We start from the raw sequence: 57,671 nt of genomic DNA on the forward strand, positions 1-57,671 counted from the left end.
AACGCGGGCGCGTGGCCGGTCCTGGCCTTGTACTCGTTGACGAAGCGTTCGCCTTCGGCACCGCCGGCCTCGGCGTTGAACGTGTGCACCACGAAGTGCCCGATGGCGAGGTCGCCGGCGTTGGCCAGGTTGCCCGGCTGGTCCAGGAACACCGTGCCGAAGCGCACCTTCAGCCCGGCCGACTTCGACGCCTTCATCAGCAGCAGCAGGTCGTTGGACCAGTTGCCGGTGAGCACCGAATCGGCCTTCGCCGCGGCGATCTTGGCGACGTAGGGCGCGAAGTCCTGCACCTTGTTGACGTCGTGCAGGGTCTTCTCGACCACCTGGTAGCCGCCGGCCGTCGCGTTGTCGGCGATGGCGCGCTCCATGTCCTGCCCCCAGGAATAGTTCTGGTTGATCGCGTAGACCCGCGTGCCCAGCGCGCCGGCCTGCTTCATGGCGTTGACCAGCGCCTTGGTGCGCAGCTGGGCGTCGCCGGCGAAGCGGAAGTGGTGGAAGTTGCACTTCTCGCCGGTCAGCTCCAGCGCCTCGGCGCCGACGTTGAGGTAGACGATCTCCTTGCCGGGGTTGCGCAGGTTGTGCTTGCGCACGTCCTCGGTGATCTGCCCGCCGATGGCCGAGGAGGCGCCCTGCACCACCATGTGCACGCCGTCGGCCGCCGCGGCCTTGAGCTTGTCGGCCGCGCCGGCCGGGCCGCCCTGGTTGTCGTATTCGAGCAGCTGGACCGGCTCGCCGTTCCAGCCGCCGGCCGCGTTGATCTGGTCGATGGCGTAGCGCACCGCCGTGCGGTAGGCCTGGCCCGAGGAGGCCTGGGGGCCGGAGAGGGTCTCGAGCACGCCGATCTTCACCGGCGCAGCCGCGGCGGCGCCGCCGACGAGCAGGCCCAGCACGGGGAAGATGGCGAGGGTGGCGAGACGGGTGCGGGAAGAGGTGTCGCGTGATGTCATGGATGTCTCCTTGTTCTGGAAGGTCTGGAAGTCGGGTGGGAAAAGGTTCGGCGTCAGAGGTGTTCGAGGTTCCCGTCCACGCTGATCGCCTGGCCGGTCACGTTGCGCGCGGCCGGCGACGCCAGGAACAGCGCCATGGCCGCGACGTCGTCGAGCGTGACCATGCGGCGCAGGGAAATCTTGCGCAGGTAGTCCGCGCGCATGGTGTCGAACGACACGCCGGTGGCGGCCGCGCGCGCGCCGATCACGCCGTCCATGCGCTCGCCCTCGACCGTGCCCGGCAGGATGGCGTTGACGCGCACGCCGCTCGGGCCGAGTTCGATGGCCAGCGACTTCATGAGGCCGACGATGGCCCACTTGGTCGCCGCGTAGGGCGTGCGGTAGGCGTAGCCGAGGCGGCCGGCCACCGAGCTCATGGCGATGAGCGAGGGGTTGCGGGTCGACGCCCGGAGCATCGGCACCGCGCGGCGCGCGAAATAGAACTGGCTGTTGAGGTTGACCGCCACCGTGCGCTCCCAGTCGCCGCTCGACAGGTCCTGGATGGCGCCGGTGGGGCCGGCGATGCCGACGTTGTTCACCAGCACGTCCAGGCCGCCGAGCGCGCCGTACGCGTCCTCGAACACCAGGTCGACGTCGCCGGGCGACGAGGCGTCCGCCATGCTCGTGGTGATCTCGGGGACCTCGGCGCCCAGGCGGTCGAGCGCCGCGCGGTCGATGTCGCAGACGTGGACGCGCGCGCCGCTCTCGCAGAAGGCCCGCGCGACGGCGGCGCCGATGCCCGAGCCGCCGGCGGTGACCAGCACGCGCAGGCCGGGCGCGGGCCGCAGTGATTCGATGATGGTGCTCATGGTGAGGGGTTGGACCCGTGGGTGTTGCGTTGGCATCGAGTGTCTCGACAGCCGGTGGCGGCGCCTATGTGCGACGCCCACACTCCGAAGGGGTCGGCGATGTGAGGTGAATCCAGGTCTGCTACCTTGTCCACCCATGACCGCACCGCCCCGAACCCCGACACGTCCCCCGCCACCGCCGACCGCCCCCGCGTCCGACGACGTCGCCGGCGCCCTCGTCGGTCTGCTGCACCGCGGCGCTTCGGCCGAGGAGTTCGCGCGCCGCCTGGCGCAGGTCGAGGCCCTGCCCGACGGCGCGCCGGACAAGTCGGGCCGGATCGAACTGGTGCGCATGGCGATGGCGCTGCGCAACCGCATCGAGCTGCACGAGCAGCGCGAGCGCGGCATGCTGGCGGTGATCGAGTCAGCCCAGGACCTGTCGGGCCGGCTCGACCTGCAGGGCCTGCTCAGGGCGATCGTCAATCGCGCGCGCAACCTCATGGGTTCGCACCTGTGCTGGCTCACGGTGGTGGACGACGCGACCGGCGAGTTCCAGGTCGTGGTGGCCGACGGCGCCATCTCGCAGCGCACCGTGCGCATGACGGCCGGACGCACCCTGGGCGTGGCGGGCGTCGTGATGTCGACCCGCCTGCCCTTCTCCACGCCCGACTACCTGCACGACACGCGCTTCGTGCACGACCCCGCGCTGGACGACACCTTCCGCGACGAGGGCGTGGCCGCGCTCGTGGGCGCGCCGCTGATCTGCGAGGACGAGGTGATCGGCCTGCTGTTCGTGGCCGACCGCTACCACCGCACGCACACGGCGCTCAACGTGTCGATCCTGTGCACGCTGGCCACGCACGCGGCGCTGGCGATCCACAACGCCAAGGCGTTCGCGGAGGCGAGTTCCGCGCTGGAGAAGGCCGACCGCGCGCGTGCCGAGCTCGAACGCCACGCGCGCGACGTCCAGGGCGCGGCCGAGGCGCACGAGCAGCTGACGTCGCTGCTCGCCCGGGGCGCGTCGCTGCAGGCGATGTGCGAGGCGATCGCCCGGCAGTCCGGCGGCGACGTGCTGGTGCTCGACGAGGCCGGCCAGGTCATCGGCCGCGCGGGCGCGCCGGATCGCGCCGGCACGGCCGCCGGGGCCTACTCACCCAGCGACGAACACAGCGCGGCGTTGAACGGCGCCCTGCGCGAGAGTCGCAAGGCCGGCCGCTCCGTCGCGGCCTACCGCCACGGGGACGAGTGGTGCCGCGCCATCGCCGTCATCGGCGGCAGCGACGTGCTCGGCGCCGTGCTGCTGTTCCGGCGCGACGATCTCCACGGCATCGCGCTGCGGACCTTCGAGCGCAGCTCCAGCGTCGTCGGCGTGGTGCTGCTGTCGCAGGAGCGCGTCGAGGCGGAGCGGAGCCGGGACGTGGCCGCGCTGCTGCGCACGCTCATCGCTCCGCGCCAGGGCGAGCCGTCGCTCACGCGCGAACGCGCCGGGCGATTCGGGCTCGATCTCGCGCAGCCGCTGTGCCTGCTCGTGGTCGAACTCGAGCAGGCCACGAGCGCGGGCTTCTGGTCGCGTCGCCTGCGCGCCGGCGCCGTGCTCGGCGAACGGGTGCTCGACGAGGTCGACGGCGCGCTGGTGCTGGTGTGCGGCGCCACGCGCTCGCAGGAGCTGGTCGGCCGGTTCGACGCCTTCGCCCGGCGCGAACTGGGCCAGGCCCACCGGGGCGTGCTGTCGCGGCCGGTGTCGGCACCGGAGGAGATTCCGGCCTTGTACGCCGCCGCGCGGCGCGGCCTGGCGGTGCTCGGCCGATTGGGCATGCGCGCGGGCATCGTGGCGCAGAACGAGCTGGCGCTCTACTCGGTGCTGTTCGAGACCCACGACCGCGCCAGCCTGGCCGACTTCCTCGACGCCACCATCGGCGCCGTCACCGCGCACGACGCCCGGCGCGGGTCGGACCTCGCCACCACGCTGCTGGCGTATTTCGACGGCCAGCAGAACGCCACCGTCACCGCCGCCCGCCTGGGCATCCACGTCAACACCGTGCGCCAGCGCCTGGCGACCATCGAGGCCCTGCTGGGCCACTGGGGCAGCAACGCCAGCCGGGCGCTGGCGATCCACATGGCGTTGCGCCTGTGGCGGCTGTGCGCCGCCGATGCGGCGCCGAGGTCGGCCGACGCGTGAACGCGCGATGTTTCAGGTCGACCTTCGAGGTCGAACATCCGCTATCCCACCATCGATCTCAGTGATCGGCGTTCCTCGATCGACCAGAGTCTCCGCACCAGGCTCGCGGCCGCTTCGGCGCCCATCACCGGACTGGCCAGTTCCAGGAACTTGCCTTCCAGTTCGAGGTCGCTCAGGGGCTCCTCCGGATCGCCTTTCCGATTGGGTTGCAAGTGTTCGAGGCGACGACCATCACGGGTCTCGATCACGATCCTGGCGCCTCGCTGCGCTGGAAAGGCGGCATCGAGGTCCGGATCGACGGCGACACCGATGCGTTCCATCAGCGACCGCGTGACCGGGTCGTCGAGTCGCGCGGGTTCGTACGCGGCGAGTCGCACGCTGCCATGGGCCAGCGCCGTCGCCACGACGAAGGTCAGGCTGAAACGCGCCTCGTTGGCCGTGGTCGGTCGCGTGTGGCAGGCGATGTCGAGCGCCGGCCGGTAGGTCGCCACGTGGACGCTTCGGATGTCATGGGCCTCCAGTCCGTGTCGGTGCCTCAGCGCCAGCGCGCCGTCGATGGCGGCGAAGGTGTGGCCGCAGCCGATGTGGTTCTTGAAGGTCAGACGCGTGATGTGGAAGTCCCGTCCCAGCGTCGCACCGACGGACGACCAGTCGGGACCGTCGCTCATCGCCCGTCCGAGTCCACCCTCCCCGTCCAGCACGTCGAGCGAGCCGGTCACGCCGTGCCGGGCCAGTTGGGCGGCGACGAGCCCGGCTTCGGCCGCCCGTCCGGCATGCAGCGGCTTGGACATCGAGTCCATGCGGAACGCCTGCTGCAATCCGGCGGCGAAGGTCGCCGACGTGGCCAGCGCGTGCGCGAAGGCGCGCTCGTCCAGCGCCATCAGCCCGCCCGCCGCGGCCGCCGCACCGAAGGTGCCGACGGTGCCGGTGCTGTGCCAGAACTTGTAGTGGGACCGCCCCATGACCACGCCGATGCGGGTCGACACCTCGTAGCCGAGCACGACCCCACGCAGGAACTGCAGGCCGTCGGCGTCGATGTCCTGCGCCGTCGCCAGGGCCGCGGCGATGGTGGCGGCGCCGGGGTGGTACATCGCGTCCCGGAAGCTGTCGTCGACTTCGGCGGCATGCGCGGCGGTGCCGTTGATCAGGGCCGCCGCACGCGCGGTCGCCGCACGACCGCGCGCGAGCCGCGCACGGCCGTGGTCCAGGTCGTCGGCCAGCACCGCTTCGAGTCGATGCACGGGATCGGCGTCCAGCCCGGGAAACAGCGAGGCATGCCAGTCGATGACGGCGCGCTTGGCGTGGTGCACGACCTCGTCGGACAAGGGCTGCGATCGGAACTGGTCGGCGTAGCGAGCGAATGTTTCAGTGGCATGCATCGGGGATGTCTCAATCTTGTGCGATGGGTGGATTTGCCTCGATGCCGTCCGCGGCTGGACGATCGATGCTCGGCGCTTCGATCCATCTGGATGGATTGCGCCTCGACGACCTGACACCACTCCTGCACCTCGGCGCGATGGATGGCCTCCGTGGCTGCGGGCGACGCCAGGGCCGGGACGAGGCCTTCGCCCGCCGCGCTCTGTCTGAAGCATTCCGTCGCGGACGCACGCCTGAATGCCGCATGCACGGGTCGCCCACGGAGGGCGGGGTACCGGCCGGCACGAAGATGCCGTCGTTCACGCCGCTGGCGCTGCCCGCGGTCGCGGTGTCGCGGATGAAGGCTCGATTCGTCATGGGATCCGTGTCGGGGTGGAGGGTGTTCGTTGTTTCGCCTCAGGCCTGCAGCAGGTACCGCGCATCGCCCTGCTTGAAGCCGGAGCCGCTGCGCCCGGCCAGCCATTCCAGATCCGCCTGCAGCGCCTCTGCGCCGCGCTCGCGCGCCCGGAACACCGGCCCGCCTTCCCACTTCGGGAAGCCGTAGCCATTGACCAGCACCACGTCGACGTCGGTCGCCCGCTCGGCCACGCCTTCGGCGAGCAGCAGCGCCGCCTCGTTGACGATCGCCAGCAGCGCGCGCCGCCGGATCTCCTCGTCGTCGAGGACACGGGCCACGAGGCCCTTCCGCGCGCGCGATTCGGCGATCAGCGCCGGCACCGCCGGATCGACCCGGCGGCCCTTGGCGGCCGGGTCGTAGCGGTAGTAGCCGGCACCGGTCTTGCGCCCCAGCCGGCCGGCCTCGCACAGGCGGTCGGGGATGTCCACGTAGCGCAGGGACGGATCGCGCGTGGCCGCCTGCGCCTGGCGCATGCGCCAGGCGATGTCCAGGCCCGACATGTCGGCCACGGCGAACGGCCCCATGGCGAAGCCGAAGGCCTCGAGCGCCGCGTCGACCTGCTCGGGCGACGCGCCTTCCTCCAGCATGAACTCGCACTGGCGCCGGTAGGCCGCGTAGATGCGGTTGCCGATGAAGCCGAACGCGTTGCCCGTGAGCACGGCGAGCTTCTTCATGCGCTTGCCGACCGCCAGGCCGGTGGCCAGCGCATCGGGCGCCGTGGCTCGACCCCTGACCACTTCGAGCAGGCGCATGACGTTGGCCGGGCTGAAGAAATGCAGTCCGATGACATCCTGCGGCCGCGAGGTGACGGCGGCGATCGCGTCCAGGTCCAGGTAGGACGTGTTGCTCGCGAGCACGGCGCCCGGCCGTGCCAGTGCATCCAGGCGCCGGAACACCGCCTGCTTGACCGACAACTCCTCGAACACGGCCTCGATCACCAGATCGGCCTCGGCGATCGGATCCCAGTCCAGGCTGCCGCGCAGGCGCGAGACGCGTTCGGCCTCGACCTCGGCGCCGAGCTTGCCGGCCTCGACGCGATCGGCGTAGTGCGCCTGGATGCGCTGGGTGCCACGGCCGAGGGCGGTTTCGTCCTGCTCCAGCAGCAGCACGTCGAAGCCGGCATCGAGCGCCACGATGGCGATGCCGGTGCCCATCGTGCCGGCGCCGATGACGGCGACGCGCCGGACCTCGCGCGGCGCGACGTCCGCCAGTGCGGGATGCTTGGCGCTGTCGCGTTCGGCGAAGAACTGGTGGCGCAGCGCGGTCGCCTCGCGCGAGACACGCAACGCCTGGAACACGGCACGTTCCTGCGCGAGTCCATCGTCGATCGACGTCGTCGACGCGGCCTTGACCAGATCGATGGCTGCGCGCACGGCCGGGCGGCGCTTGCCGGCCTTCAATGCAGCCGCCTCCGCTGCCTGCACGACACCGGCATCGTCGACGGGCACCGACCGATCGCGCACACGCTGGCGTCGCGTGGGCGACTTGCGGGCGAGCGCGACGGCCGCGGCGCGCAGGTCGCCCGTGGCCACCTCGTCGACCAGGCCGAGCGGCAGCGCCCGGGCGCTGTCGAGCCGTTCCCCGGTGGCGATCATCCGCAGGGCCCGGGCGATGCCGACGATGCGTGGCAGCTGCTGGGTGCCACCCGCGCCCGGCACGATGCCCAGCGTGACTTCCGGCAGTCCCACCACCGTCCCGGGCGCCGCGACGCGGGCATCGCAGCCCAGCGCCAGTTCGAACCCGCCACCCAGCGCCGCCCCCTGGAGCGCGGCGACGAAAGGCTTGTCGCCCTCCTCGATGGCCGCGATCACGGCCGGCAGCTGCGGTTCGGCGAGCGGCAGGCCGAATTCCCGCAGGTCAGCGCCGGCGATGAAGGTGCTACCGGCGCCGATGAGCACGCCCGCCACGATGTCCGGCGTCGCCTGTACCTGGCGCACCGCCGCCAGGATGCCGCTCCGCACCTCGGCCGAGCCGGCATTGACGGGGGGGTTGTCGATCACGATGACGGCGACGTCGCCGTCCCGCTCCAGATGCACACGTGCATTCATTCAGGTCTCCAGTTGTGGGTCGAGCCAGGTCCGCAGGCGTGTGTTCACGTCGGCGGCCTGTTCGCACTGCGCCCAGTGGCCGGCATCGGTGACGACCTCGATGCGGCGTCGCGCATCGAGAGTCCCGGTGCTGCGCCGCCAGGGTGGTGGGATCGGCGGTGACGTCGTGTTCGCCCCAATGCATCGGGACCGGCTCGCGGCAGCCGGCGAGGGTGTCGAACAGCCCGCCGGCGCGTGAGATCTCTTGGCTGCGAAAACGTGTCCTCGCGCAAGCCTGCGTGTGGCGCTCCACCGCGAGGCGGTCGATGCGTGGCGCTGTGGCGCAGTGGCGCCAGGCATGTGCATGGCCAGGTCGTGGCGCATGACGGACTCCGACGCGACGACGTCCCCCGCCGCGGCCGCCGCCCTCCAGCGGCGCGGCTCGCCACGCGGGCGTCGTCGACCGCCGTGGCCAAGTCGCCACAGCCGGGCAGATCGGGCACCCAGACCTCGCGACCCATGCACGGCGTTCAGGCTGCTTCCCTGGCCAGCCATGAGGGCGTCAGGCCGCGGCCAGCACCACGACGCCGTCGGCGGCGCGCACGCCCTGCCCCTCGGGCAGCACGAACACCGGGTTGATCTCCGCCTCGATCAGCCGCTCGCCGAGCTGGGCGGTCATGCCGGAGAACGCCACGATGGTCGTCACCAGCGCCTCGACGTCGGCCTTGGGGCGACCCCGGAAGCCGTCGAGCAGCGGCCAGGTCCTGAGTTCGCGCAGCATCTCCAGCGCCTGCTCGCGGCCGAGCGCGCCCTCGGCGGGCAGCAGCCGCATCGTCGTGTCCTTGAACAGCTCGGCGGTGACGCCGCCCATGCCCAGCAGGATCGCCGTGCCCAGCGGGTCGCGGTGCATGCCCAGGATCATCTCCGTGCCGCCCGCGACCATCTCCTGCACCAGGAAGCGCTCCGGCGTGATGCCCGCCTTCCGCGCGACCTCGGACGTCATGGCCGTGAGACGCTCCCCCACCTGGTCGGCCACGAGATTCACCGCCACGCCGCCGACGTCGCTCTTGTGGGTGATCTCGCCGGACAGCACCTTGAGCACCACGCGGCCGCCGAAGGCCTCGGCCGCCGCCACGGCCTCGGCCGGGGTCGACACCACGGTCTCGCGGGCGCAGGGGATGCCGAAGCGCGCGAACAGCTGCTTGGCCTCGGCCTCGTCCAGCGATCCGGCGCGGACGTCCGCCACCGACACCGCGTGCCCGACGGTCGCTGCCGCGTGCTCGGTCCAGCGCGTGCGGCGCAGCATGCCGTCGAGCGCCACGGTGCAGCTCTCGGCCGCCGCGAACGCGGGCACGCCCGCCTGCGTGAGGATGGCGCCGACCTCCGGCGCGTGCGGGCTCACGTAGGCGATGACGGGCTTGTCGCTCGACGGCAGGCAGTCGCGGATGGCGTCGGCCATCAGCTCCGGCATGGCAAGACTGGAGGAACCCACGATGATGGTCAGCGCGTCGTAGCTCGGGCTGTCGAGCAGGGCCCGGATGGCGCCGCGCAGCAGGTCGGGCTGCAGGCCGGCGAGGGTGACGTCGATCGGGTTGCGGTCGAGCGCGGCGTGGTCGCCGGTCTGCAGGGCGCGCAGGCGCGCGGCGGTCTCGGCGTCCGGCGGCGGGGTCTCGAAGCCCGAGACGCCCAGGCTGTCGGACACCAGCGTGCCGGCGCCGCCGGTCGAGGTGAGGATCGCCACGCGGTTGCCGCGCAGCACGCGGCCGGTGGCCAGCGCGGCCGGGATGTCCAGCAGGTCGCCGAAGGTCTGCGCGCGGATGATGCCGACGTCCTTGAAGAGCGCGTCGTACATGCGATCGGCGCCGGCCAGGGCGCCGGTGTGGGAGACGGCGGCGCGGGCGCCGGCCTCGGAACGGCCGATCTTGAAGGCTACGACGGGTTTGCCCGCGCGCACCGCCTTCAGCGCGGCGGCGCGGAACTTGGCCGGATTGCGCACGCTCTCGACGTAGAGCGCGATGACCTGGGTGTCGGGATCGTCGGCCAGGTGATCGACGAAGTCGGCCAGGTCCAGGTCGACCTCGTTGCTGGTCGAGATCAGCTTCGACAGGCCGATGCCGCGCGGCGCCGCGCGCGAGAGCAGCGCGCCCAGGATGCCGCCGCTCTGCGACACCACGCCGATGCCGCCGACCGGGAAGCGGTCCATCTCCAGGGCACCGCTGGCCGACAGCACGATGCCATCGGTCAGGTTGACCAGGCCGATCGTGTTCGGGCCCAGGATGCGCATGCCGCCGGCGGCTTCGACGAGCTGCCGCTGGCGGCGCGCGCCCTCCTCGCCGGTCTCGGTGTAGCCGCTGGCCAGCACGATGGCCGCCGCCGTGCCGCGCGCGGCCAGGTCGCGCACAGCCAGGTGGGCGCGCTCGGCGCCCAGCAGCACGATGCCGACGTCGGGCGTGGCGGGCAGCGAGGCGATGTCCGGGTAGCAGCGCAGGCCGTCGATGGTTTCGGCGCGCGGATTGACGGGATAGATCTCGCCGGCAAAGCCGTGCTTGCGCAGGTAGGCGACCGGCCGGCCGGCGGTCTTGGCGGCATCGGCGGAGGCGCCAATGACGGCCACGCTGCGAGGCTTGATGAGACGGGCGATGGGGTCCATGGCTGTCGTCGCGGTCATGCGGGTCGCTTCCGTGAGGTCGTTCATCACTTGGACTCCTTGCGTGCGGCGCTCTTGGCCAGGAACGCCATCACCGACTCGCGGTGCTCGGTGCTCGTGTAGCAGATGCCCTGGGCCTGGCTGCCCTGGGCGAAGACCTGGTGCGCCGACATCTCGAAGCTCTGGTTGAGGATCGTCTTGCCCAGGGCCAGCGCCGTGGCCGAGCCCTTCGTCATCTCGACGGCCCACTGGCGGGCGTCGGCGACGAGGCTCTCCGCATCCGAGCGGCGGTCGGCGATGCCCAGCCGCAACGCCTCGTCGAGCTCGACCTTGCGGCCGGTGAAGATCAGTTCCTTGGCCTTGGCGAGGCCGACGCGGCGCGGCAGGAAGTACATGCCACCGCCATCGGGAATGATCCCGCGGTGGATGTACGACCAGGTGAAGCTGGCGGCGTCGGAGGCGATGATGAAGTCGCAGGCCAGGGCCGTGTCGGCGCCCAGGCCCGACGCCGCGCCGTTGACCGCCGCGATGGTCGGCTTGGGCATGGTGTGCAGCAGCGACTGCGTGTGGTGCACGCGCTGCTGACGGCTCCAGCCGTTGAAGCCGACCTCGCCCTGCGGCGCGTTCATGCGGCGTTCCATGCCCGCGACGTCGCCGCCGGCGCAGAAGCCCTTGCCGCGTCCGGTCAGCACCAGGGCGCGGATGCCCTGGTCGTGGGTCACATGTTCCAGCGCGGCGATGAATTCGCTGCGCATGTCGTCGCTCATGGCGTTGCGCTTGTCGGGGCGGTTCAGCCACAGCGTCGCGATGCCGTCGTCGACGTCCAGCTCGACCAGGGTGGTGTTCAGGGGATGGCTCATGGGGTGCTCCTTGCGGTGTCTCGGGTTCAGTCGTTGGTGATGTTGTTTTCCTTGACCACCTTGCGCCAGCGCGCTTCCTCGCCCTTGGCGTATCGGTCGAAGTCCTGCGGCGACCCGCCGTTGATGATCAGGCCCTCGCCCTCCACGCGCTTCTTGAAGGCATCGGTCTGCACGGCCTTCTTCGCTGCCGCGTTGAGCTTGGCGATGACGTCGGCCGGCGTGCCGGCCGGCACGTACAGGCCGTACCAGCTGTCGGCGACGTAGCCGGGCACCCCGCTCTCGGCGATCGTGGGCACCTTGGCCAGCGCCGGCGTGGGCGAGCGGGTGGCGGTGGTGACCGCCAGCGCGCGCAGCTTGCCGCCTTCGAGGAAGGTGCCGACGGCCGCCGCCGTGGCGAACATCACGTCCACCTGGCCGCCCAGCACGTCGTTGAGGGCCGGCCCGGCGCCCCGGTAGGGGATGTGGGTGATGTGGGTCTTCGTCAGGTTCTTGAACAGCTCGCCGGCCAGGTGCGCCGAAGTGCCCGCGCCCTGCGAGGCGAAGGACAGCTTGCCGGGGTTGGCGCGGGCCGCGTCGATCAGGTCCTTGACGGACTTCAGCGGGCTCTCCGCGCGCACCACCAGCACGTTGGGCGACACGCCCACCAGCATGACCGGCGCGAACGCCTTCTCGTGGTCGTAGGGCAGCTTGCTCTGGATGCTCGGGTTGACCACGTGGGCCACCGTCGCCATCACCAGCGTGTAGCCGTCGGCGGGGCTCTTGGCGACCGCGTCGGTGCCGATGAGGGTGCCGGCACCGGGCTTGTTGTCGATGATCACCGGCTGGCCCAGTGCCTGGCCCATGGTGATGCCCATCGTGCGGGCCACCAGGTCGGTGCCGCCACCGGGTGCGAAGGGCACGACGATCTTCACCGGCTTGTCCGGAAACGCCGCCCGGGCGGGCATCGCGGCGATGGCGCCCAACGCCAGCGCGATGGACAGGACGATGGAGGTTCTGGCGCGTGCCAGGAGCGAGGGGCTCTGCATGGGTGTGTCTCCGGATGGCGGCATGGATGGAAGCGGATTCGAGGGCGGTGCTTCGGCTCTTCTCCTCGACCTCCGAAGCTTAGGGAGTCGGAACGAGGAAAGCAGCCCCTCGATTCCACTGGATGGAAATTGCGGTTAAGCTGGTTCTTTGTCCTCGCCGCCCTCTCCAATGCCTGTTCCCGCCGATCCGTCCGCGCGCCGCGCGCACCACGAGGACCCACTGCTGAACCGGTCCCTGGTGCGTGGCGTCGACATCCTGCGTGCCTTCCGACCCGGCGCCGACCTGCTGGGCAACGGCGAGATCGCCGAGCGCACCGGCCTGTCGCGGGCCACGGTCAGTCGCCTGACGCAGACCCTGGTGGACACCGGACTGCTGGAGCACGATCGCGAGCAGCGGGCCTACCGCCTCGCCGCGCCGGTCCTGAGCCTGGCCCACGCCATGCGCGCGGGCTCGCCCGTGCTGGCGGCCCTGTCGCCGCTGATGTGGGCACTGGCGGAGAAGATGCGCATCAACGTGGGCCTGGCGATGCCGGACCGCGACGAGATGGTGTATCTGGAGTCCGTGCGCTACAACCGCCGCGTCGCGTTGCGCAACGTGGTCGCCGGCCAGCGCGTGCCCATGGAACTGACATCGCTGGGTCGCGCCTACCTCGCCATGGCGCCGTCCGAACGTCGCGCGACCCTGCTGGCGCATTTCGCGGCTCGACGCGGCGGCGAATGGCGCCGGCTGAAGGCAGACATCGAAACCGCCAGGCAATGCGTCGAGCGGCATGGCTACTGCATCGCTTCCTGGCAACCCGACGTGGTGGCGTTGGCGACCCCGCTGATCACACCCGGGCGCCCCGTCTATGTGCTCAATGCCAGCGTCACGAGCACGGCGGCCATCGCCGAGATCGAAAGAGAGCTGCGGGAGCCCTTGCTGACCTTGCGTGCGCAGGCCATGGCCGCCTTGGCGGCCGTTCGTTCGTCGTGACTGGACAGGTCCGTCCAGCGTTCAGAAATCGGTCTCGGTCGCTGGACGTGCCGGCGATCGCCGAGCGCATCGTGCCGCGGGTCGAGGCGGTCGGCCACAAGGTGCCGGCGGTGGTCGACTGCAGCGACTTCCGGGTGCTGTCCGACCTGGAGGACGCCTGCTGGCGCATGTGGAAGGACGTGGCCGAGCCTCGCCCCTCCTCGACCACGCGCAATGCCGTCCAGGCCTTCCTGCGTGCCCGGCTCGACGAGGATCAGCCGTCGCCCGTCTCGTTGACAAGCCGAGCGATCTGACGGGCCGACAGCTGAAGGCGGAGGTAGTGACGCTGATCGAGCTCCCGGGAAACGGCTGCGTTGAAGCAGCACAGCATTCCGTAGAGCGTCCCGTTGCTGAGCCAGACGGGTGTGGCCATGAAGGCGCCGACGGCCAGGGAGAGAACAGGCAGGTCGTGCGACGAGCGCAACGCCTCCACATCCGGCATCACCGCCGGGAGACGGCCCTCGAGCACCCGCTGGCAGAGGCTGTGGTGCTTGGGATAGGACATTCCCTGCATGCGCATCTCGGCCGGACCGGGTGTCGAGTGGGTGATGACGATCCGGTCACCTCGCTGCCTCGTGACCAGCACGATGTCCATGACCAGGTTGTCGCGCGCCACGCGCAGAACGTCTTCGATGCTGCGATCCAGGGACTTCGTCAAGGTCTGGGCGACGGTCAGGACCTGACGTGTCAACTCGGCCTGGACGTCGGGAGTCGCTGCCTTGACAGACTCCGGGTCGGTCACCAGGGCCATCAGAAGAGTTCCCATCTGGTCGAGCATGACCGCGAACTGGACGTTGTCGCCGATGAGCGCGCTCGCGGGCATGCCCGGGAAAGTGGCATCGAACGGACTCTGAACCACGCGGATGCCATCCACGCGCGTGATCGCCTGGAGGCCCTGGGTCCCATCGGCGCCCAGGCCGCTGAGCACGACACCGATCACCTCCGAGCCATACCAGCGGGCCGCGGACGCGAACAGGTCGTCGACGTTCGACGCCCGGGCATGTGATGCCCGTCCCATCACATCGGCAGCGATGAAGACCAGGGGATCGCCGACCGGGATCACGTAGACGAAGCCCGGAGAGAGAACCTCCCCGTCTCGGGCGAAAACGACGTTCAGTCTGGAAGCAGACCGCGATCCGATGCGCGTGAGTCGCCGGATGGGACTGCCGCGCGGTCCGTGAAGATGCACCACGATGGGAACGGGAAAGGTGGAGGGGAGTTGATGGACCAGACGGGCCAGCGCCTCCAACCCTTCGATCGAACCCGCCACGACGATCACGCGAGGCGTGGAGAACGGATCTGCGGATGGCGGCTGCATGAGACAGCGGAACAGTTCGGGAATCCTTTTCGAGTAGGACGCAATGCCCAGGCGAAACTATTTTGGAGTTCTATGTCCAGGTCGCCATCGAGAGCGCGTTCGCCGGCTGGGCGGGCGACTGCGGCGATTTCCTCGAGGTCGCCGGGCCGTTCGCCATCCGCGCGGACACGGGTGCTTCGGGTCGCGGCCCGGGCGACCGCCCCCGGGTTTTGGAGTCTTCGCACCCGACCTGACGTTTAAGAAAATAGTCTTAAAAGATACCAGGAGACTTCCGGTGGAATTGACTTCGATTCCCACAGGCATGACCTGCGCAGGCGTGCATCGCGCGGTCATCGAGCAGCTGCTGCGGCGCTACGACGCGGCGCTCGACGACAAGCGGATCCTCGACATCCCCTGCGGCGACGCCGACCTCGTCGCTTCCCTGCGACGCTTCTTTCCGCGCGCCGACGTCCGGGGCTGCGACCTGGTCAAGCCCGCGACGCTCGACGAACGCGACTTCGCCCGCGTCGACGCCAGCCGGCCGTTCCGGGTGTTTCCGGAACGGCCCTTCGACTGCGTCGTCTCGGTCAGCGGGGTGATGGAGTTCGACAACACCCTGCAGTTCTTCGAGACCTGCCACTCGCACCTCGGCGACGACGGCGTGCTCATCGTCACCAACGACAACGTGGTCGCCCTGCGCGACCGGATCTTCTATTTCTTTCTGGGCAAGACGCGCCGCTACCAGATGTTCGTGGACCTGGACGCGCCGACGTGGAAGGTCATTCCGATCTACAACCTGCTGCGCATCCTGGCGATGGCCGGCTTCCGGCTGCGCGAACTGCGCTACGTGTCCGCGGGGTGGCGGGACTGGCTGCTGCTGCCGCTGGCCCTGCTGGTCTATCCGGTCCAGAGCCTCTACGTCCGGCTGACGCGCAATCCCACGCCGCTGGCCCAGAAGCGCCGCCTGTACCCGTTCAGGTCGCTGCTGTGCTCGCATTACGTCGTCGTCTGCGACAAAACCACCGTGCCGTGACGCCATCCAAGGCCGCCTCTGAGCGGATGGAGCGATGGGCGTCAAGCAGGCATCGGGAACTCGGTGTCCCAGCGCATCAGGGCTGGTGCGAGGCGACCGAAACAATCAGTTGATCGATCTCGCTTCCCGAGGACTCTTTGTTTCCGTCGATGGACCACGGCTCATGAACGTTGTCGAAACGATCGATCGACGTTTCGCCCGGAAGAATCACGCTGCAATCCTGAGCGACGAGAAGCGAACGCCGAAAGGCCCATCGCACGTCGAGGACATCGCACGGGCTGCCTGATGCCGCACGGCGAATGACCACCGAGTCAGCTTCGAATGCCTTGAAACGGAAGCGGAGCAGGGCCCTTCTTCCGTTTGTTTTACTTTCATCAGGACGCAGTGCAAGTGTAGTTCTGGGCCAGTTTTGCAGCATTGGCATCGTTCGCCGGGCCGCTGTAGCGTGCGTACTGCGGATAGGCGCACAACGGACGATCGAAAGCCGTCGAGCGATCCGCGTTCAACTTGGCTGTGGTGAGTTGTCCAGGTGCAGTGCCTTTGGTCACCCAGGCATCGAGTGACGTCAATAGATCGACCGAGTCGGCACCCGGGCCGCCCGAACAATGATTCACACCCGGTGCGACATAGAAACGAGCGAATTGATCGAGCGCGGTCCGCCCGATCACTTGCCCGACACGCTGGTAATACTCGGCCGTGCCCTTGTAGCTGATGGCGGGATCGTTACCGCCGTGCCAAAGGATCAGCTTGCCTCCACCGTTGATGAACGGACGCAGATCGGGGTTGTTCGCCTCGTTGAGGGCCGCCATGCCATAGATCGCGGCCGGATTCGAATCCCAGACGTAGGTCAGCGAATTCGCATTGGGGTCGCGGGCCAGGTAGTTCTTGACCGTCGTGTCCTGAAACAACGTCCGTGCGGCACCGGTGCCGTTGCCGGTGGGTCCAGTCAGCCACGCCGTCCACGCACCCGGATCCTCTTCATTGCCAGTGAGCGACCAGCCTGGATTGGTGTACGTTCCGCCGGAAAAGCCCACCGGCGCGGTCCATGCGTTCACCACCGCCAATTGCGCCGTCGACAGGCACGTGTCACCCGAGTCGGTTCCACCCACACAAGCCAGCACGGCGGGATCGAAGGCGCAGGCCGCAGGATTGGACACCACCCCGTCGACGATGCCATCCTTGTCATCGCATGCAGCGCGCACGGCCCTGGAAAGCAGGGCGACCTTGGCAGGGCTGAGCGCCGCGCCCGGAGCGGCCAGCGCCTTGGCAGTCACGTTGAAATGTCCGAACAGCCCGACCCAGTTGTAGGCAGGTGCCCTCGCGATGATTCCGTCAAACAGGTTCGGACTGCGCTGAGCGGCCATGAGGCCCTCGCGACCTCCGTTGGAGCAGCCTTCGAAATACGAGCGCTCCGGGGTCCTGCTGTATGCGAGCCGAAGCATCTCCCTGGCTGCGGCGGCGACCGTCGGCACCGAGCCGGAGCCGAACAGGAAGGCTGCGTAGGGGTCGTTCAAGGCGAACGATGCGTCCAAGCCACCGGCCTGATGACCGGAATCGCTCGCCACATGGGCGTACCCCGCTGTCAGCGCCGCGCGATCCGCCGCAGGGATGCTGCCGTTGTAACCACCCCCGCCGCCATAGAGAAGCTTTCCATTCCACTCGTTGGGAAGCCTCAGTTCCATGTTGAGCCTGGGGGCGATCAGCGCGCTGACCTTGCAGTGGCCGGGGAGCGCGGCCGTTGCTGGAACCACGGCTGCAGCGGTGACCGCAGCGCCTCCCGCCAGCTTGCCTTGAAGACGGGCGCAAGCCTGTTCGGCCGAGACCTGGCTGTCGACCGGCGTGGGTGCCGGTGATGGGTCCGAATCGTCGCTCCCTCCACATGCGGAAAGTACGGCGATCGCGAGGCCCATGGAAAGATGACCCAGGACCCGGTTTCGCGATGTCTGCTTCATGGACGGTCTCCAATTTTTAGTGGTGCTGCCAAAAATTGGTTCGCAGCAGAGAAAGACTACTGCTGCGGGCCCGAGAAGAATGTCTTTGCAACGACAATTGAAATGCTCTCAAACCCTGATGGGCGCGAGTGCGGGGTCATCGAACCGACGACTCGAGACCAACCTCGTCGACGACCGAAATCCAGCTGTTCCGTTCCAGAGAGCGTGGCCGAGCTGGTTCATGCCGGTGACCGATCATTGCATCTCGATCTGCTTGGCCTGCGCGCATCATCTCGCCATCACGATCCGATCATGTCCTTGACCTTGTGGGCCAGGGCGTCGATCGTGAACGGCTTGGCCAGCATGTCCATGCCTTCCGCCAGGAACTCGCCCCGGACCGTGGCCTTGTTCGCATAGCCGGTGATGAACAGCACCTTCAGGTTCGGCCGACGCTCGCGCATCATCTCGGCGAGTTGACGCCCGTTGGTGCCCGGCAGGCCCACGTCCGTGATGAGCAGATCCAGCCGGCTCAGCTCCCGCTCCGTCGCGAGCGCACTGGCGGCGTCGATGGCTTCGTGCGTGACGTAGCCGAGTTCGTCCAGAATCTCCGCCAGCACCAGACGCACACCCGGTTCGTCCTCGACGAACAGCACCGTCTCCCCCTTCCCCTGCGGCGACCGTGCCACGGATTGCTGACGCGTGACCGGCGCGGTCAACGGCGTCAGGTTGCAGGGCAGATAGATGTTGACGGTCGTGCCCTCGCCGGGAATGGAGTGGATGCTGGCATGTCCTCCCGTCTGGCGTGCGAAGCCATAGATCATCGACAGGCCCAGCCCGGTGCCCTGCCCGATCGGCTTGGTCGTGAAAAAGGGATCGAAGGCCTTGGCGACCACCTCGGTCGACATGCCGGTGCCATTGTCCGAGACGCTCACCATCACGTACTGGCCTGGCGTCACGTCGGGGTGCATGGCCGCATAGCCGGCGTCCAGTTCGCGGCTGGACGTGGCGATCCGCAGCGCTCCGCCCTCCGACATGGCATCGCGCGCGTTGATGGCCAAGTTCAGCAGCGCATTCTCGAACTGGTTGCGATCGGACCTCACGGCGGGCAGGCCGGGTTGGAGCGCCAGATCGAACTGGATGCTTTCACCCATGCTGCGCCGCAGCATGTCCTGCATCTGGGCAATCAGTTCATTGATCTCCAGGGGTTGCAGATCCAGGGTCTGTTTGCGCGAGAACGCCAGGAGCCGCTGGATCAGGGCGGCGGCGCTCTGGGCGGCCGTGGACGCCATGGTCAGGTAGCGCGTCAGGTCACCGCCCCGACCACCGGCGATGCGGCGGTTCATGAGCTCCAGACTGGACGTGATCGTGGCCAGCATGTTGTTGAAGTCGTGCGCGATGCCGCCGGTGAGTTGCCCGATCGCTTCCATCTTCTGCGACTGGCGAAGCTGTTCCTGGGACTCCACCAGGGCGCCGGTGCGCTCCTTCACACGCTGTTCCAGCGTCTCGTTGAGTTCCTTGAGCGCTTCCTCGGCACGGTGGCGATCGGTTTCGTCGCGCGCGATCTTCATGAACCCTTGGGGCTCGTTGGGAGATCCCGGCGGCAGCAGGTTCGTCGATCCGTTCATGAAGACACGCCGGCCATCCTTGCGAAGGTGCCAGCGCTTGTCGGCGGTTCGACCGCGTGCCGCCGCCAGTGCCAGCTCCTTGGCATCGACGCCTGCGGCCCGGTCTTCCAGCGTGAAAATGAAGGACGCGTCCCGGCCGACCGCCTCGGCCGAGCTCCAGCCGAAGATCTGCTCGGCGCCGTGGGACCAGTGCGTGACGATGCCTGCCGCGTCCGTGATCAGGATGGCGTGGTCCAGGGCGTTCTCGATGACCAGACGCAGGCGTGCCTCGCGCTGTGCGAGATGGTCCAGCGCCTCGCGCAATTCCGTGACGTCGTTGCCTTCGATGAAGATCCCGTTGATCTCGCCGGCCGCATCGTGCATGGGCTGGTAGATGAAGTCCAGCAGGCACCGCCGCGTGCCGGCGACGCCCTCCTGCAGATGGAACTCCATGCCTCGGCCCACGAAGGTTTCGCCGGTGGCGTACACGCGGTCGAGCAGATCGAAGAATCGCACGCCTTCGGTGGCGTCGAAGACCTCCCGCACCGTCCGACCCACCAGCGGGCGGGTGTTGGTCAAACGGCCGTAGGCCTCGTTGGCCAGCTCGAAGCGATGCTCCGGGCCGCGCACCACGGCCATGAAACTGGGCGCCTGCGCGAACAAGTCGCGCAGACGGTCGCTCTCCACCTTCGCGGCCAGATCGCCCCGCACGGTCTCCTCGGGTCGATCCGGCGTCCGCGCGTGCGCGACAGGCAGGGCGCGACCCATCGAAATCGGCATCGCCGGGCCGGATCGTTCCGTCGCATCGACGATGTGCCGCAGCACCACTTCGACCTCGCCGCGAGCATCGAGGACCGGGACGTGGTCGATGGTCCAACGGTGCGTGTCTGCTCCGCTTCCTTCGATCTCGGACATCGTGGCATCGGAGCGGGACAGTGTCACCGTGTCCGGCGTGCCGGTGGCGACGACCCGATCGAACGACACCCTGATCTGGTCCAGCATCGCCCGATCCATCGGATGTGCTTTCCCGGCCCACTGTCCCGCGATGTCGGAAAGTTCGCGGCCCGTCGAACGAAGGTAGGCGCGGTTGGCGCTGGTCACCCGCTCGGAACGATCGAGGACGACACATGGGATCAGTGACGCCTCGAACAGCGCCTGGAAGTTCAGCAACATGCAGCAAGACGCCGGTGCGCCCGGTAGGTTATCGATCCATCCTGAGTATGGAGCGGATGCCGGTCGGCGGAACGGTCCGACGTCGTTGACCTTCAAGCCCTGTGCGCAGGCGGCCTTCGTTGGTCGATCGACCACGATCTTCATTCTCGTCGTCGATGGCTGCGGTGCATATCGAAACGGCACGCTCATCGTTCCGATAAACCTCCTGTGACCGCGTGGCCCGCGTCCACCGCCGCGTGGCTCGCACCCAGGCCGAGGCAGGCCCCTGACGCGAACGACACACCGATGAGCCGGTGCGTGTGTCCACATGGGGCAGCACTTGTCGGTCTACTTGCCGGCGGATGGCTGGTCGGACCCGAACAATTCGAAGACGATGCTCCGTAACCACTGGTTCACCGGCTCACGGTTCACCTTGGCATGCCAGAACACGTGGATGGGCGCATCGGGCAGCTTGATCGGGTGCGTGCGGACGATCATCGCGGGATGAAGGTCGCTGCCGTACTCGTCGCTTGCACCATGAAGTGCGAGGACCGGGCAAACCACGCGAGGCAGCACCGGGGCCAGCGACCATGTTGCGAAAGCCGGGTCGAGTCAGCAATCCGTCCATGCATCGACGACCCATGCGGCCTTCGACCCGAGCGGGATCCTCGAACTGCGCTTTCGCCGCCAGGGACTCCCGCGACGGTCAGCTTTTCGACGAAGGCCTTTGCTGACAGGGTCACCCATGCCTCGCAGGCGTCGGCGTCTCGAGCGGCAATGTGGCACGCCATGCCCCCACCAAAGCTATGGCCGACCTTCGAGTAAATCTCGCCGGAGACCCATACAGCCGAGCGAATCGTGAAGCAGGACGATCGGCGCTTCCGTGGCCGCCTTGGCGGCCGGCGACCATTGTCTTGCGAAGATGCGCCCTTGCGGAGTGTGGATCCGGCAGTCAGACACGACAGTTTTCAAATCCCGACTCCCGGCTGCAGTTGTCAGCGCCACCCGATCATGTCGTCGAATCGTGCAAGGTGCTGACACCTGAGACTTGGTTCGATCAGGCCTGACCACCTATGGGTTCCGAGGTTCTTCAACCTTGAAAGCCAAGTAATTGGTTTTCTTGATAAACCACGATCTCCAGTCTTATCATCATCGATTTCGTGAGATAGAGAAATCGCAGATTCATTGTTTCGATGAATCCTTTGTCGATCGCAAAGACAAGTGGATTCGAATTGCGGCAACCATGTTAATTTTCTGCGAGGTCTGATCGCGCGGCGGAAGGTCCGGACGTTTGACAAGGTTGTGCGGACGCTGATCGTCCATCACTGGCCCGAACGTGGCCCGCCGAGCCGCCTCTTCCGACGACGATGCTGCAGGCGCCGGCAGCGATCCGACCTCCACCACGTGCCATGCCAGTGCGTGTCGATGACGGCGCACATCTCCGCCTCGCCGGCGCCACCCCCGAACGCCGTCCGGCGCGGGGCCTCGGCCATGATGGAACGACAGCATCGCCCAGCCGGCAACAGGCGGGCGGAGGACAGATCGGTGTCTCAGGCCGTCAGGCCCTGCCCCGGGATCAGCCCGTGGCGCAGCGCCAAGTGCGCCATGGCCGCCGTGCTGTGGAGGCCGAGCTTCTCCTTCACCATGGTCTGGAGGTTCGATACCGTCTTCGGACTCAGATGCAGGGCGCAGGCGCAGTTCGACAGCGATTCACCGCGCGAGAGCAGGCGGAAGATCTCGAACTCGCGCTGCGTCAGCGAATCGAGTGCGGTCGACTCGAATTCCATGTCGCTCAGGCGTCGCGCCAACGCCGGACTCAGGTAGCGGCGTCCGCCCATCGCGTCGTGCACGGCGTCGATCAGGCATTCGGGCGGACTGCTCTTGGACACGAAGCCCAGCGCGCCGAGCTTGAGCGCACGCTGCACCAGCATGTCGCCGTCGTGCATGCTGAAGACGAGCATCCGCGTCCGGGGATCGCGTTCGCACAGACGGCGGATCAGTTCCAGCCCGCTGCTGCCGGGCATGACCAGGTCCGTGACCGTGAGGTCCGGCGCGTGGCGGGGAAAGAGCGCGCAGGCCTCAGCGACGCTCGCCGCCTCGGCCACGACAACCATTTCGCCATCCTGTTCCAGCAGGTGACGGTAGCCCGCGCGCACCACGGGATGGTCGTCCACCAGCATCAGCCTGATCATGCAAACCCTCCTTCATCGCGCGGCGCCGCGGTCGCGCGAGGCAGGCACAGGCGCAGTCGGGTGCCGACGCCGGGCGCGCTGTCGATCTCCAGCCGCCCGCCCAGTGCCGCGGCCCGCTCCGTCGCTCCCAGCAGCCCGAAGCCCGTCGTCCGGGCAGCGACGGCGAAGCCGCATCCGTCGTCCTGCACGCACAGCGTCAGGTCCTGCGCGCCGGCGGTCAGCGCGACGGCGACGCGGCCGGCGTCGGCATGCCGCACCACGTTGGCCAGCGCCTCCTGCGCGACGCGGTAGAGCGTGGTGTCGACCGCCACGTCGCGTTCGGGCAGCTCGTCGGCGACGCGCAGCGCGCACGGGATGCCCGTGCGCCGCGTCCAGCCGTCGCACAGCGACCTCATCGCCTCGACCAGGCCCAGCTCGTCGAGGTCGGACGGCCGCAGCCGCCGCACCAGGCGCCGCACGTCGTCCTGCAGCGCCTGGGCCGATACCGCCACGCGGCGGGCCGCGTCGCCGATCCGGTCGAGCGAGTCGGAGCGCAGGATGTAGGTCGCCTCGACACGGATCGCCGTGCAGTGCTGGGCGAACTCGTCGTGCAGCTCGCGCGCCAGGGCCAGCTGCTCGCGGTCCTGCAGGGCGATCAGCGCCCGAGCCAGCTCCCGGTTGCGCGCCAGCGTCCGCACGGCCTCCCGGCCGCGCCGGCGCGCGTACCAGGTCATGCCCAGCGCCAGGGCCAGCAGGGTGGACGGGAGCTCGTCGACCTGCCAGGCCTCGCCGCGCAGCAGCAGCGCGCTCAGGTGCTCGTGCATCTCCAGCACGCTCGCCACGACGAAGGCCAGGACGGTGCCGGCCAGCACCCAGGCCAGGTCCCGGCGCGCCGGTGCGCGCTCGCTCCAGGACGTCGTCGCCGGCGCGGCGTCCTGCGGATGCCGGAGAACCCCGGCGGGCACCGCACCTCGCTTCATCGCGCCGCTCCGGCGTCGCGCGCCCAGCCCGGCCGGCTGGCGGCCTCCCGCTCCCGCGCGTATTCCTCGCGGCAGGCCCGCGCGTAGGCCTCGGGACCGAGGTAGGCGACCTCCTGGTCGTAGCGGGCCAGGCTCTCGACGAAGCGCGGGTGGAACAGCGCCTGCCGGAAGGCCTCGTGCAGCACCGCGACGACGGCGCCCGGCATCCCGCGCGGCCCGACCAGACCGTAGGGCGACATGGCGACGATGTCGAAGCCCGATTCGCGCAGGGTCGGCACGCGCGGCCAGCGCGCGGTGCGCTGCGCGCCCAGCGTCGCCAGCAGGCGCAGCCGGCCGGCGTCGACCTCGGGGGCGAAGCCGCTGGAACTCACGCCGGCCATGACCTGCCCCGACTCGACGGCCAGCGTCAGCTCGGCCGTGCCTTTGTAGGGCACGTGGATGTAGCGCAGGCCGCGGTCGGTGAAGAGCGTTTCGAGCGCCAGGTGCGGCGTGGTGCCGACGCCGTTGGTGGCGATGCTCAGTTCGCCGGGGCGCGCCCGCGCGAACTCGAACAGGTCGCGCAGCTCGCGCAGCGGCCCGCCCTCCGGCGCCAGCACGCCGAAGGTGACGCCCGAGAGCTGGAGGATCGGCGTGACGTCGCGCACCGGGTCCCAGGTCACCGGCTGCGTGAACGGGGCGCGGAACACCGGCTGCGGCAATTGCGCGATGGTGTAGCCGTTGGCCTCGGCCTGCTGCAGCACCGGCATGGCCAGCGTGCCGCCGGCGCCGCCCCGGTTGGCGATCACCACCGGCTGGCCCAGCACGGGCGTCGCCAGTTCGGCCAGCAGCCGCAGCAGCAGGTCGGTCGCGCCGCCGGGCGCCCAGGGCACCCACAGGGTGATCGGGCGCGTCGGGAACGCCGGGGCGCCGGTCGAGCCCGACGCCGGCGCGATCGGCCACCCGGGCAGGGCCAGCGCCGCCATCCCGGCCAGCCAGCGCCGGCGGTCCAGTGCGGTTGCTGCGCGTCCGACCTCGCTCATGACGCGCCTCCGCGTTTCGTCAGGCCGCCGAAGCCGCGCTGCGGGTCGTAGCCCCGGCAGGCGATGGCGAAGCACAGCGCCAGGCAGCCCAGCACCACCCACGGCGCCAGGCCCGGGTCCTTGCCGTAGAGCGCGAAGCGGATCCATTCGACCGCCTGCGTGAAGGGATTGACGCGCGCGAGCTGGTAGACCCATTCGGCGCCCGACTCCTGCAGCTTCCACAGCGGATAGAGCGCGGTCGACATGAAGTACATCGGGAAGATGACGAAGTTCATCGTGCCGGCGAAGTTCTCCAGCTGCCGGACATGGACCGACAGCAGCAGGCCGAGCGCGCCGAGCATCAGCGCCGCGCCGGTCAAGGCCACCAGCGCGTGCAGGCCGCCCCACGACCACCACGGCAGGTCGGTGCCCAGCGCGACCGCGACCGCCACGAAGACCAGCGCCTGCAGCACCGACAGCAGCGCCGTGGCGCACAGCTTGGCGAACAGCAGCCACGCGCGCGGCAGCGGCGCGGTCAGCAGCAGCCGCATCAGGCCCATCTCGCGGTCGTAGACCATCGCCAGCGAGGACTGCATGCCGTTGAACAGCAGCACCATGCCCACCAGGCCCGGCACGATGTAGACGTCGTAGGGGACGTAGGTGTCGTAGGGCTCGACGATCGCGACGCCGAAGACGTTGCGGAAGCCGGCCGCGAACACCGCCAGCCACAGTAGCGGCCGCACCAGCGCCGACAGCAGGCGCCCCTTCTGCTGCGAGAACTTCAGCAGTTCGCGCAGCACGATCGCGCGCCAGGCCTGCAGGGCGTGCGCGACGGCGCCGCGCGGCGCGGGCGACGTTCCATCGCCGATCGTCGAGGGAACGTTCAGCCGCTGGTCTTGCATCGTCGCTCCGGTGCGTCCGCGCCCAGGGTGTCGAGCGTGTGGGTAGGGTGCAGCAGGCCGTCGACCGGCGCCTGCGACACCACGCCCTGCCCGTCGGTGAGCAGGACGGTCTGGCGCAATTGCCGGTCCCAGGCGCGAAAGCTCAGCGCCGCGCCCTTGGCGCCGTCCAGGGGCGTCTCGGCGAGGGCCTTGGCCCAGGCGGCGCCGGGGCCCGCCGGCGCGGCGGTGGCGGCGGCGACCAGCGCCTTGCCCGCCATCCAGGCCGACCAGTCGGCGCCGGCCATCGGCCGCCCGGCCGCCCGGGCGAAGCGGCGCGAGACCTGCGGCGCGCCGAAGCGCTCGAACTGCGTGTGCCAGGCCACGGCGACCAGCCCCGCGTCGCCGACCACCGGCCGCGGCGACGCGATGCGGTAGGGCAGCCCGCGCGCGAACTCGCCGTCGGCGTCAACCACCCAGACGACGTCGTAGCCGCCGCCGGCCGTCAGCAGCAGCGGATTCGCGAGGTCGCGCTCGCGCGGGTCGCCGGAGGGCTTGAAGGCCCGGGTCTCCACCACCTGCAGGCCGAAGCGCCTGAGCGCGGCCTGCACCGTCGCGCCGCGCGCGCGGTCCTCGGCGCCCGGTCCCTGCAGCAGCAGCACCTTGCGCCAGTTGCGCGACACCAGCGTCTGCGCCAGCGCGTCGGCGCGCATGCGTTCGCTGGGGACGACGTGGAACAGCCGCGCGCGGCAGTCCTGCTCGCGCAGCCGGTCGTCGGCGTTGCCGATGTTCACGACCGGCACGGCGACGGCGTCGGCCACCGCCAATGTCCAGTCGGCCGGCAGGTCGGTCAGCAGCACCGCCGCCCCGCCCCGCTCGGCCGCCTGCGCCGCCGCGCGCGCGGCGGCCGGCGAATCGACCGCCTGCTGCGCCAGCGCGACCGCCGCCCGGCCGGCCTGGAGCTCGAAGCGGCCCTCGTCGAGCGCGACGTCCAGGCCCTGGCGCGCGGGACCCTCGGGATGGCCGAGGTAGCGCCGCTCCAGTCGCGCGCGCGCCAGGCGCGGATCGTCGGCCTGGACGATCAGGGTGGCGGCGAGCGTGGCACGGGGTTCGGCCGCGTGGACGCTCGCCGGGCCGCAGCCGCCCGTCGCCGTCGCCAGCACGGTGGCATGGGCGACGGCCCGGACGCACCGCTTCATTCGACCACCACCAGCCCATAGGGCACGCGCCCGACGGCGATGGTCTTGATCGGCCGGGCGGCGGCGACGTCGACCACCGTGACGTCGTCGCTCAGGCCGTTGACCACCCACAGGCGCGCCTCGGCCTTGTCCAGCGCGACGTTCCAGGCCCGCTTGCCGACCAGCACCAGGTCGGTCACCCGGCGCTGCGGCACGTCGACGAAGGCGACCCGGTTGGCGCGCCCGAGGGCGACGAAGGCGCGCCGGCCGTCGCGCGAGATCTGGATGCCCACCGGCGTGACGTCCTCCGGCCGCAGGCCCTTGAGCTCGAACCTCAGGGTCGCCGTCACGCGCCGCGTGGCGGTCGAGACGATGCTCACGCTGGCGTCGAGCTCGTTGGTGACCCAGAGCTCGGTACCGTCGGGCGTCAGCGCCATGCGCCGGGGCCGCTTGCCGACCTGGACGTTCTGCACCACCGCCGCGCTCGCCACGTCGATCACATGCACCAGGCCGGCGACCTCGGAGGTCACGTACAGGGTCCTGCCGTCGGCGCTGAGCTTGACGCCCTCGGGCTCCTGGCCGACGGGCACCGACTTCAGCACCTTGCCGCTGGCCGCGTCGACGAAGCCGACCGCGCCGTCGTCCTCGTTGGAGACGTAGAGCGTCCGGCCGTCCGGCGAGATGTCGAACGCCTCCGGGTCGTCGCCCAGCGGGATGCGGCGCAGCGAGCGGCCGGTGGCCGGATCGATCACGTCGGCGGCGCTGGACTCGCCGCAGGCCACCATGATCAGCCGCTGCGCCGTGAGCTGGATGTGGCGGCCGCGCCGGCAGGTCGGGAGGGTGCCCTTGACGCTCAGGGTGGCGAGGTCGATGAGGGTCAGCGCCGGGTCTTTCTCGCTCGACACGTAGGCCGTGCCCTGGGCCGACGCCAGCGCCGGGGCCGCGAGGCAGGCACCCAGCAGCGCGGTGCGGCGCAGCAGCGCGGACAGGCGGCCGGGCCCGACGGGCCGAGCGGGGTTCGTGGCGGTGCGAGGCGTCATGGCGGTTCGTCTTCTTCGGGATGTCGTTCGTGCGATGGCGCCGCTCAGGCGGTGCGGGCGATGAAGCCGGCCTCCAGCGTCGCGCCGCCCAGCGCGTGCGCGACCTCGGCCGGCGTGCCCCGCGCCATCAGCTCGCCGCGGTGCAGCACCAGCACGCGGTCGGCGCCCTCGGCCTCGTCGACCCGGTGCGTGGCCCAGAGCACGCAGGCGCCATCGGCGCGCACGCGCTCGCGCAGGGCGCGCAGCAGGTCCAGGCGCGACTTCGGGTCCAGGCCCACCGTGGCCTCGTCCATCAGCAGCACCGCCGGACGATGCAGCCAGGCCCGCACCAGCTCGACCTTGCGCCGGTTGCCGCCGGAGAGCTCACGCACCTTGCGGTCGAGATCGACGTCCACCGCCAGCTGCGCGCAGTCCTCCTCGATGCGCCGCAGCGCGACCGCGCGCGGCAGGCCGTGCAGGTCGGCCTGGAACAGCAGGTTGCGGCGGATGCCGAGGTCGAGGTCGAGCGCGGTCTGCTGGAACACCACGCCGATGTGGCGCAGGGCCGCCGTCGCGGCGTGACGCAGCGAGTGGCCGGCCACCTCGACCTCGCCGGCGTCGGCGGCGAACAGGCCGGTGAGCACCTGGAACAGGGTCGACTTGCCGGCGCCGTTGGGCCCCAGCAGGGCCGTGAACTCGCCGGCGCCCAGGGTCAGCGTCAGGTCCTTCAGGGCGGTGCGCGCGCCATAGCGCTTGGTCAGGCCGACCGTGCGCAGCATCGCCGGTGCGCCGGCCGTCGCGGTCGATGGCATGGCGGGCGTCGCGATCGTCGTCATGTCAGGAGCGCCACGGCGAGCGGGAAGGTCAGGAAGGCAGCGATCGTGGTGCCCAGCACCACCGTCGCGATGCGGCCGGCATCGGCGCCGAAGCGCTCGGCCAGCATCGGCACGTTGCTCGCGCTGGGCAGGGCCGCCGTCAGGACCAGCACGACCAGCGTGGCCCGCTCCAGCGGCGCACCCAGCGCCATCGCCGCCGACCCCAGCGCCAGCACGATGGCCGGATGCGCCACGACCTTGCCGGCGACGAGCTGCAGCAGGTCGGCGCGCGCCGCGCCGGCCGGCGCCGCGGCCCGGCCATGCGCCTCGGCCACGAGACGCGAGCGCGCCAGCACGGCGCCGATGGTGAAGAGCGCCGCGGGCGACGCCGCGCCGGCGAGCATGTCGACCGCCGCGAACACCGGGCCGGGCAGTTGCAGGGCCGTGGCCGTCGACAGGCAGCCCAGCCCGATCGACCACGGCAGCGGATTGGCGACCATGCCGCGCAACCCCTGCAGGGCCGCGCGCCGGGCACCGCCCTCGCCGGCCGTGCCCCAGCGCGACAGCGCGATGCACAGCGAGGAGGTGAACACCATGTCGACCGCCAGCGCGACGATCGCCGGCCCGGCCGCCGTGGCGCCGAGCAATGCCACCAGCAGCGGCACGCCCATGAAGCCGGAGTTGGGAAAACTGCCCACGAGCGCGCCGAAGGCGGCGTCGTTCCAGCCGGTGCGCCGGTGGCGGGCGACGGCGATCGTCAGCGCCACCATCGCCGCCGCGGCCGCCAAGTAGGTCAGCACGATGGCCGGGTCGAGCAGCCGCACGATCGGCGTCATCGACGCGAACTTGTAGAGCATGCACGGCAGCGCGAACGACAGCACGAAGACGTTGAGCGCGGGGATCGCGTCGGCCGGCAGCAGGCCGTGGCGCGTCGCCAGGTAGCCCGCCAGCACCAGCGCGAAGAACGGGAAGGTCACGACGAGGATGTCGCTCATGGGGAAAGAGGTGGACGGGCCCGCCGCATCGCGTCCGTTCCGATCGGGCCCTCGGGCGATCGGCGCGGACGCAGCGCGGCGTCCGGGTGTCAGAGCGCGGTCTGCATGTAGACGACGTGCGTCTCCATGTGCTCGTACAGGCCGTGCTTGCCGTCGGCGCCGCCGATGCCGGACTTGCGCCGGCCGGCGTGGAAGCCCTGCATCGCCTCGAAGTGCTCGCGGTTGATGTAGGTCTCGCCGAAGCGCAGCTCGCGCACCGCCTTCATCGCCTGATTGAGATCCTTCGTGAAGACGGAGGACGTCAGGCCGTAGTCGGAGTCGTTGGCCAGCGCCAGGGCCTCGTCGAGGTCCTGCACCACCTGGATCGGCAGCACGGGGCCGAAGACCTCGCGCGTCATCACGTCCATCTCGGGCTTGCAGTTCATCAGCACGGTGGGCTCGTAGTGGTAGCCGACCCGGTCGGCGACCTTGCCGCCGGTGAGCACCTGCGCGCCCTGCGCCTTGGCCGACTCGACCATCGCGGCCATGTTGTCGCGCCCCGTCTTCGTCACCAGCGGCCCCATGTGCAGGCCCTGCTCGACGCTGGGGTCGCCGTACTTGGTGCCGGCCATGAGCTTGGTGACCTTCTCGGCCAGGGCGTCGGCCACCTTGCTCTCGACGTACACGCGCTCGGCGCAGTTGCAGGCCTGCCCGGTGTTGATGACGCGGGAGGCGAACAGCGCGTTGGCCGTCAGGTCGAGGTCGCAGTCGTTCAGGACGATGGCCGGCGCCTTGCCGCCGAGCTCGAGGTTGACGCGCGTCAGGTTGGCGCCGCAGGCGGTCATGATGCGCGAGCCGGTCGCCACGCTGCCCGTGAAGCTGACCATGCCGACGTCCTTGTGCGCGGTCAGGGCCGCGCCGGTCTCGCGGCCGCCGCACACCAGGTTGAACACGCCCGGTGGCAGGTCGGTCTCGGCCACCAGCTCGGCGAAGTCGAAGGCGTTGATCGGCGTCTCCTCGCTCGGCTTGATGACGATGGTGTTGCCGGTGACCAGCGCCGGGCCGAGCTTGCGGGCGATCAGGAAGAACGGGAAGTTCCACGGCAGGATGCCGGCGATGACGCCGATCGGCTTGCGGTAGACCAGGATCTGCTCGCCGGGGCGGTCGCTGGTGACGATCTCGCCCTCGATGCGGCGCGCCCATTCGGCCATGTAGTCGATGTAGGCGGCGGTGAACTCGATCTCCACGGCGGCGAGTTCGGGCACCTTGCCCTGCTCCATCACCACGGTGCGCGCCAGCCGCTCGGCGTTGGCGCGGATCTTGGCCGAGATGGCGCGCAGGTGGTTGGCGCGCTGGATCGCCGGCAGGCGCTCCCAGGCCGGCTGCGCCTTCTTGGCCGCCGCGACGGCGCGCTCGACGTCGGCGGCACCGCCGTCGGGCACACGCGAGATCAGCTTGTCGGTGGCCGGATTGAGCACGTCGATGGTCGCGCCGCTGCCTTCGACCCAGCGGCCATCGATGTAGTTGCGATACGTCTTGTCCATTTGCCTGTCTCCTTGTGTTCGCCGGCTCAGGCGCCGACCTTGAAAACCATCACGGTTCCGCCCTGCGGATTGACGACCTTGCGCTCGGGCAGGATCGCGTTGAAGGCGCCCTGGATGCGCTCGGCATCCACGCCCCAGCCCGCCTGCACGGCGATGTACTGCGTGCCGTCGACCTCGAAGGAGGTCGGCACGCCCACCACGCCGGAAGGCGTCGGGTATTCCCACAGCACCTTGCCGTTGGTGGCGTCGTAGGCGCGGAACAGCCGGTCGTTGGTGCCGCCGGCGAACACCAGGTTGCCGCCGGTGGTCAGCAGCGGCGCCCACAGGAAGGTGTCGAACCTGTGCGTCCAGGCCAGCTTGCCGCTCTTCATGTCCCAGGCCTGCAGCTCGCCCACGGTCTTCGACGGATCGGGCACGCGCACGCTGCCCAGCACGCCCTCGAGCGGGTAGCCGATGTAGAGGTCGCCGGGCTTGTACTTGACGTTCTCCCCCTTGGGCAGCACGCCGCACATGTTGTTGTTGGCCGGCACGTAGAGCAGGCCGGTGTCGGGGTTGTAGGCCTCCGGCGGCCAGTCCTTGCCGCCCCACAGGCCCGGGCAGAAGGCGGCGCCCTGCCTGGCGCCGGGCTTCTTGGTCTCGTCGTAGGTCAGTCGTCCGGTCTGCTTGTCGATGGCGGTGACGACGTTGTTGTTGACGTAGGGCCAGGCCTCGACGTAATTGACCTTGTCGGCCGTGCGCTCGAGGACCCACAGCATGCCGCTGCGTCCGGCGTGCACCAAGCTCTTGACCGGCTTGCCCTTCCAGGTGGTGTCGATGAGCAGCGGCGCGGAGACCTCGTCCCAGTCCCAGGCGTCGTTGTGCTGGTACTGGTGGTGGCCCTTGATGCGGCCGCTGTCGACGTCGAGCGCGATGACCGACGAGGTGTAGAGGTTGTCGCCCTTGCGCAGGTCGGCCGGCCAGGGCGCCGGATTGCCCGTGCCCCAGAAGGCCAGTCCGGTCTGCGGGTCGTAGGTGCCGGTGATCCAGATCGAGCCGCCGCCGGTCTTGTAGCCGTCGCCCGCCGGCCAGGTGTCGTTGCCGGCTTCGCCGGGGCCGGGCACGGTGTAGGTGCGCCAGGCTTCCTTGCCGGTCTGGGCGTCGAAGCCGGCGACGAAGCCACGCACACCGGTCTCGCCGCCCGAGGAACCGACCATGACCTTGCCCTTGGCCACCAGCGGCGCGAGCGTCATGTAGTAGCCGCTCTTCCAGTCGCACACGGTCGTGGTCCAGGCCACCTTGCCGGTCTTGGCGTCGAGCGCCAGGAGCTTGCAGTCGGTGGTGGCGAAGTAGACCTTGTCGCCGTAGAGCGCCACGCCGCGGCTGGTCGGGTGCAGCTGCAGCTGCTCGGCCGGCAGCTGGGCCTTGTAGCGCCAGATCTCGCTGCCGGTCTTGGCGTCGAAGGCGATCACCTGCGCGCCCGGGGTGGCGACGTACATGTAGCCGCCGTTGACGATCGGCGGCGCCTGGTGGCCCTCGCTCTGGCCGGTCGAATACGACCACGCCAGCGTCAGCTTGCCGACGTTGCCGGTGTGGATGGCCTTGAGCGGGCTGTAGCCCCAGCCGCCGTAGTTGCCGCGGTAGGACAGCCAGTTGGCCGGCTCGGGCGACTGCAGGCGCGCGTCGGTGACCGCCTGGTAGGGCCGGGACGTGGGTGGCGGCGTCTGTGCCTGCTTCTGGGTCGGCGCGGGCATCTGCGAACACGCCGCCAGCGCGCAGCCGACGGCGGCGCTGACGAGCTTCAGGGTGGGTTTCATGGAAGCGTCTCCTGTTGGAATCGGTCTGTGGAGCCGGCGCCGCCTCAGGCGGCCTTGCCGGGGGGCGAGGTGAAGGCGCCGCCCACCACCAGCGCGCCGCCGGCCACCTTCAGGGGCAATGCCGGCAGCGGCCGGGGCGCGGGGCCGGCGGTGACGGCGGCCTCCTGGTGGGGCGCGAACTTCGAGAAGTGGCAGAAGCACAGCAGCTCCTTCTCGGCCGCCACCCAGGAACTGACGTCGCAGCCCTGGTGCGTGCAGAAGGCCGAGTACGCGACGACGCCGTCGACGGCGCGGGCGGCCGTCGGCGCGTCGAGCGTCGACGGATCGAGCTTGACCAGCAGGATGCGGTTGAGCCGAGAGCTGTCGCGCAGCGTCTTGGTCTTCGGGTCGTACGGGTAGACGATCACCGGCTTCTCGCCGACCTTGATGTCGGCGCTGCGCAACGGCTTCTTCGCCTCGTCGTCGACCTGGACGAACTGGTCGCCGGTTTTCGGTCCGTCGTCGGCCCAGGTCAGGCCCGTGCCCAAGGCCAGCGCGGCGCCCGCGACCGCCCTGAGGGCCGTGCGGCGTCCGGCGTCGGCGCCGCCGCAACCGCCGCAACAGGCGTGCTGCGCCGAGGCGCCGTTCTCGATGTCAGTCTTCATCCGGTCTCCTTGGTTGGTTGGGCGTGAATTTTTTAACAGCGTTCTGAATTCAGTATTCGGGCTTTCCCCACTTTTCATTCCGAATACCGAATTCGATAGTTCGGCATCGTCACTTCGGCCATTGCCCTTCGCCGTCAGGAACCGACCATGAAACTCCTTTCCTTCCGGATTGCCCGGCCCTCCACGCCGCCGCGGGTGCAGCCATGAGCCATCTGCTGTCCGTCTCGGACGTCATCGCCGCGCACGCCCGGCTGTGTCCGCAGCGCATCGGCACGCGCGACTCGGTGCGCGCGCTCACCTTCGGCGACTGGGACCGACGCGCCACCCGGCTGGCCAACGGCCTGCTCGAGCAGGGCCTGGTCAAGGGCGACCGGGTCGGACTGCTGGCCTACAACTGCATCGAGTGGATGGAGATCTACGTCGCGCTGGCGCGCTGCGGGCTGGTGGCGGTGCCGATCAACTTCCGTCTGGTGACGCCGGAGATCGGCTACATCCTGGAACACGCGCAGGTGCAAGCGGTGATCGTCCAGGACGAGCTGGTCGGCCTGGTCGAGCCCCTGCGCGCCACGCTGCCGCTGCGGGCAGGACGCCACGTCCATTTCGGCGCCGCGACGCCGCCGCCGGGCTGGACCGGCTACGAGACCCTGATCGACGGCGCGGCGGCGACGTGGCCCGGCATCAAGGTGCGGCCCGAGGACACCTTCGCCCTCATGTACACCTCCGGCACCACCGGCAAACCCAAGGGCGTGGTGCGCAACCACGAGGGCAATGCGCTGATCGCGCTGGCCACGGCGGTCGAGTTCGGCTTCTCGCGCGAGGACACGGCGCTGCTGGTGATGCCGCTGTGCCACGCCAACTCGCTCTACTTCGGCCTGACTTTCATGTACCTGGGCGCGACCATCGTGGTGGACGACCACAAGAGCTTCGATCCGGAAGCCCTGCTGGCGATGCTGGCGCGCGAGAAGGTGACTTTCACCTCGCTGGTGCCCACCCACTACATCATGATGCTCGGTCTGCCGGCCGCGACGCGATCGAAGTACGACGTCGGCGCGGTCGAGAAATTGCTGATCTCCTCGGCGCCGGCGCGCCGGGACACCAAGCTGGCGATCCTCGGACACTTCCGCAACTCCAAGCTGTTCGAGCTCTACGGCTCCAGCGAGGCCGGCTGGGTCACGCTGCTGCGGCCGGAACAGCAGCTCGAGCGCATGGGCACCGTGGGGCGCGAGTGGGCCGGCTCCGGCGCCATCCGCATCCTCGATCCGGAGGGCCGCGAAGTGCCCGACGGCGAGGTCGGCGAACTCCACTCCCGCACCGCCTACGTCTTCGACGGCTACTGGCGCAATCCGGAGAAGACGGCCGAGGCCTTCCGCGGCGACTGGTGCTCGGTCGGCGACATGGCGCTGCGCGACGCCGACGGCTTCATCCGGCTGGTCGACCGCAAGAGCAACATGATCATCAGCGGCGGCGAAAACGTCTACCCGTCCGAGGTGGAGGCCGTCATCGCCGGCCATGCGAGCGTCAAGGACGTCGCCGTGATCGGCATGCCGCACGAGAAATGGGGCGAGAGCGTGCATGCGGTGGTGGTGCTGCACGGACCGGCGGCGGACCCGGCGGCGGCCGAGGCCGAGCTCGTCGCCTGGTGCCGCGAGCGCCTGGCGGGCTACAAGCGGCCGCGCTCCATCAGCTTCGTCGCCGATGCCGAGATGCCGCGCACCGCGACCGGAAAGATCCTGCACCGCACGCTGCGCGAAACCATGACGCAGCGCGCCGCGCAGTCCGCCCGGACCGCGCACACCCCCTCCCCCGCCTGAGATCCCCCACCCGGACCCGAACCCGAGGAGACACACCCATGCTGACCCGTAGAACCCTGCTCGCCACCGGCGCGGCGATCGGCTGCGGCCTCGCCGAGCGCGCGGCCCAGGCCCAGGCGGCCCAGGCCCAGGCCGCCCAGGCCGAACACAAGTTCAAGCTCGGCAACGACCTGCCGGCCACCCACTCGGTGAACGTGCGCCTGCGCGAGGCGGTGGCGGCCATCGCCGCGGAGAGCCAGGGCCGCGTCGCGATCCAGCTGTTTCCCAACAACCAGCTCGGCAGCGACTCCGACATGATGTCGCAGGTGCGCTCCGGCGCCCTGGAGCTGGCGACCTTCCCCGGCACGGTGATGTCGACCCTGGTGCCGGTGACGGCGATCACCGGCGTCGGCTTCGCCTTCCAGGGCTACGACAAGGTGTGGGCCGCCATGGACGGCAGCATCGGTGCCCACGTGCGCGGCGCCATCGCCAAGACCGCGCTGGTGCCCTTCGAGGCGGTGTGGGACAACGGTTTCCGCCAGATCACCACCAGCACCCGGCCGATCCGCACGCCCGAGGACCTGCGGAACTTCAAGATCCGCGTGCCGGTGGTGCCGCTGTGGGTGCAGATGTTCAAGTCGCTCGGCGCCGCGCCGGTCAGCCTGCCGCTGAGCGAGGCCTACCAGGCGCTGCAGACCAAGGTCGCCGACGGCCAGGAGAATCCGCTGGCGCTGATCGACGCGGCCAAGTTCTTCGAGGTGCAGAAGTACTGCTCGCTGACCGACCACGCCTGGGACGGCTTCTGGTTCGTGGCCAGCGGCAAGGTCTGGAAGGGCGTGCCCGAGGACGTCAGGACCCTGGTGGCCAGGCACGTCAACGCGGCGGCGAAGAAGCAGCGCGACGACATCGGAAAGGCCAACGTCGACCTGCAGAAGGCGCTCGAAGGCAAGGGCCTGACCTTCAACAAGGTCGACACGGCCGCCTTCCGCACGGCGCTGCAGAACGCCGGCTTCTACAAGGAGGCCCGTGCCCGGTTCGACAAGGAGGCCTGGGCCCTGCTCGCGCAGCACACCGGGGACATCGGATGAACGCCGTGCGCATCGCATCCCTTCCGTCGGCCAGTGGCGGCCCGAGGCGCCGGTGATGCAGCCCGTCGCCGAGGCGCCCCGGGGCGCGTTCGCCGCCGCGCTGCCCGAGGGCGTCGCGGCCCGCGCGGCCGGCTTCGTCGAGCGCCTGCTGGGGCGGGGCATCGAGGGGATCGCGGCGTCGCTGATCGGCGTCGAGGTCGTGATCCTGCTGATGGGCGTGGTCACGCGCTACTTCCTGCATTCGCCGCTGTTGTGGGTGGACGAGGCGGCCTCGATCCTGTTCTTGTGGCTGTCCGCGCTCGGCGCCGTCGTCGCCCTGCGGCGCGGCGAGCACATGCGCATGACGGCGCTGGTGGCCAAGGTCTCGCCCGGGACGCGCGTGTTCCTGGAGACCGTCGGGCTGGCCGCCTCGCTGGCCTTCTTGCTGTTCCTGGCCGTGCCGGCCGTCGAGTACGCGGTGGGCGAGGCCGACGTCACGACACCCGCGATGGAGATCTCCAACGGCTGGCGTGCCGCGGCGCTCCCGGTGGGCATCGGCCTGATGGCGCTGATGGCGGCGATCCGGCTGCTGCGCACGCCGGACTGGCGGCGCGTGCTCGGCGCGCTGGCCCTGGTGGCCGCGGCGTGCCTGGCCTTCCGCCTGGTCGGCCCGTCGCTCAAGGGGCTGGGAAATCTCAACCTGCTGATCTTCTTCGTCGGCGTGACCTCGGCGACGGTGCTCATGGGCGTGCCGATCGCGATCTGCTTCGGCCTGGCGACCTACGGCTTCCTGGCGCTGACCACCGGCCTGCCGATGGAAGTGATGATCGGACGCATGGACGAGGGCATGTCGCACATCGTCCTGCTGGCGGTGCCGCTGTTCGTCTTCCTGGGGCTGCTCATCGAGATGACGGGCATGGCGCGCGCCATGGTCGGCTTCCTGGCGACGCTGCTGGGCCACGTGCGCGGCGGCCTCTCGTACGTGCTGCTGGGGGCGATGTACCTGGTGTCCGGCATCTCCGGCTCCAAGGTCGCGGACATGGCGGCGGTGGCGCCGGTGCTGTTCCCGGAGATGAGGAAGCGCGGCGCCCGGGACGGCGACCTGGTGGCGCTGCTGTCGGCCACCGGCGCGCAGACCGAGACCATCCCGCCGAGCCTGGTGCTCATCACGATCGGCTCGGTCACCGGGGTGTCGATCGCGGCCCTGTTCACCAGCGGGATGGTGCCGGGCCTGGTCCTGGCGGCCACCCTGGGCACGGTGGTCTGGTGGCGCTACCGGGGCGAGGACCTGTCGCGGGTCGCCAAGGCCAGCGGCACGCAGATCCGCGCCGCGCTGGTGGCGGCGCTGCCGGCGCTGCTGCTGCCCTTCGTGATCCGCGCGGCGGTGGTCTACGGCGTGGCGACGGCGACCGAGGTCTCGACGCTGGGCATCGCCTACTCGTTCGTCGTCGGGGTGCTGGTCTACCGCCGGATGCCCTGGCGCCGGCTGGTGCCGGTGCTGGTCGAGACCGCGACGCTGACCGGCGCGATCCTGTTCATCATCGCCACCGCGACCGCCATGGCCTGGGCCCTGACGCAGTCGGGCTTCTCCAACACCCTGGCCGAGGGCATGGCCGCGCTGGGCGGGCCGACCGCCTTCCTGGTGGTGTCGATGCTCGCCTTCATCGTGCTGGGCAGCGTGCTGGAGGGCATCCCGGCGATCGTGCTGTTCGGCCCGCTGCTGTTCCCGATCGCGCGCCAGATGGGCGTGCACGAGGTGCACTACGCGATGGTGGTCGTGCTCTCGATGGGCATCGGCCTGTTCGCGCCGCCCTTCGGCGTGGGCTATTACGCGGCCTGCGCCATCGGCCGCATCGAACCCTCCGCCGGCATGAAGCCGATCGTGGGCTACCTGCTGGCCCTGTTCGCGGGCCTGCTCGTCGTCGCCTTCGTGCCCTGGCTGTCGACCTTCCTGCTCTGACCTTCCACCACCCGCATCACGCCACCACCATGTCCACCGCACCCCCCATCACCGAACGCTCCGCCGCCGCCCTCGTCGCGCGCTTCCTGAAATCCCGCGGCGTCGAGCGCGTGTTCGCCCTGTGCGGCGGCCACATCATGCCGCTGTGGATGCGGCTGGACGCCGAAGGCATCCGGATCGTCGACGTGCGCGACGAGCGCGCCGCCGTCTACATGGCGCACGCCCACGCCGAGCTCACCGGCGGCCTGGGCGTGGCCCTGGTCACCGCCGGCCCCGGCGTGACCAACGCCATGACCGGCATCGCCAACGCGTTCGTCGCCAAGGCGCCGGTGCTGATCCTGTCGGGCACGCCGCCGCGTCCGCAGGAGAACCGGGGCGCGCTGCAGGACATGATCCACACCGACTTCGTGCGGCCGCTGACCCGCTATGCGCGCACCGTGCGGCAGCCCGAGCTGGTGCTGCAGGAGCTCGACGCGGCAGTGTCCTCGGCCTTCGGCCAGGGCGGCGAGCCCGGCCCGGTCTACCTGGACTTTCCCGTGGACACCCTGCGCGCGGAGGTGCCGCGCGTGCTGGAGCTGCCCGAGCAGATGACGGGCTCGGCGCGCCCGCGCTTCCTGCCGGATCCCGACGCCGTGGCGCGCGCGGCCGAGCTGCTGCTGGCGGCGAAGAAACCGCTGTTCATCTCCGGACGCGGGGCGCGCGGCGCCGGGCCGCAGCTCGCGACATTGCTGGAGCGCCTGGGCGCGCTCTACCTCGACACCGGCGAGAGCCGCGGGCTGGTGGCCGACGACCATCCGGCGGTCGTGGCGGCGATGCGCGGCTCGGTGATGAGCGAGGCCGACCTGATCGTCACCGTCGGCCGGCGCCTGGACTTCCAGCTCGCCTACGGCTCGCCGGCCGTCTTCGGCGAGGCGAAGTTCCTGCGCATCGCCGACTGCGCCGGGGAGCTGCGCGACAACCGGCGCGGCGCGGTCGAACTCTTCGCCACGCCGGCGGCGGCCCTCGACGCGCTGCTGCGGGCCACCGAGGGCCGCACCGGCGCCGCCGACCGCGCCTGGGCGGCGTCCACGCGCGCGCGCCACCTGGAACGCGCCGACAAGCTGGTGGCCTCGATGAAGGCCGCGCCCGCGGGCAGCGACGGCCGCATGCATCCCAACCGCCTGGTCGCGGCCCTGCGCGAGGCCCTGCCCGCCGACGCGGTGTTGGTGGCCGACGGCGGCGACTTCCTCAGCTTCGCGCGCGTCGGCCTGCCCGCCACCACCTACCTCGACCCCGGCTCACTCGGCTGCATCGGCGTGGGCACGCCGTTCGGCGTCGCGGCCAGCCTGGCATTGCCCGACCGCGTGGTGGTGGTCGCCACCGGCGACGGCTCGTTCGGCTTCAACGCCATGGAGATCGACACCGCCGCGCGCCACCAGGCGCCGGTGCTGATCGTGGTGGCGAACAACGGCAGCTGGGCCATCGAGGTGCGCGACCAGCAGGAGAACTTCGGCAAGGTCGTGGGCACGCGGCTGCAGTACGCCGACCACGCGGCGATGGCGCGCGCCTTCGGACTGCATGGCGAGCGCGTCGAGCGCGCCGAGGACCTGCCCGGGGCGATCGAGCGCGCGCTGGCCAACCGGCCGGCGCTGCTCGACGTCGTCGTCACGCCCGAGCCGGCCTCGTCGGACGCCAAGTCCGGCCTGGCCTGGGTGCCCGACCTGCAGCCCCTGGGCGCCTGGGACGACGCCGAGCGGCGCTGGCGGGCGGCGTCGCCTCCGACGCAATGACCCCTGCGCATCGCATCCGGACATCGCGGCCCGCGCCGGAGCCTTCCCTATACTGATTTCGATGAAAGAACTGACCCTCCACCCCAAGCGCGTCGAACAGGTCTACGAGGCGATCCTCAACGAGATCACGGACGGCCGGCTGTCGCCCGGGGCGCGGGTGATCCAGGAACACATCGCGCAGGAGCTGGGGGTGTCGCGCCAGCCGGTGCAGCAGGCGCTGCTGCTGCTGCGCAACAAGGGCGTTCTGGTGGACGCGCCCGGACGCGGCCTGATCGTGGCGCCGCTGGACCTCGATCACGTGCAGAACATGTACGAGATCCGGGCGGTGCTCGAGGGACTGGCTTTTCGCAACGCCGCCGAGCGCAACGCCGAGCAAGCCGGCCGCCTGGGTCCGGCCTTCATCGAGAAGGGCCGCGAGGCCGTCAGGAGCAAGTCGGTGTCAGCCATGATCGCCGCCGACCGCGACTTCCACGCCTTCGTCTACGCCCTGTCGGAGAACGCGTTGATCGCTCCGAGCATGGAGGCGCAGTGGACCTCCACGCAGCGCGTGATGGGCGAGGTGCTCATGCGCGACGAGAAGCCGCGCGACATCTGGAACCAGCACGAGGCCATGCTGGCCGAGGTCGCGCGCGGCCAGGGCGCGGTCGTGGAGGAACTGGCGCGCCAGCACGTGCTGCAGGCCGCCCACTTCATGATCACGCGCCTGCGCAGCCAGCGCCAGCCGGCGCCCGTCGACCCGGCCGGCCCCCCCGAGCCCCTGCGCGCGACCGGCTGATCGCCGGCGCGCCCTCGGGGCATTCCCGGAGCCGGCGGGCGCTCGGGAAATTTTCCCTGTCGCGCCGACGAGACGGCGCATACCTTGGGGGACGGGCTTTCCACACGCCCGATCCGAAGCATCGAACTTCATTTTCCCGAGGAGACATCCCCCATGCACTGCCGCGCCCGCCCCCCGGCCTTTTCCCGTGCGTCGATGGCCCTGGCCTGCCTGTCGCTGTGCCACTCGATCCAGGCCCAGACGCAGACCCCGGCGAATGCGCCGGCCCGCGACCTGCCCACCGTCACGGTCGTGGCGCCGACGCCGCTGCCCGGCCTGGACGTCCCGGTCGACCAGATGCCGGCCAACGTGCAGACCTTCACCGATGCCGCGCTGGAAGCGTCGCTGGTGCCCGACCTGTCGAGCCACCTGGTGCGCGCGGTGGGCAGCGTGACGGTCAACGAGACCCAGGGCAACCCGTTCCAGCCGGACATCAACTACCGCGGCTTCACCGCCTCGCCCCTGCTCGGCACGCCGCAGGGGCTGTCGGTCTACATGGACGGCGTGCGCCTGAACCAGCCCTTCGGCGACGTCGTCAGCTGGGACCTGATCCCGCGTAACGCGATCGCCAGCGTGGCGCTGATGCCGGGCAGCAATCCGCTGTTCGGCCTGAACGCCCTGGGCGGCGCGCTGGCGATCCAGACCAAGGACGGCCTGCGCAACCCGGGCACGTCGCTCCAGCTGTCGGGCGGGTCGTGGGGCCGCGTTGCCACCGAGTTCGAGACCGGCGGCAGCGACGCCGCCAGCGGCTGGAACTGGTTCGTCTCCGGCAACCGCCTGCACGAGCGCGGCTGGCGCACCGAGTCGCCCTCGGACCTGGGTCAGCTCTTCGCCAAGGTCGGCCGCCGGACGCGCGACGGCAGCATCTCGCTCACCGCCGCGCTGGCCGACAACGACCTCACCGGCAACGGCGTGCAGGAGTCCGCCGCCCTGCGGCGCGACTGGGCCAGCGTGCGCACCGTGCCCGACGTCACCCGCAACAAGGCGGCGTTCCTCAACCTCGCCGCGACGCAGGCGCTCGACGACCGCTGGACGGCGTCGGGCAACGTCTACTACCGGAACATCCGCACCCGCACCTTCAACGGCGACCTCAACGACGAGGCCCTGGAGGAATCGGTCTACCAGCCCAGCGCCGCCGAGCGCACGGCGCTGGCGCGCGCCGGCTACACCGGCTTCCCGATCGCCGGCGCCAACGCCGCCAACACGCCCTTCCCGCGCTGGCGCTGCATCGCCAACGCATTGCTCAACACCGAGCCGAACGAGAAGTGCAACGGCCTGGTCAACCGCACCGAGACGCGCCAGCGGAACTACGGCCTGGCCGGCCAGGTCGCGACGCAGGCGCGCATCGGGAGCATCGAGCACGCGGTGACGATCGGCGCCGCCTACGACGCCAGCCGGGTGCGCTTCGGCCAGAGTTCGCAGTTCGGCTACGTGAACCCCGACCGCAGCATCACCCCGGTCACCGGTCCGGGCGCCTTCGCCGACGGCACGCAGGATTCGGAGAACGCCTTCGACGCGCGCGTCGCCCTGGCCAGCCGATCCCGCACCGGCAGCCTCTACGCCACCGACGTCGTCGCGCTGGACGAGCGCACGCACCTGACGCTCTCGGGCCGCTACAACCGCACCCGGATCGACAACCGCGACGGCCTGAACCCCGGCGGCGGGCCAGGCTCGCTCGACGGCGACCACACCTACGGCCGCTTCAACCCGGCCGTCGGCCTGACCTTCGCGCCGAGCACCGCGCTGACCGTCTATGCCGGCGTCAACCAGGGCAGCCGCGCGCCGACGGCGATCGAACTGGGCTGCGCCGACCCGGCCAACCCCTGCAAGCTGCCCAACGCCTTCGCCGGCGATCCGCCGCTCAGGCAGGTCGTGACCACCACCTTCGAGGCCGGCCTGCGTGGCCGGGTGCGCGACGAGCTGGCCTGGAACCTGGGCGTGTTCCGCTCCGACAACCGCGACGACCTGCTCTTCGTCGCCGACGATTCAAGCGGCTTCGGCTACTTCAGGAACTTCGGCAGGACGCGGCGCCAGGGCGTCGAGGCCGGATTGGACGCCGTGGTGGCGCGCGGCTTCAGCGTCGGCGGCAACCTCATGCTGCTCGACGCCACCTACCGCAGCGCGGAGACCGTCGGCGGCTCCGGCAACAGCAGCAACGACGCCGCCCGGGCCGGCTTCCCGGGCACCGGGGGCAACATCGACATCGAGCCCGGCAACCGCATCCCGGGATTGCCGCGCCAGGTGCTCAAGCTCAACGCCGCCTACCAGCCGAACGCGCAATGGCGCATCGGCCTGGACATGCTGGCCTCGGCCGGCGCGAACCTGCGCGGCAACGAGAACGGCGAGCACGCGAGCGACGGCCGCTTCTACACCGGTGAGGGCCGCAGCGCCGGCTACGCGGTGTTCAACCTCGGCGTGCGGTACCGGCCTCGCCCCGGTCTGCAGTTCTTCGCGCAGGTCGTCAACCTGTTCGACCGCAGGTACGCGACCGGCGGCCAGCTGGGCGCCGCCGGCTTCGCGACCAACGGCGGCTACCTCGCGCGCGGCCTGCCGCAGAACGCCAACGGCGACTACCCGGTCGGCCGCGCGAGCCTGCTGGCGCCCGGCGCGCCGCGCGCCGCCTGGATCGGGGTGCGCTACACCTTCGGTGCCTGAGCCGGACCGGCCACGCCCCGCGTCACCGGGGCGTGGCATGCTCGCGCCGATGCGCATCACCGACCGACTCCGGACCTGGGCACGGCGCGTCAAGCGCGACGGCGTCACGCTCTGGTTCGCGCTGCGCCACCCGCTCACGCCCTGGCATGCCAAGGCGCTCGGCGTGCTCGTCGTCGCCTATGCCCTGAGCCCGATCGACCTGATCCCGGACTTCATCCCGGTGCTGGGCTATGTCGACGACGTCCTGCTGCTGCCGGCCCTGATCTGGCTCGCCATCCGGCTGCTGCCGTCGCCGGTGCTCGCGCAATGTCGCCTCCGGGCCGACGAATGGATGCGGACGCGAGGAGCCAAGCCCACCAGCCAACTCGGCGCGGTGCTCGTCGTGCTGCTGTGGGCCGGTGCGACCGCGCTGGCGATCACCTGGTGGCTGTCCTGATGCTGTACGTGGGTCGCAGGACCGCGCTAGCTTCACAGCGGCCTCTCCTCGGTGAACTTCGAGTGCTCGGCGCGGCGTTGTAGCAACCAGTGCCAAGTTGGCTGATTCAAGCTGGTGAATCTGAGAACGCTAGCATCTCAATCGCCATGCCTCGTCGCGTGACCGATCGCGCGCCACTACCTGAAGTGTCTTGCTCCATCTTCACGCCAGCCCTGTGAAGGGAAAGGTACAGCTTTTTCGAGAATCGATTCAATGCAATCAATTCGGTTGATAAATCACGGATCATGAGCGTTATCAACATGCTGCTTCGACTGCGTCTTCATACGATTCGACATGGATCTTCCATTGGTGATTGACTTCCAATTTTCGACCAGCAGTCTCGTGATTTCTGAAACCAACGAGCACAAGAAGGACAAGTTGCAGAGCGCACTTTTCAAAGGGTCGAGTGCCGCGCAATGTATTCCTTGAGCGCGCTATCCATCCGCGACTGCCAGCCGTCACCCGTGGCACGGAAGAAGTCCACGACCTCCCGGCTGTAGCGTACCAACAGCAGCACCTTGCTCGAAGCCGACCGCGGTCGGCCACCACGATGGACCCTGGCTTTCGCAAGCATGTCCTCCGTCAGTTCTGGCAGTTCGTCATGGTCCGACTGCGTGAGCTGATGACCATCGACTTTCGTCAGGTCAGAGCCCAAGCCGTGCGCCGATACGTTCCTGTTCGCGTTCGTCGGCTTTCCTCATGCTGAAGATGTGGCGGTCCGTGCCACGCGGTGTGTGGCCGACGACCACCAGAGGTCCGGCCAACCAGCCGAAACCAACGTCCGAGCTCTCTTGGCAGGGTCGAAGGTCACTTTCATGGAGTTGTTGTCGCTACGATAACCAGAGGCTGCACCGGCGACCCTGATCGTTCGCTAGCCCACTTGGGTTCTCACTCGACGTCGCCGTTGACGTCGCAACCATCGCCAGCCGACGACGACACCGCTGGCCGAAACGACCATGCCGATGACCGACAGCGTCCAGACGACGATGTCCCAGGCCGGCCGATGCGCGATCAGCCACGGGAAATCCAGGCTGTGCGCGGCATTGAAGAGCCATCGCCGCAGACGCGTCGTGCGGTCGCTGCTGCCGACGATCTGGCCGTCGGTCGGGTCGATGTAGACCCAGCTGCCCGCCGGATCGTCGAAGCGGATGCGCCACACGGGCAGGACACGCTCCCGGTGGTGTCCATACCAATGGAAGTCGGCTCGCGTCTGCAGCGTGGCGTCGACGATCGACGCGCCAGGACGCAGTCGCATGGCGGCACGAACCAGTTCCTGGCCTTCAATGCCAACGTGTGCGCCCGACGACGCATCCACGACTTGCACGGCCGCTCGCGCATCGCGCAACCGCAGCAGCGTCCGACCGTCGAACCACAGAAGCACAGCCTCGCGCGGTGCAGCCAGGTCGGTGCCCACGGACACAGCGATGGGCGGCCAAGGAATGTCCGGCGTGCCGGCATCGATGCCGGCGTACCGCGCCAGTGCGGCGGCGTCGGTGCCACCCCGCTGGAACCAGCCGTTGGGATTCATGGACAGCCACCCGCTCACGATCCAGGTCAACACGAAGAAGCCGCCCACCAGACCGGCGACATGGTGCCAGGCCATCCAGCCGGTGTGGGGCGTGGCCGAGCCGCGGCGGTAGCGCCGCCGCAAGCGAAGACGCAGGATGCCGATCACGATGCCCGTCACGGCCGAGACGATGCATGCCGCCGACAGCCACACCACCACGTCGTGCCACAGCGGGGGGTCGGCGCGCAGCGGCGTGAAATAGATCCAGTGCGGCACCGACCCCAGCCAGTTCCAGAAGCGCTCGGCACGCGTGGTATCGCGCACCACCTCGCCATTGCGCTGGGACACGTAGAGTTCCGTGCCTTGCGCATCGCCCACCGCGATGCGGTGCAGCGGCCGCAGTGCATCCAGGCCCTGGGGCACGGTCCACTGATCGCGCGCCAGCGTCTCGACCCAGAACGCCTGCGGATGACCCGAGAACGCACGCGCGACGGCCGTGGCCTGGGCGGCATCGACATCGCCCAGGACCTGACCCGTGCGGGCGGACACCGTGAGGCGGCCGCCGCGCGCGTCCACGATGCGCCACACCGGTTCGAAGCCGAGGCCGAGGCCGGAGTCGGTCCGGCCTGCCTGCATCTCCAACCCGATGCGGCGCGGCGGCAGGTCGCGCACCGTCCCGGGCAGCAGCGCCAGCGCGGCCGCCGGCGCCACGACGGCCTGCTCGAGTCGCAGCGGTGCGAGGCCCGCGAGCCGCTCGACGTCGGTGAGGTTCGGGTACCCCACGTACATCATCACCACGCCCGAAGCGAACCACATGACGAACAACAGACAGCCGCCGATGCCCAGCCACCGGTGCGTCCAGTAGAGCCCGTGCCGCACGCGCGGCCAGGCCCGTCGCCAGAGCGCGGTCATGCCGCGCGTCAGAAGTTCACCAGCGCCGAGAGCTCGACCGCGCGCGGCCGGCCCAGGAGCCACTGATTGCCGCCATTGGAGAACGACACCGGGTAGCGGCGATCGCCGAGGTTGTGGCCGCGCAGCGCGAACCGCAGCGACGGGCTCGCGCGCCAGCTCACGCCACCGTCGGCCACCGCATAGGAGCCGATCTGGCGCGTGTTGGCCGCGTCGACCTGCCGCGCACCCACATGGCGCACGCCGACGTCGGCCTCCCACTGCGGCAGGAAGCGCCAACGCAGCCAGAGGTTGGCCGCCTGCTCGGGCACTCCCGTGGGCGTGTTGCCGGTCCGCGAGATCAGGGCGCCACCCACCACCTCGTTGAAGTCGTCGTAGCGTGCGCGCAGCTTCGCGACGTTGGCTTCGAGCCGCAGGGTCGAGGTCAAGGCCCAGTCGAGCGTGGCTTCGATGCCCTCGGAGGACTGCCTGCCGATCTGCTGGGTGAGGTTCGGATTGAACGTGTCGCGCGAGAGCAGCCTGTCCTTCTCGATGCGGTAGGCGGCCACGGTCCAGGCGCCCCTCTCCTGCGCCAGCTGCCGCTTGTAGCCCACCTCCACCTGCCGGCCGGTGCTCAGGTCGAAGGGCACCTGGGTGGCGGACGTGGTGATCAGCGAGGTCAGCGGATCGGCCGCCCGCGCCACCTGGGCATAGAAGGATTGCGCAACGTCAGGCGCATACACCACGCCGAGACGTCCCGTGGGGAACTCGAAGGTCTTGTCGATGGTGTTGGCCGCATTGAGGAGATCCGCGCGCTCGACCTTCGCGTGGTCCCAGCGAACGCTGCCCACCACCGACCAGCGATCGTTGAATTCCAGCTTGTCCTCGGCGAAGAACGCATGGGTGTTCGTGCGGGTGCGATAGCGCGGCGTGTAGGCCACCGGCGAAGCGTAGAGGCCTGCGTCGAAGACGAAAGGGTCGACCGTCGAGCGTGCGCCGTAGGGCGAGTCGTTGGTGTGCTGGAAATCGATGCGATTGACGTCGAGCCCGACGAGCACCTGGTTGTTCAGGCCGAGCAGGTCGTGCCGGAGCGTGACGTCCGTGCGGTTGCCGATCTGTTCCTGGTCGTGACCGATCTGGAGGTAGTCGCCGCGCGCCACGCGGCGGGTCGCGGCATTGAAGGTGTAGCTTTCGGTGTTGCGCCAGTGACGCTGGCTCGCCAGCCGGTAGAGCTGGTTGCGCACGGTCGCGGCGCTGCCGGGCGCCCACTGCGCGTCGAGGCGGGTCCACCGGTCGTCGTACCGGATCTCGGCGTCGTCGACGTTGTAGTTCTGGCGCAGGGTCCTGGCGTCGAGGCGGCCGTCGATCAGCGGCACGCCGTAGTAGGTCTGTGCCGACTGACGGCCCTCGTCATGGGACAGCGTGAAGTTCAGTCGCGGCGAGACGTCGAGCCGCACCGCGGCGCCCACGGCCAGGCTGTCGGCATCGCCTCGCTGCATGAAGCCGTCGGTGCGACGGTGGCTGACGTCGAGGCGATAGGACAGGCGGTCGTCGATGGCACCACCGCTGCCGAAAGCGACCTGGCGGGTGGCGTCGGAGCCCAGCGTCAGCAGGGCTTCGTTCCGGATCGGACCCTGCATCGGTTTCTTCGGAACGACATTGATCGCGCCGCCGATGGCGCCCTCCCCGTACATCACCGAGGCCGCGCCGCGAAGCACCTCGATGCGATCGATCGACCAGGTGTCGAAGGGAAAGGTCACGGTGCCGGCACCGGCATAGAGCCGGGTGCCGTCGAACAGCTGCATCACCGAGCCATGGCCGGAGAAGCCGCGTGCCGCCATGGCGGTGCCGCCGTTGCCCGGACCCGGGGAACCGGTGATGCCGGTGGCGCGCGTGGCGGCCTCGACCACCGAGACGTCACCGCGCGCACGGATGAGGTCACCGCCGAGCACCTCGATGCTCGCGGGCGTCTCCAAGGGCGTCAGACCCAGCCGGCTGCCGGTCTCGGTGGGCAGGTCGATCGAGAGCGGCGTGTGTCGATCGGCTTCGACCTGGACCTGGTTGAGGCTCCGGTCACTGCCTCCAAAGGTGCGTTCGGATTGCTGGGCGACGACGCCGGCAGGTCCGACGGCCAGACCGATGCTCAACGAAAGGCTGGACAGACGCGTGCGACGACCGGGCACGCTCGCGCAATCGCGCAGGGGCGATGTTCGACTCATTGACTTCTCCTTCGACCCGCGTCCCCGCGGGCTTCGAACCGATGGCGGACGTGCAGGAGAAGGAAATGGACCGGCCGCGCGCGACGAAGCGTGCGAGCTCCTGGCCCGGACACGCCCTCCCGCAAGTCCGATGGCAGTCTCGAAGGCCGGTATCCGGGCTCGCGGAGTGTTCGAGTGCATGACATGCACGCGAGCGGAACCACCTCGCCTTCCCACGCCGATGCGCAGTGGCTGCCTGCTCCTGTGAGGGAGCAGGCCTGAGGGTTTCCATATCCGCCGACCGTTGCGGGGGCAGCGCAGGCTTTGAGACGTCAGCGACGACGTCCCGCACCTGCTTCCCGTTTAACCTGCCGAACCATGGCTGGTTCGGCAGGCACCTTCGGACTGTGACCACCGCAACGGGCATGGGCTCGTCGTGGCAGCGGTCAGATTGTAAGGACGGCTTCTTACCTATGTGTCCGGGAGAGAGGTGTTTCGCCAGACTGGCCAGGCAACTTCATCGCACCGAAGCGAAGGACGATCGCTCGATCAAAGCATCCTGTTTCGCTGATAAATCACAGATCATGGGCGTTATCAACACGCCAAGTCGGTTTACCTTGAAGGCACGGGCAAGGCAAATTCAACGGGTAGGCGCGCGGATCGTTCGCCCACCACGGGATCTCACGTCTGCCTGAAGAAGATGGACATCGTGTTCGCGGATCTCCTCATGTCGCCCTCGAAGTGATCTTTTCCAGCGTGATGGGAAGGCTTCGAATGCGTTTGCCAGTGGCATGGAACACGGCATTGCCGATCGCCGGTGCAACCCCCACCACGCCGATCTCGCCCACGCCCTTGCCTCCAAGGACAGTGGCCTGGAGGTCCGGTATACCAACCGAGATCACCTGGATCTCCGGCACGTCGGCATTCACCGGCACGGCATAGTCTGCGAAATTCGCGTTCACGGTCCGGCCGTCCCGCGGATCGATCCGTCCTTCCTCGAGAAGCGTCTGGCCCAGGCCCATCACCATGCCGCCGATCCACTGGCTTTCGGCGAGCTTGGGATTGAAGATCCGTCCACTGTCGAACGCGGCGACCATCCGCTTGACGCGGATCGTGCCGAAATCCTCGTCGACCCGAACCTCCACGAACTGCGCGCACCAACTGTGCGCCGAGACGCCGCCCTCGACCGCGCCCTTCAGCTGCGCGAAGCTGCGGTCGGCTGCATTTTTCATCGCGTCGGTCGCATCGGCGGCGAAAGTGTTGCCCTCGACTTCCAGCCTGTTCCGGCCGACGGCCTTGAGCAGGTTCGCGATGCTGACACCACCGGCCGGCCGGCGGGTGAGCCGAAGGGTGCCGCGCTCGAAACCGATATCCACCGGCTTCGATGTCGCCAGCGGCGACTTCGGGTCGTTGGCCGCCAACCTGCGCAATGCATCGATCGCGTTTCTCGCCGCCTTGTCGACGGCACTCGCGAGGTTGTTCGCCTGCTGCGAGCCGCCCGCCAGTGCCGAACGCGGAAGCACGGTGTCGCCCAGCCGGACGACGACGTTCGCGACCGGCACGCCCAGCACGTCGGCCGCCGTCTGAGCAAGGATGGTGTAGGTCCCCGTGCCAATGTCGGTCCCCGCGCTGAGCACTTCGATGCGCCCATCGGCATGGAACACGATCTTCGCTTCGCTGGCGGTTCGGATCATGGGATAGGCACCAGCGGCCATGCCGTAGCCGATGAGCTCGCGGCCCTCGCGCATCGAGCGCGGCTTCGGATTCCGGTTCCACCAGCCGATGGCCTTGGCGCCTGCGGCATAGGCCTCGCGCAGTTGCCGCGTGGTCCAGGGGAACTGATTGCTCGGGTCCTTGTCGGCCCAGTTGGCCAAGCGCAGGGCGACCGGGTCCATCTTGAGCGCACAGGCCAACTCGTCCATCGCGCTTTCTAGCGCGAAGGCGCTGGGGTTCTCGCCAGGGCCACGCTTCCAACCGGGCATGACGGTATGGACCGGGACCACGTTCAGGCGCGACGCGAAGTTCGGCGTCGCGTACATGATCTTGGTCACGTTGTTGCAGGCCTCGACGTGCACCTCGTCGATGGCCGTCTCGTTCCAGCTCTCGTGCACGATGGAGACGAGCTTCCCGTCTTTCGTGGCACCGAGCGACAGGTTCTGCCTGGTCGCCGGCCGGCCACCGAGTCCGGTGAAGGTCTGCGGGCGCGTCAGCGGCACCTTGACCGGTCGGCCGAGCCGGCGCGACGCCGCGCAGGCCAGGCCGACGTGCGGATGCGCGCCGATCTTCGAACCGAAGCCACCGCCCACGTAGGGCGAGATCACGCGCACGCGCTCGATGTCGATGCCCAGCCATTCGGACACCACGCTGCGCGCGCCGCCGACCCACTGGCTGGGTTCCCACACGGTGATCCTGCCGTCGTCCCAGGACGCGATGCAGGCATGCGGCTCCAGCGGCACGTTGTACTCGCGGGCGGTGGAGTAGGTGGCATCGACCCTCACCTCGGCGCCGGCGAGTGCGGCGGGCGCCTCACCCCAGACGGCGCCCATGTCGGCGATGGTCTGCGGCTTGGCCTTCGGATCGTCCAGATCCAGGATCGGCGCGGCGTCTTCGTAAGTGACCTTCAGAAGGCTCGCCGCTTCGGTGGCCTGCTCGAACGTGTCCGCCACCACCAGCGCGATGTGCATGCCGTTGAAGCGCACCACGTCGTCCTGCAGCGGTGTGAATTCCTCGGTGGCGCCGCCGCCCTTGCTGTAGACGGTCGGCTTGTTCAGCTTCAAGGGATTCTGCGGCGTGTAGACATCTGCCACGCCCGGCAGCGCCTTGGCGGCCGAGGTGTCGATGCCGACGATGCGCCCGGCCGGCCGCGTCGATTGCACCGTGACGCCATAGGCCAGGTTCTCCAGCTTCTGCTCGATCGCGTACCGGGCCAGGCCGGCGACCTTCAGCGGACCTTCCGCGCGGGAGAACGCGGCGCCGAGGGCCGCTCCAGGGGCGGGCGCGATCCCGCGTGCGACCGCCTCGTCGGCCGGCAAGCCGACGCCTGCGGTCGCCACCGCGGCGGTGCCGACGCCCAGCTTCATGACGGCGCGGCGGTTCAGTTCGAGTTCGTCGTGTCGGTTCATGCCACACCTCCAACGGTCATCAGTGCACGGGCCACGACCTTGGGTGCCAGATCGATCTTGAATGCGTTGTGTCCGCTCGATTTCGCGCCATCGGCGGTGGCCGCGGCGGCAGCGCGCAGCGTGGCTTCGTCAAGGGTCCTGCCCTTGAGCGACGCCTCGACCGCGCGCAGTCGCCAAGGCTTGGTCGCGACGCCGCCGAGGGCGATGCGCACGTCGCGGATGGTCCTGCCATCGGCCTCCATGTCGAGCCCGACGGCCGCGCTGGCCGCAGCGAACTCGTACGACGCGCGGTCCCGCACCTTGAGGTAGTGCGAGCGTCGCATCGCCGCCGAGCGCGGCACCTCGATGCCCACGATCATTTCGCCGGGCACCAGGCGGGTTTCGAGATGCGGTGTCTGGCCGGGAAGCAGGAAGAAGTCGTCGGCGGGAATGCTTCGCTCGGTCGCACCCCTGACGATGACCCTGGCATCGAAGGCCACCAGCGCCACCGCGAAGTCTCCCGGATAGATCGCGATGCAGGCATCGCTGGTGCCGAGCACGGCGTGGTTGCGGTTGACGCCATTGAGCGCCGCGCAGCCGGAACCGGGTGTGCGCTTGTTGCAGTCCGGGTAGGCGCCTGGGTCTCGGAAATACGTGCAGCGTGTGCGCTGCATCAGGTTGCCGCCGATGGAGGCCATGTTGCGCAACTGCGCCGAGGCGGCGCGCCAGAGGCTCTCCGACAGCGCGGGCGCGGCGGCCTTGAGGTCGGCATGGTCGGCGACCTTGCTCATCTTCGCAAGCGCGCCGATGCGAACGGCATCGGCCGACACCACGATGCCATCGAGGCCCGCGATGCGCGTGATGTCGACCACGCGCGCAGGTCGCTCGACGTTGAGCTTCATGAGGTCGAGCAGCGTCGTGCCGCCCGCGAGCAGTCGGGACTCAGGTTGGGCGGCTTCAGCGCCCGCAGCCGCGACGGTATCGACGCGCAGATAGTCGAACGGTCTCACAGCACGGCTCCCTTCTTGACGCGACCGGCCGCATCGCGCACGGCGGCAACGATGTGCGGATAGGCACCGCAGCGGCAGAGGTTGCCGCTCATGTACTCGCGGATCTCGTCGTCCGAATTCGCATGGCCTTCACGGATGCAAGCCACGGCCGACATGATCTGCCCGGGCGTGCAGTAGCCGCACTGGAAGGCGTCGTGTTCGATGAAGGCAGTCTGTACGACGTGCATCAGTCCGTCGCTGGTCTGAAGTCCCTCGATGGTCTTGATCGAACGACCTTCGACCTGTGCGGCGAGCGTGAGGCAACTGAGCACCCGTTCGCCATCGACGTGGACGGTACAGGCGCCGCACTGGCCCTGGTCGCATCCCTTTTTCGTCCCCGGCAGGAAGGCGTGCTCGCGCAAGGCGTCGAGCAACGTGGTTCGCGTGTCCAGTTGCAGATCGTGGCGCTTGCCGTTGACCTCCAGCGCGAGTTGGCGAAAGGGTGACATCTCAGGTCTCCTGCGATGGGGTCAGCTTCTCGAAGAAACCAGCGTGGAAGTTGCCTGCGTTGTTCACGAGGACATCGATGCGGCCGAAGCGCGCCACCGCGGCTCCGGTCGCCACCCTCGCCTCGTCGGCGTCGGTGATGTCGAGCCTCACCGTCAGCAGTCGCTCGTGCCGGCCGAGCGCTGCGTCCAGCTTGCCGGGGTCGCGTCCCGTGGCGACCACCTGATGCCTAGCCTTCAGCGCCGCACGGACGATGTCCGCTCCGAGGCCGCGGCCTGCGCCGGTGACCAACCAGACCTTGTCATTCGAATTCATCGTGTGTTCCTTGGATGTGTCGTTCAAGCGCATCACGCGTCGCTGTCGACGACGCGCATCTGCTCGGGGTTCATGCGTCCGCCACGCACCTTCGTGCTCACGAAGGCGGTGTCGATCTCCGCCAGGTCGACCGGAAGCAACTGGATACCGGTCGATGCCAGGTTCTCGCGCAGATGGACCGGGTTGCGGGTGCCAGGAATGGGCACGACGAACGCCTTCTGCGCGAGCAGCCAGGCGAGCGAGACCTGCGCGGGCGTGGCGTTCCTGCGTTCGCCCACCTTTCTCAGAACATCCACGATCGGTCGGTTCGCGGTCAGATTCGCCGGCGTGAAACGCTCGAAGCCCGAACGCAGGTCCGTCTTGGGATCGAGCTTCGTGCGGCCGTCCACGGTTCCCGTGAGATAGCCCATGCCGACCGGACCCCAGGGCACGAAACCGATGCCAAGTTCCTCGCAGGCGCTCAGCACGCCGTTGCGCTCGACATCGCGCTCCATCACCGAATACTCCGTCTGGACGGCGGCCAGGGGTTGGACCGCGTGGGCGCGCCGAATGGTCCCGGCGCTGGCCTCGGACAATCCGAAGTGCAGCACCTTGCCCTGGGCGATCAGTTCCTTGACGGCACCGGCGACGTCCTCGATCGGCACCGCCGGATCGACGCGGTGCTGGTACAGCAGGTCGATCCGATCGGTCCGCAGGCGCTTCAGGGAGGCCTCGACGACCTGGCGGATGTGCGCCGGCCGGCTGTTCAGGCCGCCACCCGCGATGTCGAAGCCGAACTTCGTGGCGATGACCACCTTGTCGCGGATCGGTGCAAGCGCTTCGCCGACCAGTTCCTCGCTGGTGTACGGGCCGTAGACCTCGGCAGTGTCGAAGAACGTGACGCCGCGCTCATGCGCCTCGCGCAGGACGGCGATGCCCTGGCTTTTGTCTGCGGGCGGTCCGTAGTTGGCGCTGATGCTCATGGCACCGGCGCCGAGTTCCGAGACTTCGAGAGAACCTAGCTTGCGAGTCTTCATGGTGGGCGTTCCTGTGTGGAGGGGTGAGGCAGCCCAGGCTGTGGGCAGGCCGGCGGCCTGGACGGCGCCGACGACAACGGCAGCGCGGGCAATGAGTTCGCGCCGGTTCAGGGTTCGGGGGGTCATGCGGGCTCCGGGGTGGTTTCGGTGGTCAGCGACTCAGGCTGTGGCGCCCAGTCCTGCAGCCAGAACGCATAGGGCGTGGGCAGGACGGGTTCGACGACACCCAGTTCGAGCGCGGCCTGTCGCGGCCAGTGCGGGTTGTCCAGCAGGCGCCGGGCGACCATCACGAAATCGATTCGACCCTCGCGCACGGCACGGTCGGCGTCCTTCGCATCGGTGATGAGCCAGCTCGTGGTCGCCTTCAGGCCGGTGTCCCGTGCCACCTGGGCCGCGGTGTCGACCAGGAGGTTCGGCGCCCACGGCACCGCACCCTGCGTCGAGAAGCCGAGGCCGACGTCCACCAGGTCCAGGCCCTCGGCCTGGAGCCAGCGCAGGACCTGGATGGATTCGGCGAGGTTCACGTCATCGTGGCCGTCGAACTCCAGGACGCCCAGGCGCGCGGTCAATGGCAGGTGCGCCGGCCACACACGCCGCACGGCAGCCACGGTTTCCACCAGAAAGCGGGCCCGGTTCTCCAGGCTGCCGCCGTAGACGTCGGTGCGTTGGTTCGAATGCGTCGACAGGAAGCTCTGGCCCAGGAAGCCGTGCGCGAAGTGCAGCTCGATCCACTGGAAGCCGGCCGCCAAGGCACGCCGGGCCGCATCGACGAAGTCCTGCTGGACCCGCTGGATGTCCGTCAGGCTCATCGCACGCGGCACATGGGGTTGCTCGGGAATCAGCGGTACCGCGGACGGCGCGATGGGCTGCCAGGCGCGTGGGTCGCTGGGGTCGAGCGGCGCACCGCCTTCCCATGGCGGCGCGCAGCCGGCCTTGCGGCCCGCGTGACCGAGCTGGATGCCCGCGACGGCACCCGCGTCCATGATCGCCTTGGCGATGGCCGCGACGCCGTCGGTGTGCGCATCACGCCAGAGTCCCAGGTCGCCCGGCGTGATCCGGCCTTCCGGCGACACGGCCGTGGCCTCGACCACCACCAGGCCGGCACCGCCGCGCGCCAGTGCCGTGTAGTGGGGAAGGTGCCAGTCCGTGATCCGGCCTTCCTCGGCCTGGTACTGGCACATCGGCGAGGCGGCGATGCGGTTGCGAAGGGTGGTCGCCTTGAGGGTGAAGCTGTCGAACAAGCCGGGCATGGGGTGAAATTCCTTGGTAAGGCGCCGACTGTAGAAGTCATCACCCAAAAGAAAAATGCCCTAATACCGCATGCCGCTTGAAGATAATCTTCAAGATGAAACTCAAGCAGCTCGATGGATTGATCGCGTTCTGGAAAGTGGCGCAACACAAGGGGTTCAGCGCGGCGGCGGCGGAACTGGAGGTGTCGCCCTCCGCCCTGAGCCAGGCGATCCGACATCTGGAGACGCGCCTGGGCGTTCGCCTGCTGAACCGGACCACGCGGAGCGTGAGCCTGACCGAGGCGGGCGAGGCGTACCTCGCCCGGGTGGGTCCAGCGCTGGGACAGGTCGTCGAAGCGGGAGAGGAACTCAACGTGATGCAGGGCCGACCCGCCGGCACGCTGCGGATCAACGCCGCACGGGTCTCGATCGCCATGGTGCTGCAACACCGCCTCGCCGGGTTCTTCCAGGAGAACCCTCAGGTTCAGATCGAACTGACAAACGACGAGGGCTTCGTCGACATCGTGGAGGGTGGCTTCGACGCCGGCATTCGCCTGGGCGAGAGCGTCCAGCAGGACATGGTGGCCGTTCCACTGGGTGGGCCGGTGACGATGGTCGTGGTCGGTTCACCCAACTACCTGAAGCGGAAGTCGGCGCTACGACATCCCAACGACCTTGTGCACCACAACTGCGTTCGCTTTCGAGGTTCGGGCTCCAAGACGATCTACAAATGGGAGTTCGAAATCGATGGTCGTCCGGTCGAGTACGAGGTGCAAGGCAGCTTGACCATTTCCGACTCACTGTTCGGCATCGATGCCGCACTGGAAGGCATCGGCTTGGTCTACACCTTCGAAGCGCTGGTGGCGCCTTGGGTCAAAGCCAAGCGGCTGACACGCGTGCTGAGCAAGTTTTCGCCGACGTTTCCCGGCTTCTACCTGTACTACCCAAGCCGACATGACCAGCCGACAAAACTGAAGGCGTTGATCGAATTTGTTGGCAGATCTACTTCTGCTGGATAACTATGTCGGATTTCGAGCTGCCATCTCGCAGCACCGAAGTTCGATTCGGCAGTCGATAAATCACATTTGGCTGATCTATCAACAAAGCGAAAGCCAAAAACCCAGCATTTTCATTTTTGGCTTTTTGGCTTTTGGCTTTTGGCTTTTGGCTTTTGGCTTTCTTATTGAACAAGAATTTGAGCTATCAACTCAAGCGATGTTTCAGGTCGAGATCTTGAGGAGGGTGGAGTCAAGAACTGGACCGGCAGACGCATTTAAGCTTTTAACGAAGCCCAGGGCACGGCAGCAGTTGTGCGTTTGACACCAATGGAATCACACCCAGTACCAATGCCGATACGATCATCGCAAACACCAGTCCGACGACCCGCAAGAACGACGCACGCTGGTTATCGCCGTACTCGTTGTCACCAGGGGCAAGGCCACCAGTGCCGACATGCGCTTGGTCATGATGAGCACCATGGCATATCCCAGGGCGAGCAACATGTGAATTTTCTGTGCGGGTTGAAAAGGCAGGTCGAGCCTACAACAGGCGAGCAGTCGTCACCACCTTGCGCGCCAAAGTAGCAGGGCCTGCCGCACGCAGGCACGGCTGCGACGACCGAGCATTCGTCGCCGCGGGTCCTTCTGGATCGCGGCGTGAAGGACTCGGCGGTCGCTGGTGGCTTCATTCAGCGTCGGGAACCGCACGCTGCAGAGGACCGTTGTAGGTCCAGATGTACTCGCGTGGGATGGGCCCCTTGTTTCGCCCGCCCTGCCCCGTTTGTTCCCAGGCGTGCGCCAGGATGCCGACCGAGCGCGACAGACAGAACAGTCCACGCGCCAGCGGTGCGGGAAACCCCAGCTCGGCGTAGATCACGGCGGTCGCGCCGTCGATGTTCATGGGGATGCGCCGGCCGCCCTTGCGCGCAGCCAGCTCGTTCTCGACTGCGCGTGCGATGGTCGCGAAGCGGCCCTCCACATGCCCCTTGTCGGCCGCCTCGTCCACCAACTCCAACAGGCGCGGCGCCCGCGGATCGACCGGATGGAAACGGTGGCCGAAGCCGGAGACGAACTTGCCATGACG

Annotated in this window: 45 protein-coding genes and 1 riboswitch (2 of these 46 cut by a window edge); of the genes, 12 read left to right on the forward strand and 33 right to left on the reverse strand. The window is 69.2% G+C overall.

Annotation, left to right across the window (positions count from 1 at the left end):
* Positions 1–947, reverse strand: partial view of a branched-chain amino acid ABC transporter substrate-binding protein gene (locus tag ABID77_RS17585; protein ID WP_429598514.1) — the 5' portion only. It extends 319 nt beyond the left edge of the window; 947 of the gene's 1,266 nt are visible here — the first part of the coding sequence; its start codon is at positions 945–947; the stop codon falls past the left edge of the window.
* Between the two features lie 53 nt (positions 948–1,000).
* Entirely contained in the window at positions 1,001–1,831 is an 831-nt protein-coding gene (locus tag ABID77_RS17590) for an SDR family oxidoreductase (protein WP_429598516.1), read from the reverse strand.
* A 100-nt stretch (positions 1,832–1,931) separates the two neighbouring features.
* Between ABID77_RS17590 and ABID77_RS17595 the strand changes: the two genes are divergently transcribed.
* Positions 1,932–3,953, forward strand: a complete 2,022-nt coding sequence (locus ABID77_RS17595) for a helix-turn-helix domain-containing protein (protein ID WP_429598518.1) — start codon at positions 1,932–1,934, stop codon at positions 3,951–3,953.
* A gap of 41 nt (positions 3,954–3,994) precedes the next feature.
* Here the strand turns inward: ABID77_RS17595 and ABID77_RS17600 are convergent, their stop codons facing one another.
* The 5 genes from ABID77_RS17600 to ABID77_RS17620 form a co-directional block, all read right to left on the reverse strand.
* Positions 3,995–5,332, reverse strand: coding sequence for an MmgE/PrpD family protein (locus tag ABID77_RS17600; protein ID WP_429598520.1), 1,338 nt, complete (start codon positions 5,330–5,332; stop codon positions 3,995–3,997).
* A gap of 394 nt (positions 5,333–5,726) precedes the next feature.
* Positions 5,727–7,775 carry a 3-hydroxyacyl-CoA dehydrogenase NAD-binding domain-containing protein gene (locus ABID77_RS17605; protein WP_429598522.1) on the reverse strand — a complete coding sequence of 683 codons (2,049 nt, stop codon included), beginning with the start codon at positions 7,773–7,775 and terminating at the stop codon, positions 5,727–5,729.
* Between the two features lie 541 nt (positions 7,776–8,316).
* Entirely contained in the window at positions 8,317–10,404 is a 2,088-nt protein-coding gene (locus ABID77_RS17610) for an acetate--CoA ligase family protein (RefSeq protein WP_429598628.1), read from the reverse strand.
* 44 nt (positions 10,405–10,448) lie between these two features.
* Positions 10,449–11,261 carry an enoyl-CoA hydratase/isomerase family protein gene (locus tag ABID77_RS17615; RefSeq protein ID WP_429598524.1) on the reverse strand — a complete coding sequence of 271 codons (813 nt, stop codon included), beginning with the start codon at positions 11,259–11,261 and terminating at the stop codon, positions 10,449–10,451.
* Positions 11,262–11,287: 26 nt separating this feature from the next.
* Positions 11,288–12,286, reverse strand: coding sequence for a tripartite tricarboxylate transporter substrate binding protein (locus tag ABID77_RS17620; protein ID WP_429598526.1), 999 nt, complete (start codon positions 12,284–12,286; stop codon positions 11,288–11,290).
* A 169-nt stretch (positions 12,287–12,455) separates the two neighbouring features.
* On the opposite strand from ABID77_RS17620, the gene ABID77_RS17625 reads away from it, so the two are divergent.
* The gene (locus tag ABID77_RS17625) at positions 12,456–13,259 is read left to right on the forward strand and encodes an IclR family transcriptional regulator (protein WP_429598528.1); all 804 of its coding nucleotides are present in this window, start codon (positions 12,456–12,458) and stop codon (positions 13,257–13,259) included.
* A 47-nt stretch (positions 13,260–13,306) separates the two neighbouring features.
* Positions 13,307–13,552, forward strand: coding sequence for a hypothetical protein (locus tag ABID77_RS17630; protein WP_429598530.1), 246 nt, complete (start codon positions 13,307–13,309; stop codon positions 13,550–13,552).
* Here the strand turns inward: ABID77_RS17630 and ABID77_RS17635 are convergent.
* On the reverse strand, positions 13,513–14,616 hold the full coding sequence (locus tag ABID77_RS17635) for a chemotaxis protein CheB (protein ID WP_429598532.1): 1,104 nt from the start codon (positions 14,614–14,616) through the stop codon (positions 13,513–13,515). The genes ABID77_RS17630 and ABID77_RS17635 overlap by 40 nt on opposite strands.
* A gap of 301 nt (positions 14,617–14,917) precedes the next feature.
* Between ABID77_RS17635 and ABID77_RS17640 the strand changes: the two genes are divergently transcribed.
* Positions 14,918–15,628 carry a class I SAM-dependent methyltransferase gene (locus ABID77_RS17640; RefSeq protein ID WP_429598534.1) on the forward strand — a complete coding sequence of 237 codons (711 nt, stop codon included), beginning with the start codon at positions 14,918–14,920 and terminating at the stop codon, positions 15,626–15,628.
* 76 nt (positions 15,629–15,704) lie between these two features.
* On the opposite strand, the gene ABID77_RS17645 is transcribed toward ABID77_RS17640, so the two are convergent.
* From ABID77_RS17645 to ABID77_RS17715, 15 genes are all read right to left on the reverse strand, one after another.
* Positions 15,705–16,046: a hypothetical protein gene (locus tag ABID77_RS17645; protein WP_429598536.1), complete on the reverse strand. Its 342-nt coding sequence runs from the start codon at positions 16,044–16,046 to the stop codon at positions 15,705–15,707.
* Positions 16,003–17,580 carry a tannase/feruloyl esterase family alpha/beta hydrolase gene (locus ABID77_RS17650; protein WP_429598538.1) on the reverse strand — a complete coding sequence of 526 codons (1,578 nt, stop codon included), beginning with the start codon at positions 17,578–17,580 and terminating at the stop codon, positions 16,003–16,005. Before ABID77_RS17650 ends, ABID77_RS17645 begins: the two co-directional genes overlap by 44 nt.
* Positions 17,581–17,858: 278 nt before the next feature.
* Positions 17,859–20,480 (reverse strand): PAS domain S-box protein, encoded by a 2,622-nt coding sequence (locus tag ABID77_RS17655; protein ID WP_429598540.1) that lies wholly within the window; start codon positions 20,478–20,480, stop codon positions 17,859–17,861.
* Positions 20,481–20,663: 183 nt separating this feature from the next.
* Entirely contained in the window at positions 20,664–20,813 is a 150-nt protein-coding gene (locus tag ABID77_RS17660; protein WP_429598542.1) for a hypothetical protein, read from the reverse strand.
* A gap of 1,052 nt (positions 20,814–21,865) precedes the next feature.
* Positions 21,866–22,507, reverse strand: a complete 642-nt coding sequence (locus ABID77_RS17665; protein ID WP_429598544.1) for a response regulator — start codon at positions 22,505–22,507, stop codon at positions 21,866–21,868.
* Positions 22,504–23,466, reverse strand: coding sequence for a sensor histidine kinase (locus ABID77_RS17670; protein WP_429598546.1), 963 nt, complete (start codon positions 23,464–23,466; stop codon positions 22,504–22,506). The genes ABID77_RS17665 and ABID77_RS17670 overlap by 4 nt, the downstream gene beginning before the upstream one ends.
* Entirely contained in the window at positions 23,463–24,485 is a 1,023-nt protein-coding gene (locus ABID77_RS17675; RefSeq protein WP_429598548.1) for a Bug family tripartite tricarboxylate transporter substrate binding protein, read from the reverse strand. The genes ABID77_RS17670 and ABID77_RS17675 overlap by 4 nt, the downstream gene beginning before the upstream one ends.
* A complete protein-coding gene (locus tag ABID77_RS17680) occupies positions 24,482–25,366 on the reverse strand; it encodes an ABC transporter permease (RefSeq protein ID WP_429598550.1) in 885 nt (294 codons plus the stop codon). Before ABID77_RS17680 ends, ABID77_RS17675 begins: the two co-directional genes overlap by 4 nt.
* The gene (locus ABID77_RS17685; RefSeq protein ID WP_429598552.1) at positions 25,348–26,541 is read right to left on the reverse strand and encodes a branched-chain amino acid ABC transporter substrate-binding protein; all 1,194 of its coding nucleotides are present in this window, start codon (positions 26,539–26,541) and stop codon (positions 25,348–25,350) included. Before ABID77_RS17685 ends, ABID77_RS17680 begins: the two co-directional genes overlap by 19 nt.
* Positions 26,538–27,560, reverse strand: a complete 1,023-nt coding sequence (locus tag ABID77_RS17690) for a PQQ-dependent catabolism-associated beta-propeller protein (RefSeq protein WP_429598554.1) — start codon at positions 27,558–27,560, stop codon at positions 26,538–26,540. Before ABID77_RS17690 ends, ABID77_RS17685 begins: the two co-directional genes overlap by 4 nt.
* A 44-nt stretch (positions 27,561–27,604) precedes the next feature.
* Positions 27,605–28,318, reverse strand: a complete 714-nt coding sequence (locus tag ABID77_RS17695) for an ATP-binding cassette domain-containing protein (RefSeq protein ID WP_429598630.1) — start codon at positions 28,316–28,318, stop codon at positions 27,605–27,607.
* A 53-nt stretch (positions 28,319–28,371) separates the two neighbouring features.
* Positions 28,372–29,349, reverse strand: a complete 978-nt coding sequence (locus tag ABID77_RS17700; protein WP_429598556.1) for an AEC family transporter — start codon at positions 29,347–29,349, stop codon at positions 28,372–28,374.
* An 89-nt stretch (positions 29,350–29,438) separates the two neighbouring features.
* Positions 29,439–30,872 (reverse strand): aldehyde dehydrogenase, encoded by a 1,434-nt coding sequence (gene aldA, locus ABID77_RS17705; protein ID WP_429598558.1) that lies wholly within the window; start codon positions 30,870–30,872, stop codon positions 29,439–29,441.
* 26 nt (positions 30,873–30,898) lie between these two features.
* Positions 30,899–32,665 (reverse strand): PQQ-dependent dehydrogenase, methanol/ethanol family, encoded by a 1,767-nt coding sequence (locus ABID77_RS17710; protein ID WP_429598560.1) that lies wholly within the window; start codon positions 32,663–32,665, stop codon positions 30,899–30,901.
* Positions 32,666–32,709: 44 nt separating this feature from the next.
* Entirely contained in the window at positions 32,710–33,309 is a 600-nt protein-coding gene (locus ABID77_RS17715) for a ubiquinol-cytochrome c reductase iron-sulfur subunit (protein ID WP_429598562.1), read from the reverse strand.
* Between the two features lie 203 nt (positions 33,310–33,512).
* Between ABID77_RS17715 and ABID77_RS17720 the strand changes: the two genes are divergently transcribed.
* The 7 genes from ABID77_RS17720 to ABID77_RS17750 all read left to right on the forward strand — a co-directional run bounded on the left by ABID77_RS17720 (position 33,513) and on the right by ABID77_RS17750 (position 43,800).
* Positions 33,513–35,120 carry a class I adenylate-forming enzyme family protein gene (locus ABID77_RS17720; protein WP_429598564.1) on the forward strand — a complete coding sequence of 536 codons (1,608 nt, stop codon included), beginning with the start codon at positions 33,513–33,515 and terminating at the stop codon, positions 35,118–35,120.
* Positions 35,121–35,158: 38 nt separating this feature from the next.
* On the forward strand, positions 35,159–36,187 hold the full coding sequence (locus ABID77_RS17725) for a TRAP transporter substrate-binding protein (protein ID WP_429598566.1): 1,029 nt from the start codon (positions 35,159–35,161) through the stop codon (positions 36,185–36,187).
* A gap of 55 nt (positions 36,188–36,242) precedes the next feature.
* Complete coding sequence (locus ABID77_RS17730; protein ID WP_429598568.1) at positions 36,243–38,126, forward strand: TRAP transporter large permease subunit; 1,884 nt, start codon at positions 36,243–36,245, stop codon at positions 38,124–38,126.
* 29 nt (positions 38,127–38,155) lie between these two features.
* Complete coding sequence (locus ABID77_RS17735) at positions 38,156–39,895, forward strand: thiamine pyrophosphate-binding protein (protein ID WP_429598570.1); 1,740 nt, start codon at positions 38,156–38,158, stop codon at positions 39,893–39,895.
* Between the two features lie 61 nt (positions 39,896–39,956).
* Complete coding sequence (locus ABID77_RS17740; protein ID WP_429598572.1) at positions 39,957–40,670, forward strand: GntR family transcriptional regulator; 714 nt, start codon at positions 39,957–39,959, stop codon at positions 40,668–40,670.
* 153 nt (positions 40,671–40,823) lie between these two features.
* Complete coding sequence (locus tag ABID77_RS17745; RefSeq protein WP_429598574.1) at positions 40,824–43,364, forward strand: TonB-dependent receptor; 2,541 nt, start codon at positions 40,824–40,826, stop codon at positions 43,362–43,364.
* 49 nt (positions 43,365–43,413) lie between these two features.
* Positions 43,414–43,800: a YkvA family protein gene (locus ABID77_RS17750; protein WP_429598576.1), complete on the forward strand. Its 387-nt coding sequence runs from the start codon at positions 43,414–43,416 to the stop codon at positions 43,798–43,800.
* Positions 43,801–44,233: 433 nt separating this feature from the next.
* On the opposite strand, the gene ABID77_RS17755 is transcribed toward ABID77_RS17750, so the two are convergent.
* The 9 genes from ABID77_RS17755 to ABID77_RS17795 form a co-directional block, all read right to left on the reverse strand.
* Positions 44,234–44,494: a BrnA antitoxin family protein gene (locus tag ABID77_RS17755; protein WP_429598578.1), complete on the reverse strand. Its 261-nt coding sequence runs from the start codon at positions 44,492–44,494 to the stop codon at positions 44,234–44,236.
* 216 nt (positions 44,495–44,710) lie between these two features.
* Positions 44,711–46,258: a PepSY domain-containing protein gene (locus ABID77_RS17760; protein ID WP_429598580.1), complete on the reverse strand. Its 1,548-nt coding sequence runs from the start codon at positions 46,256–46,258 to the stop codon at positions 44,711–44,713.
* An 8-nt stretch (positions 46,259–46,266) separates the two neighbouring features.
* Positions 46,267–48,381, reverse strand: a complete 2,115-nt coding sequence (locus ABID77_RS17765; protein ID WP_429598582.1) for a TonB-dependent receptor — start codon at positions 48,379–48,381, stop codon at positions 46,267–46,269.
* A gap of 199 nt (positions 48,382–48,580) precedes the next feature.
* Positions 48,581–48,848, reverse strand: a riboswitch (cobalamin riboswitch).
* A gap of 309 nt (positions 48,849–49,157) precedes the next feature.
* Positions 49,158–51,554 (reverse strand): xanthine dehydrogenase family protein molybdopterin-binding subunit, encoded by a 2,397-nt coding sequence (locus tag ABID77_RS17770; protein ID WP_429598584.1) that lies wholly within the window; start codon positions 51,552–51,554, stop codon positions 49,158–49,160.
* The gene (locus ABID77_RS17775; protein WP_429598586.1) at positions 51,551–52,543 is read right to left on the reverse strand and encodes an FAD binding domain-containing protein; all 993 of its coding nucleotides are present in this window, start codon (positions 52,541–52,543) and stop codon (positions 51,551–51,553) included. The genes ABID77_RS17770 and ABID77_RS17775 overlap by 4 nt, the downstream gene beginning before the upstream one ends.
* Positions 52,540–53,031 (reverse strand): (2Fe-2S)-binding protein, encoded by a 492-nt coding sequence (locus tag ABID77_RS17780; RefSeq protein WP_429598588.1) that lies wholly within the window; start codon positions 53,029–53,031, stop codon positions 52,540–52,542. Before ABID77_RS17780 ends, ABID77_RS17775 begins: the two co-directional genes overlap by 4 nt.
* Position 53,032: 1 nt before the next feature.
* The gene (locus ABID77_RS17785) at positions 53,033–53,344 is read right to left on the reverse strand and encodes an SDR family oxidoreductase (RefSeq protein ID WP_429598590.1); all 312 of its coding nucleotides are present in this window, start codon (positions 53,342–53,344) and stop codon (positions 53,033–53,035) included.
* 32 nt (positions 53,345–53,376) lie between these two features.
* Positions 53,377–54,360: an aldo/keto reductase gene (locus ABID77_RS17790; RefSeq protein ID WP_429598632.1), complete on the reverse strand. Its 984-nt coding sequence runs from the start codon at positions 54,358–54,360 to the stop codon at positions 53,377–53,379.
* 122 nt (positions 54,361–54,482) lie between these two features.
* Positions 54,483–55,610 (reverse strand): NADH:flavin oxidoreductase/NADH oxidase, encoded by a 1,128-nt coding sequence (locus ABID77_RS17795; protein WP_429598592.1) that lies wholly within the window; start codon positions 55,608–55,610, stop codon positions 54,483–54,485.
* A 95-nt stretch (positions 55,611–55,705) separates the two neighbouring features.
* Here ABID77_RS17795 and ABID77_RS17800 point away from each other — a divergent pair, with 95 nt between their 5' ends.
* Positions 55,706–56,608, forward strand: coding sequence for a LysR family transcriptional regulator (locus tag ABID77_RS17800; protein ID WP_429598594.1), 903 nt, complete (start codon positions 55,706–55,708; stop codon positions 56,606–56,608).
* A gap of 664 nt (positions 56,609–57,272) precedes the next feature.
* Here ABID77_RS17800 and ABID77_RS17805 read toward each other — a convergent pair.
* A protein-coding gene (locus tag ABID77_RS17805; protein ID WP_429598596.1) for a citryl-CoA lyase crosses the window boundary here: on the reverse strand, positions 57,273–57,671 show its end. 453 nt of this gene lie beyond the right edge of the window; 399 of the gene's 852 nt are visible here — the last part of the coding sequence; its start codon lies off the right edge, out of view — the gene reads right to left on this strand; the stop codon is at positions 57,273–57,275.

Origin of the sequence: Variovorax sp. PvP013 (assembly GCF_050435945.1) — a bacterium.
Lineage (GTDB): Bacteria > Pseudomonadota > Gammaproteobacteria > Burkholderiales > Burkholderiaceae_C > Variovorax.

Excerpts from the sequence above, each read along its gene's own strand:
- ABID77_RS17615 (WP_429598524.1), bottom strand. The coding sequence starts at position 11,261 with ATGAGCCATCCCCTGAACACCACCCTGGTCGAGCTGGACGTCGACGAC.
- ABID77_RS17605 (WP_429598522.1), bottom strand. The coding sequence starts at position 7,775 with ATGAATGCACGTGTGCATCTGGAGCGGGACGGCGACGTCGCCGTCATC.
- ABID77_RS17795 (WP_429598592.1), bottom strand. The coding sequence starts at position 55,610 with ATGCCCGGCTTGTTCGACAGCTTCACCCTCAAGGCGACCACCCTTCGC.
- ABID77_RS17710 (WP_429598560.1), bottom strand. The coding sequence starts at position 32,665 with ATGAAACCCACCCTGAAGCTCGTCAGCGCCGCCGTCGGCTGCGCGCTG.
- ABID77_RS17685 (WP_429598552.1), bottom strand. The coding sequence starts at position 26,541 with ATGAAGCGGTGCGTCCGGGCCGTCGCCCATGCCACCGTGCTGGCGACG.
- ABID77_RS17720 (WP_429598564.1), top strand. The coding sequence starts at position 33,513 with ATGAGCCATCTGCTGTCCGTCTCGGACGTCATCGCCGCGCACGCCCGG.
- ABID77_RS17635 (WP_429598532.1), bottom strand. The coding sequence starts at position 14,616 with ATGCAGCCGCCATCCGCAGATCCGTTCTCCACGCCTCGCGTGATCGTC.
- ABID77_RS17590 (WP_429598516.1), bottom strand. The coding sequence starts at position 1,831 with ATGCCAACGCAACACCCACGGGTCCAACCCCTCACCATGAGCACCATC.
- ABID77_RS17670 (WP_429598546.1), bottom strand. The coding sequence starts at position 23,466 with ATGAAGCGAGGTGCGGTGCCCGCCGGGGTTCTCCGGCATCCGCAGGAC.
- ABID77_RS17620 (WP_429598526.1), bottom strand. The coding sequence starts at position 12,286 with ATGCAGAGCCCCTCGCTCCTGGCACGCGCCAGAACCTCCATCGTCCTG.
- ABID77_RS17800 (WP_429598594.1), top strand. The coding sequence starts at position 55,706 with ATGAAACTCAAGCAGCTCGATGGATTGATCGCGTTCTGGAAAGTGGCG.
- ABID77_RS17735 (WP_429598570.1), top strand. The coding sequence starts at position 38,156 with ATGTCCACCGCACCCCCCATCACCGAACGCTCCGCCGCCGCCCTCGTC.
- ABID77_RS17650 (WP_429598538.1), bottom strand. The coding sequence starts at position 17,580 with ATGAAGCAGACATCGCGAAACCGGGTCCTGGGTCATCTTTCCATGGGC.
- ABID77_RS17595 (WP_429598518.1), top strand. The coding sequence starts at position 1,932 with ATGACCGCACCGCCCCGAACCCCGACACGTCCCCCGCCACCGCCGACC.
- ABID77_RS17785 (WP_429598590.1), bottom strand. The coding sequence starts at position 53,344 with ATGAATTCGAATGACAAGGTCTGGTTGGTCACCGGCGCAGGCCGCGGC.
- ABID77_RS17700 (WP_429598556.1), bottom strand. The coding sequence starts at position 29,349 with ATGAGCGACATCCTCGTCGTGACCTTCCCGTTCTTCGCGCTGGTGCTG.
- ABID77_RS17770 (WP_429598584.1), bottom strand. The coding sequence starts at position 51,554 with ATGAACCGACACGACGAACTCGAACTGAACCGCCGCGCCGTCATGAAG.
- ABID77_RS17665 (WP_429598544.1), bottom strand. The coding sequence starts at position 22,507 with ATGATCAGGCTGATGCTGGTGGACGACCATCCCGTGGTGCGCGCGGGC.
- ABID77_RS17750 (WP_429598576.1), top strand. The coding sequence starts at position 43,414 with ATGCGCATCACCGACCGACTCCGGACCTGGGCACGGCGCGTCAAGCGC.
- ABID77_RS17730 (WP_429598568.1), top strand. The coding sequence starts at position 36,243 with ATGCAGCCCGTCGCCGAGGCGCCCCGGGGCGCGTTCGCCGCCGCGCTG.
- ABID77_RS17640 (WP_429598534.1), top strand. The coding sequence starts at position 14,918 with ATGACCTGCGCAGGCGTGCATCGCGCGGTCATCGAGCAGCTGCTGCGG.
- ABID77_RS17625 (WP_429598528.1), top strand. The coding sequence starts at position 12,456 with ATGCCTGTTCCCGCCGATCCGTCCGCGCGCCGCGCGCACCACGAGGAC.
- ABID77_RS17675 (WP_429598548.1), bottom strand. The coding sequence starts at position 24,485 with ATGAGCGAGGTCGGACGCGCAGCAACCGCACTGGACCGCCGGCGCTGG.
- aldA (WP_429598558.1), bottom strand. The coding sequence starts at position 30,872 with ATGGACAAGACGTATCGCAACTACATCGATGGCCGCTGGGTCGAAGGC.
- ABID77_RS17680 (WP_429598550.1), bottom strand. The coding sequence starts at position 25,366 with ATGCAAGACCAGCGGCTGAACGTTCCCTCGACGATCGGCGATGGAACG.
- ABID77_RS17740 (WP_429598572.1), top strand. The coding sequence starts at position 39,957 with ATGAAAGAACTGACCCTCCACCCCAAGCGCGTCGAACAGGTCTACGAG.
- ABID77_RS17725 (WP_429598566.1), top strand. The coding sequence starts at position 35,159 with ATGCTGACCCGTAGAACCCTGCTCGCCACCGGCGCGGCGATCGGCTGC.
- ABID77_RS17645 (WP_429598536.1), bottom strand. The coding sequence starts at position 16,046 with ATGCTGCAAAACTGGCCCAGAACTACACTTGCACTGCGTCCTGATGAA.
- ABID77_RS17715 (WP_429598562.1), bottom strand. The coding sequence starts at position 33,309 with ATGAAGACTGACATCGAGAACGGCGCCTCGGCGCAGCACGCCTGTTGC.
- ABID77_RS17690 (WP_429598554.1), bottom strand. The coding sequence starts at position 27,560 with ATGACGCCTCGCACCGCCACGAACCCCGCTCGGCCCGTCGGGCCCGGC.
- ABID77_RS17695 (WP_429598630.1), bottom strand. The coding sequence starts at position 28,318 with ATGCTGCGCACGGTCGGCCTGACCAAGCGCTATGGCGCGCGCACCGCC.
- ABID77_RS17790 (WP_429598632.1), bottom strand. The coding sequence starts at position 54,360 with ATGAAGACTCGCAAGCTAGGTTCTCTCGAAGTCTCGGAACTCGGCGCC.
- ABID77_RS17610 (WP_429598628.1), bottom strand. The coding sequence starts at position 10,404 with ATGGACCCCATCGCCCGTCTCATCAAGCCTCGCAGCGTGGCCGTCATT.
- ABID77_RS17600 (WP_429598520.1), bottom strand. The coding sequence starts at position 5,332 with ATGCATGCCACTGAAACATTCGCTCGCTACGCCGACCAGTTCCGATCG.
- ABID77_RS17655 (WP_429598540.1), bottom strand. The coding sequence starts at position 20,480 with ATGAAGATCGTGGTCGATCGACCAACGAAGGCCGCCTGCGCACAGGGC.
- ABID77_RS17780 (WP_429598588.1), bottom strand. The coding sequence starts at position 53,031 with ATGTCACCCTTTCGCCAACTCGCGCTGGAGGTCAACGGCAAGCGCCAC.
- ABID77_RS17760 (WP_429598580.1), bottom strand. The coding sequence starts at position 46,258 with ATGACCGCGCTCTGGCGACGGGCCTGGCCGCGCGTGCGGCACGGGCTC.
- ABID77_RS17660 (WP_429598542.1), bottom strand. The coding sequence starts at position 20,813 with ATGATCGTCCGCACGCACCCGATCAAGCTGCCCGATGCGCCCATCCAC.
- ABID77_RS17745 (WP_429598574.1), top strand. The coding sequence starts at position 40,824 with ATGCACTGCCGCGCCCGCCCCCCGGCCTTTTCCCGTGCGTCGATGGCC.